The sequence below is a fragment of the Bradyrhizobium sp. CCBAU 53338 genome (assembly GCF_015291665.1).
Taxonomy (GTDB): domain Bacteria; phylum Pseudomonadota; class Alphaproteobacteria; order Rhizobiales; family Xanthobacteraceae; genus Bradyrhizobium.
This window is the reverse complement of record NZ_CP030049.1, coordinates 865,073-922,743: the sequence shown is the minus strand read 5'-3', so window position 1 is coordinate 922,743 and position 57,671 is coordinate 865,073. Positions and strand designations below refer to the sequence as shown.

General features: G+C 59.8%; 51 protein-coding genes and 2 pseudogenes (2 of these 53 running past the window's edge). 45 read left to right on the top strand and 8 right to left on the bottom strand.

Features of this window, described 5'->3' with window-relative positions:
* A protein-coding gene (locus tag XH90_RS38490; protein WP_128955162.1) for a sugar ABC transporter substrate-binding protein crosses the window boundary here: on the bottom strand, positions 1-1,290 show its 5' portion. It extends 147 nt beyond the left edge of the window; the window shows 1,290 of its 1,437 coding nt (coding positions 1-1,290); it begins with the start codon at positions 1,288-1,290; its stop codon lies off the left edge, out of view.
* Positions 1,291-1,943: 653 nt separating this feature from the next.
* Between XH90_RS38490 and XH90_RS38485 the strand changes: the two genes are divergently transcribed.
* Both XH90_RS38485 and XH90_RS38480 read left to right on the top strand, forming a co-directional pair.
* Complete coding sequence (locus XH90_RS38485) at positions 1,944-3,011, top strand: HoxN/HupN/NixA family nickel/cobalt transporter (RefSeq protein ID WP_128929507.1); 1,068 nt, start codon at positions 1,944-1,946, stop codon at positions 3,009-3,011.
* A gap of 302 nt (positions 3,012-3,313) precedes the next feature.
* Positions 3,314-5,338 (top strand): TonB-dependent receptor, encoded by a 2,025-nt coding sequence (locus XH90_RS38480; protein WP_128930141.1) that lies wholly within the window; start codon positions 3,314-3,316, stop codon positions 5,336-5,338.
* Between the two features lie 2 nt (positions 5,339-5,340).
* Here XH90_RS38480 and cybH (XH90_RS38475) read toward each other — a convergent pair whose 3' ends face one another.
* A complete protein-coding gene (gene cybH, locus XH90_RS38475) occupies positions 5,341-6,066 on the bottom strand; it encodes a Ni/Fe-hydrogenase, b-type cytochrome subunit (protein ID WP_128929508.1) in 726 nt (241 codons plus the stop codon).
* A gap of 381 nt (positions 6,067-6,447) precedes the next feature.
* Between cybH (XH90_RS38475) and XH90_RS38470 the strand changes: the two genes are divergently transcribed.
* The 43 genes and pseudogenes from XH90_RS38470 to argE all read left to right on the top strand — a co-directional run bounded on the left by XH90_RS38470 (position 6,448) and on the right by argE (position 54,001).
* Entirely contained in the window at positions 6,448-8,520 is a 2,073-nt protein-coding gene (locus tag XH90_RS38470; protein WP_128930142.1) for a methyl-accepting chemotaxis protein, read from the top strand.
* Positions 8,521-8,637: 117 nt separating this feature from the next.
* The gene (locus tag XH90_RS38465; protein WP_128929509.1) at positions 8,638-9,954 is read left to right on the top strand and encodes a DUF3422 domain-containing protein; all 1,317 of its coding nucleotides are present in this window, start codon (positions 8,638-8,640) and stop codon (positions 9,952-9,954) included.
* 69 nt (positions 9,955-10,023) lie between these two features.
* A complete protein-coding gene (locus XH90_RS38460; protein ID WP_128929510.1) occupies positions 10,024-11,040 on the top strand; it encodes a HupU protein in 1,017 nt (338 codons plus the stop codon).
* Positions 11,037-12,476: a nickel-dependent hydrogenase large subunit gene (locus XH90_RS38455; protein ID WP_128929511.1), complete on the top strand. Its 1,440-nt coding sequence runs from the start codon at positions 11,037-11,039 to the stop codon at positions 12,474-12,476. The genes XH90_RS38460 and XH90_RS38455 overlap by 4 nt, the downstream gene beginning before the upstream one ends.
* Before the next feature lie 210 nt (positions 12,477-12,686).
* Positions 12,687-13,778, top strand: a complete 1,092-nt coding sequence (locus XH90_RS38450; RefSeq protein WP_128929512.1) for a hydrogenase small subunit — start codon at positions 12,687-12,689, stop codon at positions 13,776-13,778.
* 29 nt (positions 13,779-13,807) lie between these two features.
* Entirely contained in the window at positions 13,808-15,598 is a 1,791-nt protein-coding gene (locus tag XH90_RS38445; RefSeq protein WP_128929513.1) for a nickel-dependent hydrogenase large subunit, read from the top strand.
* 9 nt (positions 15,599-15,607) lie between these two features.
* Positions 15,608-16,351: a Ni/Fe-hydrogenase, b-type cytochrome subunit gene (cybH, locus tag XH90_RS38440; protein ID WP_128929514.1), complete on the top strand. Its 744-nt coding sequence runs from the start codon at positions 15,608-15,610 to the stop codon at positions 16,349-16,351.
* A 16-nt stretch (positions 16,352-16,367) separates the two neighbouring features.
* Positions 16,368-16,946, top strand: coding sequence for a HyaD/HybD family hydrogenase maturation endopeptidase (locus tag XH90_RS38435; protein WP_128955163.1), 579 nt, complete (start codon positions 16,368-16,370; stop codon positions 16,944-16,946).
* Between the two features lie 26 nt (positions 16,947-16,972).
* The gene (locus tag XH90_RS38430) at positions 16,973-17,269 is read left to right on the top strand and encodes a HypC/HybG/HupF family hydrogenase formation chaperone (RefSeq protein ID WP_128929516.1); all 297 of its coding nucleotides are present in this window, start codon (positions 16,973-16,975) and stop codon (positions 17,267-17,269) included.
* Positions 17,270-17,522: 253 nt separating this feature from the next.
* On the top strand, positions 17,523-17,969 hold the full coding sequence (locus XH90_RS38425) for a hydrogenase accessory protein (protein WP_128929517.1): 447 nt from the start codon (positions 17,523-17,525) through the stop codon (positions 17,967-17,969).
* Positions 17,966-18,829 (top strand): hydrogenase expression/formation protein, encoded by an 864-nt coding sequence (locus XH90_RS38420; protein WP_128955164.1) that lies wholly within the window; start codon positions 17,966-17,968, stop codon positions 18,827-18,829. The genes XH90_RS38425 and XH90_RS38420 overlap by 4 nt, the downstream gene beginning before the upstream one ends.
* On the top strand, positions 18,826-19,035 hold the full coding sequence (locus tag XH90_RS38415) for a rubredoxin (protein ID WP_128929519.1): 210 nt from the start codon (positions 18,826-18,828) through the stop codon (positions 19,033-19,035). The genes XH90_RS38420 and XH90_RS38415 overlap by 4 nt, the downstream gene beginning before the upstream one ends.
* A complete protein-coding gene (hybE, locus tag XH90_RS38410; protein WP_128929520.1) occupies positions 19,032-19,541 on the top strand; it encodes a [NiFe]-hydrogenase assembly chaperone HybE in 510 nt (169 codons plus the stop codon). The genes XH90_RS38415 and hybE overlap by 4 nt, the downstream gene beginning before the upstream one ends.
* Positions 19,538-20,629, top strand: coding sequence for a nickel-dependent hydrogenase large subunit (locus XH90_RS38405; protein ID WP_128929521.1), 1,092 nt, complete (start codon positions 19,538-19,540; stop codon positions 20,627-20,629). Before hybE ends, XH90_RS38405 begins: the two co-directional genes overlap by 4 nt.
* Positions 20,622-20,963: a hydrogenase maturation nickel metallochaperone HypA gene (gene hypA, locus XH90_RS38400; RefSeq protein ID WP_128929522.1), complete on the top strand. Its 342-nt coding sequence runs from the start codon at positions 20,622-20,624 to the stop codon at positions 20,961-20,963. Before XH90_RS38405 ends, hypA begins: the two co-directional genes overlap by 8 nt.
* Positions 20,963-21,868, top strand: a complete 906-nt coding sequence (gene hypB / locus XH90_RS38395; protein ID WP_128955165.1) for a hydrogenase nickel incorporation protein HypB — start codon at positions 20,963-20,965, stop codon at positions 21,866-21,868. Before hypA ends, hypB begins: the two co-directional genes overlap by 1 nt.
* Before the next feature lie 2 nt (positions 21,869-21,870).
* Positions 21,871-24,126 (top strand): carbamoyltransferase HypF, encoded by a 2,256-nt coding sequence (gene hypF / locus XH90_RS38390; protein WP_164933597.1) that lies wholly within the window; start codon positions 21,871-21,873, stop codon positions 24,124-24,126.
* Complete coding sequence (locus tag XH90_RS38385; RefSeq protein WP_128929525.1) at positions 24,126-24,362, top strand: HypC/HybG/HupF family hydrogenase formation chaperone; 237 nt, start codon at positions 24,126-24,128, stop codon at positions 24,360-24,362. Before hypF ends, XH90_RS38385 begins: the two co-directional genes overlap by 1 nt.
* Positions 24,359-25,501, top strand: coding sequence for a hydrogenase formation protein HypD (hypD, locus tag XH90_RS38380; RefSeq protein ID WP_128955166.1), 1,143 nt, complete (start codon positions 24,359-24,361; stop codon positions 25,499-25,501). Before XH90_RS38385 ends, hypD begins: the two co-directional genes overlap by 4 nt.
* Entirely contained in the window at positions 25,498-26,538 is a 1,041-nt protein-coding gene (hypE, locus tag XH90_RS38375; RefSeq protein ID WP_128929527.1) for a hydrogenase expression/formation protein HypE, read from the top strand. The genes hypD and hypE overlap by 4 nt, the downstream gene beginning before the upstream one ends.
* An 8-nt stretch (positions 26,539-26,546) precedes the next feature.
* On the top strand, positions 26,547-28,247 hold the full coding sequence (locus XH90_RS38370) for a hydrogenase maturation protein (protein ID WP_128955167.1): 1,701 nt from the start codon (positions 26,547-26,549) through the stop codon (positions 28,245-28,247).
* Positions 28,244-29,698, top strand: a complete 1,455-nt coding sequence (locus XH90_RS38365) for a sigma-54 dependent transcriptional regulator (RefSeq protein ID WP_128929529.1) — start codon at positions 28,244-28,246, stop codon at positions 29,696-29,698. Before XH90_RS38370 ends, XH90_RS38365 begins: the two co-directional genes overlap by 4 nt.
* On the top strand, positions 29,673-31,034 hold the full coding sequence (locus XH90_RS38360) for a sensor histidine kinase (protein WP_128929530.1): 1,362 nt from the start codon (positions 29,673-29,675) through the stop codon (positions 31,032-31,034). Before XH90_RS38365 ends, XH90_RS38360 begins: the two co-directional genes overlap by 26 nt.
* 213 nt (positions 31,035-31,247) lie before the next feature.
* A pseudogene (locus XH90_RS40100) lies at positions 31,248-31,490 on the top strand (hypothetical protein); the annotation flags it as partial.
* Between the two features lie 571 nt (positions 31,491-32,061).
* Positions 32,062-32,937 carry an ABC transporter substrate-binding protein gene (locus XH90_RS38350; RefSeq protein WP_128929531.1) on the top strand — a complete coding sequence of 292 codons (876 nt, stop codon included), beginning with the start codon at positions 32,062-32,064 and terminating at the stop codon, positions 32,935-32,937.
* The gene (locus XH90_RS38345) at positions 32,934-33,824 is read left to right on the top strand and encodes an amino acid ABC transporter permease (protein ID WP_128955168.1); all 891 of its coding nucleotides are present in this window, start codon (positions 32,934-32,936) and stop codon (positions 33,822-33,824) included. Before XH90_RS38350 ends, XH90_RS38345 begins: the two co-directional genes overlap by 4 nt.
* Positions 33,821-34,588 carry an amino acid ABC transporter ATP-binding protein gene (locus tag XH90_RS38340; protein WP_128929533.1) on the top strand — a complete coding sequence of 256 codons (768 nt, stop codon included), beginning with the start codon at positions 33,821-33,823 and terminating at the stop codon, positions 34,586-34,588. The genes XH90_RS38345 and XH90_RS38340 overlap by 4 nt, the downstream gene beginning before the upstream one ends.
* A 45-nt stretch (positions 34,589-34,633) precedes the next feature.
* Entirely contained in the window at positions 34,634-35,983 is a 1,350-nt protein-coding gene (locus XH90_RS38335; RefSeq protein WP_128929534.1) for an LLM class flavin-dependent oxidoreductase, read from the top strand.
* 199 nt (positions 35,984-36,182) lie between these two features.
* Complete coding sequence (locus XH90_RS38330; RefSeq protein WP_128929535.1) at positions 36,183-37,118, top strand: LysR substrate-binding domain-containing protein; 936 nt, start codon at positions 36,183-36,185, stop codon at positions 37,116-37,118.
* Between the two features lie 238 nt (positions 37,119-37,356).
* Complete coding sequence (locus XH90_RS38325) at positions 37,357-38,952, top strand: hydantoinase B/oxoprolinase family protein (RefSeq protein ID WP_128929536.1); 1,596 nt, start codon at positions 37,357-37,359, stop codon at positions 38,950-38,952.
* A 17-nt stretch (positions 38,953-38,969) separates the two neighbouring features.
* The gene (locus tag XH90_RS38320; protein ID WP_128929537.1) at positions 38,970-41,093 is read left to right on the top strand and encodes a hydantoinase/oxoprolinase family protein; all 2,124 of its coding nucleotides are present in this window, start codon (positions 38,970-38,972) and stop codon (positions 41,091-41,093) included.
* Between the two features lie 350 nt (positions 41,094-41,443).
* On the top strand, positions 41,444-41,917 hold the full coding sequence (locus XH90_RS40095) for a transposase (RefSeq protein ID WP_128929538.1): 474 nt from the start codon (positions 41,444-41,446) through the stop codon (positions 41,915-41,917).
* Positions 41,914-42,268: pseudogene (tnpB, locus tag XH90_RS38310) on the top strand (IS66 family insertion sequence element accessory protein TnpB). The gene XH90_RS40095 and the pseudogene tnpB overlap by 4 nt, the downstream one beginning before the upstream one ends.
* Positions 42,269-42,318: 50 nt before the next feature.
* Positions 42,319-43,878, top strand: coding sequence for an IS66 family transposase (locus XH90_RS38305; RefSeq protein ID WP_128929539.1), 1,560 nt, complete (start codon positions 42,319-42,321; stop codon positions 43,876-43,878).
* Positions 43,875-44,501 (top strand): UPF0149 family protein, encoded by a 627-nt coding sequence (locus XH90_RS38300; RefSeq protein WP_232995571.1) that lies wholly within the window; start codon positions 43,875-43,877, stop codon positions 44,499-44,501. Before XH90_RS38305 ends, XH90_RS38300 begins: the two co-directional genes overlap by 4 nt.
* A 486-nt stretch (positions 44,502-44,987) precedes the next feature.
* A complete protein-coding gene (locus XH90_RS38295; protein WP_128929540.1) occupies positions 44,988-45,482 on the top strand; it encodes a flavin reductase family protein in 495 nt (164 codons plus the stop codon).
* A gap of 14 nt (positions 45,483-45,496) precedes the next feature.
* Positions 45,497-46,933, top strand: coding sequence for an NAD-dependent succinate-semialdehyde dehydrogenase (locus XH90_RS38290; protein ID WP_128955169.1), 1,437 nt, complete (start codon positions 45,497-45,499; stop codon positions 46,931-46,933).
* A gap of 47 nt (positions 46,934-46,980) precedes the next feature.
* Positions 46,981-48,252, top strand: a complete 1,272-nt coding sequence (locus XH90_RS38285) for a hypothetical protein (RefSeq protein WP_128929542.1) — start codon at positions 46,981-46,983, stop codon at positions 48,250-48,252.
* Positions 48,253-48,495: 243 nt separating this feature from the next.
* A complete protein-coding gene (locus XH90_RS38280; protein ID WP_128929543.1) occupies positions 48,496-49,755 on the top strand; it encodes a Glu/Leu/Phe/Val dehydrogenase in 1,260 nt (419 codons plus the stop codon).
* A 328-nt stretch (positions 49,756-50,083) separates the two neighbouring features.
* Positions 50,084-51,373 (top strand): NAD(P)/FAD-dependent oxidoreductase, encoded by a 1,290-nt coding sequence (locus XH90_RS38275; RefSeq protein ID WP_128930144.1) that lies wholly within the window; start codon positions 50,084-50,086, stop codon positions 51,371-51,373.
* A gap of 64 nt (positions 51,374-51,437) precedes the next feature.
* Positions 51,438-51,854 (top strand): RidA family protein, encoded by a 417-nt coding sequence (locus XH90_RS38270; RefSeq protein WP_128930145.1) that lies wholly within the window; start codon positions 51,438-51,440, stop codon positions 51,852-51,854.
* A 4-nt stretch (positions 51,855-51,858) separates the two neighbouring features.
* Positions 51,859-52,533 carry a DUF1028 domain-containing protein gene (locus XH90_RS38265; RefSeq protein ID WP_128929544.1) on the top strand — a complete coding sequence of 225 codons (675 nt, stop codon included), beginning with the start codon at positions 51,859-51,861 and terminating at the stop codon, positions 52,531-52,533.
* A gap of 304 nt (positions 52,534-52,837) precedes the next feature.
* Positions 52,838-54,001: an acetylornithine deacetylase gene (gene argE / locus XH90_RS38260; RefSeq protein ID WP_128955170.1), complete on the top strand. Its 1,164-nt coding sequence runs from the start codon at positions 52,838-52,840 to the stop codon at positions 53,999-54,001.
* Positions 54,002-54,460: 459 nt separating this feature from the next.
* On the opposite strand, the gene XH90_RS38255 is transcribed toward argE, so the two are convergent.
* From XH90_RS38255 to XH90_RS38230, 6 genes are all read right to left on the bottom strand, one after another.
* A complete protein-coding gene (locus XH90_RS38255; protein WP_164934241.1) occupies positions 54,461-54,616 on the bottom strand; it encodes a hypothetical protein in 156 nt (51 codons plus the stop codon).
* Entirely contained in the window at positions 54,617-54,802 is a 186-nt protein-coding gene (locus tag XH90_RS40090; protein WP_367401020.1) for a hypothetical protein, read from the bottom strand.
* 75 nt (positions 54,803-54,877) lie between these two features.
* On the bottom strand, positions 54,878-55,117 hold the full coding sequence (locus XH90_RS40085; RefSeq protein WP_128929546.1) for an SDR family NAD(P)-dependent oxidoreductase: 240 nt from the start codon (positions 55,115-55,117) through the stop codon (positions 54,878-54,880).
* Positions 55,118-55,201: 84 nt separating this feature from the next.
* The gene (locus tag XH90_RS38240; RefSeq protein ID WP_164939084.1) at positions 55,202-56,221 is read right to left on the bottom strand and encodes an Ldh family oxidoreductase; all 1,020 of its coding nucleotides are present in this window, start codon (positions 56,219-56,221) and stop codon (positions 55,202-55,204) included.
* 16 nt (positions 56,222-56,237) lie between these two features.
* The gene (locus XH90_RS38235) at positions 56,238-57,296 is read right to left on the bottom strand and encodes a ketopantoate reductase family protein (protein WP_164934239.1); all 1,059 of its coding nucleotides are present in this window, start codon (positions 57,294-57,296) and stop codon (positions 56,238-56,240) included.
* A 35-nt stretch (positions 57,297-57,331) separates the two neighbouring features.
* On the bottom strand, positions 57,332-57,671 hold the end of the coding sequence (locus tag XH90_RS38230) for a flavin reductase (RefSeq protein ID WP_128929549.1). 635 nt of this gene lie beyond the right edge of the window; 340 of the gene's 975 nt are visible here — the last part of the coding sequence; the start codon falls outside the window, past its right edge; the stop codon is at positions 57,332-57,334.

The following is a 57,671-nucleotide window of genomic DNA, read 5'->3' as shown; positions in this document are numbered from 1 at the left end:
AATGGCCTTGGTCATCGCCTCGTCGTACTTGTCCTGCTGCAGCAGGGAGAGATCGAGCAGGCCCTTCTCGCCAGATGTCTTGATCGTGTCGAGATAGGCAGGAGCATCAGGCCAGAGCGCACGGTATTTCTCGCTCGCGTAGTGCGACAGGCGGAAGGGATCGCGGAGCGTATAGGGGAGCTGCACGCGCTCAAGGCTGGTCTTCTTGCTGTTCAGCCATTGGATGAAGAGATAAGCGGCCTCCTTGTTCTTGCTCGTGGCCGAGACGGACAGGTCGAAACCGACGCCAAGCTCCGGGCGACCGAGGGGCGTGAGCGCATACCCGACCTTGCCGGCGACTTGCGATTTGGGTACCCATTTCAGCGCTTCCTCGCCCGAGCCGTAGCCGGCGGCCCAACGCCCATAAGGGGGCCAGGAGATCGTCATGGCGGTGGTGCCCTGGAGGAACGCGGCCAAGTTGTCGACGAAATTCCATTGCTCCACGCCTGGTGGCATGAACTTGTTCTCGGCCAACATCTGCTTGAAGACCTTCAGGCCGACATCGCTGTTCACCGTCGATTTCATCGTATCGGCATTGAAGAACTTGCCGCCCTCCATGCGGAAACGTTCCTGGAACATGTATTGCGGATAAGGCGCAGTTCGGAAGAAGCCGGCGCCATAGACCTTGGGCGCCATCTTGTCAGTGATGAACTGTCCGATGTCGTCAAGCTGCTTCCAATCCTTGGGCGGAGCGAGCTCGTAGCCGAACTTGGCCTTGAACCCCTCCTTCATCTTCGGATCCTCGAAAATGTCTTTGCGGTAGTAGAGCAGCATCACATCGCCGTCGTCCGGGAAGCCGAAGATCTTGCCGTCATACTGCATCTGGTTGTCGCGATAGGCTGCGGCGATGTCCTGCAACTCGTCGCGATAGCCGAACTTGTCGACATATTTGTCCAGGGGCTCGAGCGCTCCGGCCCGGGCCAGGTCGGGCATCCAGGATGGAATGACGTTCAGTGCGTCATAGGCCCCGGCGCCCGACTTGAAATCCTGCATGATCTTGGTGAACATCTGGTCGGTCGGCACCTCGACCACCTTCACCTTGATGCCAGTGAGCTTCTCCCATTTCGGACCCGAATAGTTGAGCGGGTCGAGCGATTGAAGGCCCGCCTCCCAGACGATACTGATCGTCGTGCCCGCATATTTCTTTGCTGCTTCGACAGCAATGTCGGCGGCATCCTTATCAGCGGCAGGAGCCGATACACCTGTGAGCGCAAGGATAGCGGCCACGCCCAACAATGTCCTGAACTTCATGCCTTCCTCCTCTTCATTTGAGCAATCCTAAGCCGCCAAGGTGGCCCCGGAGCTTTTGCCTCGGCGCGTCGACCGGTTACCCATGCTGGACGTCGACTGCCGCACCGTCGGAGGGCTGTCGAACGAACAGATGAGTGTCTTCTGGGGATGGCCATCCGCGCTCAGGCCGCGCTGCCCGATAGGCACGAACGCGATTTCGCCTTGGTAAAACACGCCTTCCCCCCAAAAGCTCTCGATGTATTTGCTTTTGGCGTCACTCTGCTGTGAGGCGGAAGCGGCCGGCAAATGAGAACTTTGCAACCACCGATGAGCCACATTCACCTGTCAGCAGTCTCTGCTGCGGCCCGCTCAAGCCTCAAAGCTGAAGAAAATCCGGTCAAAGCACGGCGGACCATTGGCCAAGCCAGTTGCGCCCTTGCGAGCCTTTGCTGAACTACGAATACGTTTCTTCAGGGATGGGAAGTACCTTGCCGAATATGGTTAGTTAGTTTGCGAGCGGCATCGCCTATTTTAAGGCGTAACTCGCTATCGACAGGGATTCTTTTGCAAGTGCAATCGCTTGGCGCCCTTTTACGCCATGGTCTTACTTGGCCTGAATATTGCTCAGGGTATGAGAGTTCGACAAAAAGATCATACCAGGGGAGTGGCGCCGCATGGGGCAGGTCACGTCACGAAGTGGCCTCTTGAAAGGCCTTAAGTTGAGAACTGTCTTGTTGCTGGCAGGGCTGACGCTGACCAACATTGCAGCCTGGGGCTGGGCCGTTGCGCTGTTCGCCGGTCAGCCGTCGGTAATGGCAACCGCGCTGCTCGCTTGGGTGTTCGGTCTGCGCCATGCCGTGGATGCCGATCATATTGCGGCAATCGACAATGTCGTGCGGAAGCTGATGCATGCCGGCCGCGCCTCCGAAACTGCAGGTCTCTACTTTGCGCTCGGCCATTCCACGATCGTTCTCGCTTCAATGATCCTGCTTGCCGCCGGCGTCATGACCCTCGGCGGAGAGGGTTTGCTCAAAAACTTGGGCGGCCTTCTCGGAACCTCGGTTTCAGCCGTCTTCCTGCTCGGCGTGGCCGCCGTCAACTTTGCGATCTTCGCAAACTTGTGGCGCACAATGCGTGCAGCGCAGGCCAGCGGCGTCTACGGTGCACAATTACTCGATGCGCCCCTAGCCGGAAGCGGTCTTCTTTCGCATTTGCTCGGCCCGATCTTCCGAATTGTGACGCAAAGCTGGCACATGTATCCGCTCGGATTCCTGTTCGGATTAAGTTTCGACACGGCGACCGAAATTGGCCTGCTCTCCCTCTCTGCCTCTGAGACTGCGCGCGGCCTGTCGCTCTGGCAGGCCATAGTCTTTCCTGCACTTTTCGCTGCCGGAATGTCCCTGGTTGATACCTTGGATTCAGCATTTATGGCCAGCGCTTATCGCTGGGCTTTCGTCGATCCGGCCCGAAAGCTTTGGTACAATCTGACAATCACAGGTGCCTCAGTCGCGATTGCGCTGTTCATCGGCAGCGTGGAAACGCTTGGCCTGATCAGCGATCAGCTTGAGCTCACGGGTGCCCTTTCGAGCCTCGTCGATCGCCTCAAGGGATCACAAGCCATCTTAGGCTTCGGCGTGATGTCATTGTTCGCTCTCGCCTGGCTAGCATCTCTCCTGCTGTATCGCGTTGCATGGAAGGGAAAGACCACTCGAACCGCCTTGCCGACATCACGCGCGACTTAGCGGCTGCAGCGATGCTGTCGAGCCGCTCGAAGCCTGCCGTCTTTGCCCGCTGGACGAGCATTGCAGCACTAAGCATCTGCGCCCTCATGATCGACGCTGAACCTAGCTCTGGAGACAATATCCAGACTAGCTACACCTTGCCTGCAGTCATAGTCACTCGTGAGGAGATCCCACGGCGACCGCGAAGAGCTCCAACGCCACGCTCGGATCGAGCGCTCGGCATAGGGTCCAGTAGCCAGCTGGGCGGGCAAGCCTCAGCGGTATCGGCCAAGAGCAGCGCGGCCTTGGCTCCCGCGTCGAGCATGGCAAGCCAGATCACAGTATCAGGCGAAGACGTCAACGCGCGGCCCGTGATGCGCCCGGGCGAAGTGCTCGAAGCTGTACCGGGGCTCATTGTGACGCAGCATTCCGGCGAGGGCAAAGCGAACCAGTACTTCTTGCGCGGCTATAATCTCGATCATGGCACGGATCTCGCGATCTATGTTGATGATGTGCCTGCCAACATGCGCACTCACGCCCACGGCCAGGGCTATGCCGACCTCAATTGGCTGATTCCTGAAGCGATCGCCGCCATGGAGGTAAAGAAGGGGCCTTACTTCGCCGATGAAGGCGACTTCTCCTCGGCCGGCGCCGTGCATATCGGCCTGATCGACCGCACGGTGAAGGGGCTAGCGCAGATGACCGCCGGCAGCTTTGGATATCGCCGCTTCCTCGGCATGGATTCGACGAGGCTCGGCGATGGGACATTGCTCCTCGCCGGCGAGGCTGGGACCTACAACGGCCCCTGGGACAACCCGGACAACCTCCGCAAGCTCAATGGGCTCTTGCGCTACAGTCAGGGCACGGCCACCGACGGCGTGTCGGTCACGGGCATGGCTTACGCCAACAGATGGAATTCGACCGATCAGGTGCCGCAGCGCGCCATGACGGACGGATTGATGGATCGGTTTGGATCTGAAGACCCGACTGACGGCGGCAACGCAAACCGTTTTGCCCTGTCGGCGCGCGTGGCGCAGAGCGATAATTCCGGGGCCTGGAAGGCGAACGCTTATGTCGTCAAGAGCGAGCTCGATCTCTACAATAACTTCACTTATTTCCTGGCCAATCCCGTTGTCGGCGACCAATTTCACCAGCACGACGGCCGCCTAATGGCCGGCGCTAACATCGCACGGACGATGGATGGCTCATTCGCTGGGCTGCCGATGCAGACGACCTTCGGCCTGCAGTCCCGTTACGACGCCATCGATCTCGCGCTCACCGACACCCACCGGCGCAGTTTCCTGTCCAACGTACGCAGCGATAAGGTCGGGGAAGGCAGCATCGGCGCTTACGCCGAGAGTACGTTGCACTTTTCGGACTGGCTGAGGACCACGGTCGGTTGGCGCGGGGACTATTACGCGGCCGACGTGACGTCGCTGTTCGATGCGAACAACTCAGGCCATGCCAACGCTACGATCGGAAGTCCCAAGCTTCGCATCGTGGTCGGTCCCTTTAACAAGACCGAGTTCTTTTTCGGCGCCGGCTATGGCATGCACTCGAACGACGCGCGGGGTGCGACGACGACGGAAGATCCGAGCGATCCCGGGACAAAGCTGCCGCGCTCGCCGCTGCTGGTCCGCACCAGGGGCGCGGAGGTCGGCGTGCGTTCGAGGATCGTCCCGGATCTCGACACCTCGCTCAGCCTCTTCGTCCTCGACCAGGATTCCGAGATCCTGTTCTCAGGCGATGCCGGCGATACCACGACGGCGCGCGCGAGCCGCCGCTATGGATTCGAATGGACCAACCATTACCGCCCACGGTCTTGGATTGACGTCGACGCCGATCTCGCGATGACCCATGCGCGCTTTCGCGGTTACGACAGCGACCAGGCGGAGGTTTATGCCTCACTCGCCGGCTATCCCGCCGCGCAGATCGGCAACGCGCCCGGCAACTATATCCCTAACGCACCGACCATGATGGCGTCCGCCGGCATCTCGCTCGGCGCGAAGACGGGCTGGTTCGGCGCCCTGCGTTGGCGCTATCTCGCCTCCAGTCCGCTGACGGAAGACAACGCCTTCCGATCGCAACCTACCGGCATCTTCAACGCGCGGATCGGCTACCGCACCGACAAGGGCTGGCGCCTCCAGCTCGATTTGCTCAACCTCCTCAACAGCAAGGCGAACCAGATCACCTATGCCTATGGCTCCCTGCTGAAGACGGACAAACTTTACAATCTCTGTGCCGCCAATGCCGCCCCTGCGCCAGTCTGTGCCATTGGTGTGATGGACTATGTGCTTCACCCGGTCGAACCCTTGACCGTCCGAGTGACCCTAGCGGGCACATTCTGATATCAGTCAGGTCGCGAGTCGCGAAACGTCCGTTCGCCGGTAATAATGGCCGATAGCATGCTCTGACGCGACACGATGTCCTCGCGCACGGCAGCATATACATGCAGGATGACGAAAGTCACAATGAACCAGAGGCCGAGATGGTGCACTGTATGCACGTCTTGACTGTTTGGGAAGATCGAGAACCACCAGCCGAACAGCGCATACCATAAGCTGTCGCGACCTTCGCCCTCAGCGTAAAGTGCAAATCCGGTCAGCATCATCAGGATCATCACAATCACGAACAAGAACATCGCAGTATTGGCCAAAGGATTGTGGCCGACGTATTTTTTCGGGTAGCGCACTAGGAACAGGTACCATCGCAGCTCGTACAAAAGGCCCCAGCGCCAGATCCGGTTGTAGATCGGAAACGCGAACAACTGGCGGGCATACTGGTTGCCGACGAACGCCCAGTAGACGCGATAAAGGAACGCGAAGGCGAGCACCTGTCCCGACGCGAAGTGAACAAATCGGATGTAGCCCATCGTGTACCAATTGCTAGCTTCACCAGGCATCGAGGGAAGCGGCGAGGCGATTAGATAACCGGTAACGGCCAGAAGAGAGATCGTTAGCGCATTTAACCAGTGCCAGATCCGTACCGGTGCCTCATAGACATAGATTGATTGGCGATCCGTGCCGACGGCGCCGACGGCGTCCAGCGTACCCGGAATCTCCGAGATTTTCGTCATCGCATGCTCCTGCATTGAGAGTGATTCGACGCAGCGAACAAACGAATCAGCGCATGCCATCGAGAATATCGCGCGCATGCCGGCGCGAAATCACCGCCCTGCAATTTTTTTCTTCACGCTTCAGCGGCCCTACGCAACGAAGAATTGGAAACCCGCTTTAACCGCAGGTGGAAATCCTGCTTTCATATCTTTATTGAACCTCTTTGCTATTTTCCGCTGCATCCACGTGGGTTCGCGGTCTTTTTCCCTGCATGAGCAGCGAGCTTCCTTACCCGGCGCACGACACTTGCTGCGCGGCAGCTCGCTGCAATTTACCGATGATTAGGAGAGACGGCACATCGTTTGCTCATTTCCAGCTCCAGCGAACCGGGTATTTGCGATATGGATTTGAGCTTCATTCGGCGCGGCGGCGCATCGCGCCGGGCAGGCGTCTTCCAGACACAGGGCCGGATGAATGCAGCGGCCATGAGCTTGCCGAAAAGCGAGCCAGTCATCGCCAACCTGTCAATTCGCCTGAAAATCATGATGGGATTTGCTATCGTTCTGCTGCTGTCGGCGGGCACCATGGCGGGCGCCTGGTTTGGCTATGAGGCGATCCTCGACGGCTTCGACGTTTATCGTATCAGCATGTCGGAATCGGATTATGCGCGCGAAATCGACAGCTCGCTCTCGGCATACCAGAGCAACGCGCGCTATTACGCCCTGACGGGCATAAAGGAGGCGGAAGCTGCCGCGGAAGAGGCGCGACGCTTGCTCGAGCGAACGATCACGGCAGCCAAAACCGAGACTGCAACTCTCAGCTGGCAGCAGTCGATAAAGGAACTGTTCGAAGCCTACCGCGCCTATACCGATTCCTTCAACAAAGTGTTGGCGCTGCGCGCCGGGATCGATCGCTCGGCAGCCACGATGGGCGGACAGGCGCACGTCATCCGGACCGCGCTCGATCAGGTGAAGGCGCCGGGCGCTCAAGCAGAAAATATCATTGAGCGTTTCGATACGATCGATCGCCTCGTAACGACAGAATTGAAGCTCCACGATGAAGTCCTCGCGAGGGACGTCTTACAGAGAATAGAAGGGTTTAAAGGTGCGATCGTGCGAGAGCGTCGCTCGCCGGACGTCGGCGGACAGGCGCTCGACGAGCTCGTCGCGTCTTACCGAGATGGGTTCGCCCGAGTGGAGGCCGCAGGCCAAGAGATCGATCGTTTGATGGCGGACATGTGGAAGCTGCGTCACGGACTATCCGGGGCGGCCGCCTCTCTGAAGCGAGTGGCTTTGGCGGAGCAGGCTGATGCCGAGAAAAAGACCGCGGTGCAAATCATCCACGGTCAATCGGTAGTGGTTGCCCTTGCGCTCGCCTCGATTGCAATTGGCCTCGTGCTCTCCTTTGCGATCGGACGCGGTATCGCAAAACCTGTCATCGCGATGTGCAGCTCGATGATCGAGCTGGCAAACGGCCGCTATGAGATCGTGCTGCCGGGGCTCGGTCGGCACGACGAGGTCGGCAAGATGGCTGGCGCGGTCGAGAGCTTCAAGCGGCAAGCCATTGAGCGCGCCGAACGCGAAGCTGCGGAGATCGAAGAGCGTAACAGGTCGGCGGCCGAGCTGCGGCGCGCTGAGCTCGCTAAATTCGCTGGCGGCTTTGAGGCCGCGGTGGGTGACATCGTCAACGGCATTTCGGGTTCTGCTCAGCAACTCGAAGCAGCAGCATCAACGCTGTCACGCAATGCGGAGGCGACAGGGGGCCTGACCAACGCGGTGGTCGGCGCCGCGCGAGAATCGTCGAGCAGCATTGGTTTGGTCGCCTCGGCGGCCGAGGAGCTGTCGCTGTCGATCAATGATATTCGCACCCAGGTCCGCAACTCGAATGCGATCTCCGGTAATGCGGTAGCCCAGGCCAAGAGCACGGACGCCCGCATCGCGACGCTCGCGCAAGCCTCGCACCGGATTGGTGATGTCGTGAAGCTGATTACAGCGGTCGCAGAGCAGACCAATCTGCTCGCGCTCAATGCCACCATTGAGGCAGCCCGCGCCGGAGAGGCGGGCCGCGGCTTTGCCGTCGTCGCAGCCGAGGTGAAGTCGCTTGCAAGCCAAACCGCCCGTGCGACGGAGGAGATCGGCTCTCACGTCGAAGGTATGCAGCAAGCGACCGGAGATTCGATTGCCGCGATCAAGTCGATCGCCGGCATCATTGGCGATATCTCCGCCATCTCGGGTTCGATCGCGTCCGCCGTCGACCAGCAGACCGCGACGACACAGGCGATCGCACAGAGCGCGCAGCAGGCGGCCTCTGGCACCGCGCAGGTGTCATCCAATCTCGAGCAGGTCAATCGCGAAGCAAGCGAGACCGGCTCGGCGGCTTCCGCCGTGCTGCAATCAGCGCGCGGACTAACCGAGGCGAGCCACCGCCTGCGCGCGGAGCTTGACCGTTTCATGGCCAACGTCGTCGCGGCGTAGTCTGGCTCGCAATGCGAGACGCCTGCGACTACCATTGCGCAAGTGCCAGAGACCTGCGCTAGTCAACGGACAAGCCGGCACCCTCGCGTGGGCAAACCGGTATCCTAGGGATCGTCGATGGAGCATGGTCTGGATCTGGCCGGATTCGCGTTGCACCCGCAACGCGGTGCAGTGTTGGGTGAGGTGCATGCGCGTCCGTTCACGCGGCTCTCCGCGCCTCTCGCAGTGCTGCGATTTGCTTTTTTGGGCCAGGGAGAAGCGGCGGCCGCCGACCGGCAGGCCTTTGTAGGCTTTTGCACCGCGCAGGGCTTGGCGGCACCCGAGGTGTCGGCTAAGCACCACCAGGTGTCAATCGGAGCAGTTTCGCTACGCTGGGAACAGCATTCCGAATTCACGACTTTCACCTGGATCTGGAGTAATGAGGCATCCGCGCTGGCGTTCGCTCCCATCGGTGACGAACTTACCGCATTGATCCGGGCACTGCCGCAAACGGGACAGCTGCTTGTGGCGGTGAGGCTCGAGGTGGAGCAGACCGAAGCGGCCGTCGCGCGCGCTGAGGAGCTGTTTGATAAGAGCAGCCTCGCAATGGCGACAGTCCGCAGCGGCCCTGCGGTCGTCGCTTCCGACTTTCGTGCGGATGCGCAGGGCTTTGTCCGCATTCTCATCTGCAACGACGGCCTGTCGCCGGGCCGGCTTGGCGCTCTTGTGCAGCGCGTGCTGGAGATCGAGACCTATCGCACGCTGGCGCTGCTCGGCCTGCCGGCCGCGCTCGAGCTCGCGCCCTCGGTCGATCACATTGGGCGGCGGCTGGTCGAAGTGCTCCAGGAGATGCAGGGCGCCGAGGACCTCAAGCTCAACAATCACCTCCTCACGGAGCTGACCGCATTGGCCGCCTCATTGGAGCGCGGCGCAGCGGGTAGCCTGTTCCGCTTCGGCGCGAGCCGGGCTTATTACGACATCGTGCAGGCCCGCCTTGGCGTGATCGAAGGAAGCGAGATCGGAGGGCGACCGACCTGGTCGTCCTTCCTTGCCCGGCGGATGGCGCCGGCGATGCGCACCTGCGCCGCGATGGAGGACCGCCAGGCCAACTTATCGATCAAGCTAGCGCGCGCCGCCGATCTCCTGCGCACGCGGGTGGACGTGGAACTGGAGGAGCAGAATCGTGACCTGCTGCGCTCAATGAACGAGCGCACCAAGCTGCAATTGCGCCTGCAGAGCACCGTCGAAGGCCTCTCCGTGGCGGCGATCGGCTATTACGTCGTCAGCCTGTTCGGCTACCTCGCTAAGGGCGCACATGACGGCGGCTTGCATGTCGAGCCGTCACTCGCGACAGCATTGTTCGTACCATTTGCCGTCGGTCTAATTTGGATCATCACGCACCGGATCCGCCAGAGGCACCTTAAACATGAAGGCGCGCCGGGCGATCATGACTGAGTTCCTTCGCGCCGAGGGCTTGCCATTCGAGCCGGGTCGGCCGAAGCTGGTGGAGCTGGAGGGCAAGTGATGAGCCAATCGAACGGAATGACCAACCTGCTCTGGCTGCAAGGCGCGAGCTGCGGCGGTTGCACCATGTCGATCCTCGAAAGCGGCTCTTCCGGCTGGTTCGACGAACTGAGGCAGTTCGGCATCAACCTGCTGTGGCATCCCTCGGTCAGCGAGGAGACAGGCGAGGAAGCGGCCGAGGTGCTCAACTCCGTGCGCGAGGGCAGGGTGCCGCTCGACCTACTGCTCCTCGAAGGCTCCGTTGCCCGCGGCCCGAACGATAGCGGCCGCTTCAACATGCTCGCGGGCACGGGCCGCTCGATCTACCACTGGATGCTAGATCTCGCGCCGCGGGCGGACTATGTCGTTGCGGTCGGAAGCTGTGCCGCCTATGGCGGGGTGCCAGCCGCCGGCGCCAATCCAACCGACGCGGTCGGGCTGCAATTCGAGGGCGCCGATGCTGGCGGCGCGCTCGGCGCAGGCTTCCGCTCCCGGCTCGGCTTGCCGGTGATCAATGTGGCTGGCTGTGCGCCGCATCCGGGCTGGATGATGGAAACCATTTTGGCACTGACGTCCAAGGACTTGTCAGCGACTGACCTCGACACCTATGGCCGACCGAAATTCGTTGCCAACCATCTTGCTCATCACGGCTGCTCCCGCAACGAGTTCTATGAGTTCAAGGCCAGCGCCGAAACCATGTCCGAGCGCGGCTGCCTCATGGAGCATCTCGGCTGCAAGGCGACTCAGGCTGTCGGCGATTGCAACCAGCGCTCCTGGAACGGCGGCGGTTCCTGCACGAAGGGCGGTTATGCCTGCATCGCCTGCACGTCACCTGGCTTCGAAGACGCGCAGAATTTCCTGGAGACCGCCAAGCTTGCCGGCATCCCAGTCGGCTTGCCGACCGACATGCCAAAAGCCTGGTTCGTCGCGCTCGCGGCGTTGTCGAAATCGGCGACTCCGCGGCGCGTGAGGCTGAATGCGACCGCTGATCATGTGGTGGTGCCGCCCGGCCGCACCACGGCCAAGCGCACGCCATGACGAGGATTACGATCGGCCCGTTCAACCGCGTCGAGGGCGATCTCGAAGTCCGCCTCGACGTCGAAAGCGGCCGGGTCCAGCGCGCCGAAGTGACGGCGCCGCTCTATCGCGGGTTCGAGCAAATTCTGGAGGGGCGGCCACCGCTTGATGCGCTGGTGTTGGCGCCGCGCATCTGCGGCATCTGCTCGGTCTCGCAGTCGGTCGCCGCCGCTGCCGCGCTTCGCCATGCGATGGGAACCGAGGCGGCGCCGAACGGTCTGCTCGCCACTAATATCGCGCACGCGGCAGAGAATGCCGCCGATCATCTTACGCATTTCTACATCTTCTTCATGCCTGACTTCGCCCGTGAAGCCTACGCTTCGCAGGATTGGTACCAGGAGACTCGCGAGCGCTTTGCGGCCACCCGCGGCAGTGCGGCGCGCGATGCGCTGCCGGCGCGGGCGCGGCTGCTCGAGACTATGGGAATCATTGCTGGCAAATGGCCACACAGCCTTGCCTTCCAGCCGGGCGGCGCGACGCGCGCGATCGAACTCGGCGAGCGCGTACGGCTGTTGTCGATCGTGACCTCATTTCGCACGTTCCTTGAACGTACAGTGTTCGCCGATACTCTAGAGAACATGCTGTCGCTCTCGACCGCAGACGAGCTCGACCGCTGGCGCGCGGGGCGCAGCGGTGATTTCGCTCATTTCCTCAGGCTTGCCGACAGCCTCGCGCTCAGTGAGCTCGGCAAGGGACCGGGCGTGTTGATGAGCTATGGCGCCTATCAAGGCGCCGATTGCGGACTGTTCCCGCGCGGCATTGTTGGTCCAGACATGGTTGTGGAGCCGTTGCCGCTGAGTCAGATCAGCGAGGACGTTTCCCATGCATGGATGCGGGATTGCTCCTCCGATCCTGCGCACAGCAACACCGTACCTGATCCCGACAAGGCAGGCGCCTATAGCTGGTGCAAGGCGCCGCGGCTTTCGGGCCAGCCGGTCGAGGTCGGGGCGATTGCGCGCCAGACCGTGGCCGGGCAAGCGCTGATAGCCGATCTCGTCGCCCCAAGCGGCACCAATGTCCGCAACCGTGTGATCGCCCGGCTGATCGAGACTGCGCGCATCGCACTTGCGATGGAGCAGTGGACCCGCGCGCTACGACTTTCGGAACCGTTCTGTGCTCCCTCGCAGGAGATGCCCGACGGGGCATATGTCGGTCTCGTCGAGGCCGCGCGCGGCAGCCTCGGGCATTGGGTGGCGGTGCGCGGTGGAAAGATCGAGCGCTACCAGATCATCGCGCCGACCACCTGGAATTTTTCACCGCGCGATTCCCTCGGCGTGGCAGGCCCTCTGGAACAGGCGCTGGTCGGCACCGATGTGGGCGAGGCTGGCGCACGTTCCGTTGCGGTTCAGCATGTCGTGCGCTCGTTCGATCCTTGCATGGTGTGCACTGCGCATTGAAACGGGCTCGGCGGCGTAAACCTCGTTACCGCCTGCAAATCGAATTGTTTCCGCTTCTTTCGTGCAGTGCCGCTCGATCTTCGCGTCTTGCACAATTCAGATCTCGCAACCTTTTGACATTCCTCTAATTTCATTTTGCGCCACGCAGTTGGCCTGCTTCTTGCTGTCCCTAAGCGTCATTGAAAGCCAAAGCTGACGGCGGGAGGATTTATGGGCACGGCGACGGAAACATTTTACAGCGTGATCAGGCGGCAAGGCATCACGCGTCGAAGCTTTCACAAGTTCTGCAGCCTGACCGCGACGAGCCTCGGCCTCGGCCCGCTGGCGGCGAGCCGCATCGCCAATGCGCTCGAGACCAAGCCGCGTGTGCCCGTGATCTGGATGCACGGTCTCGAATGCACCTGCTGCTCCGAGAGCTTCATCCGCTCCGCGCATCCCCTGGTGAAGGATGCGGTGCTGTCGATGATCTCGCTAGACTACGATGACACGATCATGGCGGCCGCGGGCCATCAGGCGGAAGCGATCCTCGAGGAGACCCGTGCCAAGCATAAAGGTCAGTACATTCTGGCCGTTGAAGGTAATCCGCCGCTCAACGAGGGCGGCATGTTCTGTATCGACGGCGGCAAACCATTCGTCGAAAAGCTGAAGATGATGGCCGAGGACGCGATGGCGATCATCGCTTGGGGCGCTTGCGCGTCCTGGGGCTGCGTACAGGCGGCAAAGCCCAATCCGACCCAGGCCACACCGATCGACAAGGTCATCACCAACAAGCCGATCATCAAGGTGCCGGGATGCCCCCCGATCGCCGAAGTGATGACCGGCGTCGTCACCTTCATCACCACCTTCGGCAAGCTGCCCGAGCTCGACCGCCAGGGCCGGCCTAAGATGTTCTACTCGCAGCGCATCCACGACAAGTGTTACCGGCGCCCGCATTTCGACGCCGGCCAGTTTGTCGAGGAGTGGGACGATGAGGCGGCGCGCAAAGGCTACTGCCTCTACAAGATGGGCTGCAAGGGGCCAACGACCTATAACGCCTGCTCAACCGTGCGCTGGAACGGGGGGGTCTCATTCCCCATCCAATCGGGACACGGCTGCATCGGCTGCTCAGAGGACGGCTTTTGGGACAAGGGCTCGTTCTACGATCGCCTCACCAACATCAAGCAGTTCGGCATCGAGAAAAACGCCGATCAGATCGGCATGGCGGCAGCGGGCGCCGTGGGTGCGGCGGTGGCCGCGCACGCCGCCGTCACTGCGGTAAAGCGGCTTGCCAGCAAGCGCGAAGACGCCGGCCACAACAGCTGATCAAAAGACACATTAGGGTAGAAACGATCATGGGTATCCAGACTCCCAACGGCTTCAATCTCGACAATTCCGGCAAACGCATCGTCGTCGATCCCGTGACCCGCATCGAGGGACACATGCGGGTCGAGGTCAATGTCGACGCCGACAACGTGATCCGCAATGCCGTATCGACCGGCACGATGTGGCGCGGGATCGAGGTGATCCTGAAGAACCGCGACCCGCGCGATGCGTGGGCATTTACCGAGCGGATCTGCGGCGTCTGCACCGGCACGCACGCGCTGACCTCGGTGCGCGCGGTCGAGAACGCGCTTGGGATCACCATCCCCGAAAACGCAAACTCGATTCGCAACCTGATGCAGCTCGCACTTCAGGTGCACGACCACGTCGTCCATTTCTATCACCTGCATGCGCTCGATTGGGTCGACGTCGTCTCCGCACTCTCGGCCGATCCGCGCGCGACATCAACGCTAGCCCAGTCGATCTCGAGCTGGCCGCTGTCCTCGCCGGGATACTTCAAGGATCTGCAGACCCGGCTCAAGAAGTTCGTCGAGTCCGGACAGCTCGGTCCGTTCAAGAACGGCTATTGGGGCAGCAAAGCCTACAGATTGCCGCCCGAGGCCAATCTGATGGCGGTCGCGCATTATCTGGAGGCGCTCGATTTCCAGAAGGAGATCGTCAAGATCCACACCATCTTCGGCGGCAAGAATCCGCATCCAAACTGGCTCGTCGGCGGCGTGCCCTGTCCGATCAACGTAGATGGGACAGGTGCTGTCGGTGCCATCAACATGGAGCGGTTGAACCTGATCTCCTCGATCATCGACCGCATCATGGAATTCAACGAAATGGTCTACCTGCCTGACGTGGCCGCGATCGGTTCGTTCTACAAGGACTGGCTCTATGGTGGAGGCATTTCGGGTCAGAACGTGCTCGCCTATGGCGACGTGCCAGAACATGCCAACGACTATTCAGCCAAGAACCTGAAGCTGCCACGAGGCGCCATCATCAACGGCAATCTCTCCGAGGTGCTTCCGGTCGATCACGCCAATCCCGACGAGATCCAGGAGTTCGTGGTCCACTCCTGGTACAAGTATCCCGACGAAACCAAGGGCCTTCATCCTTGGGATGGCATCACGGAGCCGAACTACGAACTCGGACCCAATGCAAAGGGTACCAAGACCGCGATCGAACAGCTCGACGAAGGCGGCAAATATTCTTGGATCAAGGCGCCGCGCTGGAAGGGACATGCCATGGAGGTCGGCCCGCTCGCGCGCTGGGTCGTCGGCTATGCGCAGAACAAGGCGGAGTTCAAGGATCCCGTCGACAAATTCCTGAAGGATCTCGATCTACCAATGTCGGCGCTGTTCTCGACGCTCGGCCGCACCGCGGCGCGCGCGCTCGAATCTGTTTGGGCCGGACGCCAGATGCGCTATTTCCAGGACAAGCTCGTTGCCAATATCAAAGCCGGCGACAGCTCGACCGCGAATGTCGACAAGTGGAAACCGGAGAGCTGGCCGAAGGAAGCCAAGGGCTTTGGCTTCACCGAGGCCCCGCGCGGCGCGCTCGCGCACTGGATCAAGATCAAGGAAACCAAGATCGACAACTACCAGTGCGTGGTACCGACGACCTGGAACGGCTCGCCGCGCGATCCGCAAGGCAACATCGGCGCGTTCGAAGCCTCGCTCATGAACACGCCGATGGTTAATCCCGAGCAGCCGCTCGAGATCCTGCGCACGATCCATTCCTTCGATCCGTGCCTTGCCTGTTCGACGCACGTCATGAGCCCGGACGGCCAGGAACTCGCCAAGGTCAAGGTCAGGTAGGAGGCGGCCATGATGGATGCAATTGCTCCCCCGGTGGAAAGCGAGCCGGACCTGACGGCGATCGCGGCCGATGCTGCTGGCGAGCATGCGGTGGGCCGGCCCACCGTCTATGTCTACGAAGCGCCGGTGCGCATCTGCCATTGGGTGAACGCGTTCTCGATCATCATCCTGATGGTCACCGGGTTTCTGATCGGGACGCCGCTGCCGGCGGTCGAGGGGGAGGCGTCGGCCAACTTCGTGATGGGCTATATGCGCTTCGCCCATTTCGCGGCGGGGCAGGTGCTCGCGGTGTTCTTCCTCGCGCGTATCCTGTGGGCCTTCACCGGCAACCACCATTCCCGGCAGATCTTCTATCTGCCGGTGCATCGCCGGCAATTCTGGAAGGAAGTCTGGCACGAGATCCGCTGGTACGCCTTCCTGGAACGTCAGCCGAAGATGTATGTCGGGCACAACCCGCTGGCGCAGACCGCGATGTTCACGGGCTTCACGTTGTTCGTGACCTTCATGATCGTGACCGGCTTTGCGCTCTATTCGGAAGGAGAAGGCATCGATAGCTGGCAGCACAAACTGTTCGGCTGGGTGTTCTCGATCTGGCCGAACAGCCAGGACGTTCACACCTGGCATCATCTGGGCATGTGGGCGCTGGTCGTGTTCGTGATGGTACACATCTACGCTGCGATCCGCGAGGACATCATGTCACGCCAGAGTATCATCTCCTCGATGATCTCGGGCGAACGGCAATTCCGTGACTGAAACTGGAACGATCTCGATGTTGAACGCCCCAAACGACGACCACATCTTGGTGCTCGGCATCGGCAACATCCTGTGGGCCGATGAAGGCTTTGGCGTGCGCGCGGTGGAGGACTTCCACCGCCGCTACGCCGTGCCTGATAATGTCACGATTCTCGATGGCGGAACGCAGGGGCTCTATCTCGTCAACTATCTGGAGGACGCTGATCGCTTGCTCGTGTTCGATGCCATCGATTATGGTCTGCCGCCAGGCAAGCTGAAGCTCGTGCGCGGCGACGAGGTGCCACGCTTCACCGGCGCGAAGAAGATGAGTCTGCATCAAACCGGCTTCCAGGAGGTGATCAGCGCAGCCGACCTGCTCGGCCGCTGCCCGAAGCACCTCGTCCTGATCGGCTGCCAACCGCTCGATCTCGAAGACTGGGGAGGTCCATTGACGGCGTCCGTACGCGATCAGATCGCACCGGCCATCGAGCTTGCCTGCAAAGTTCTGGCCGAGTGGGGCATCGAGGTGAAGCTGCGCGATACGCCGTTGGCAGACTCCGAGCGCCTGCTCGCCAACGACATCGACCATGCGAGTTACGAGATGCGGCCGGCCTGACCGCCGGAGCGTGCCGGAGAAGACGGATGTGCCTTGGACTGCCGATGACTATCGTCGAGACCGATGGAATTTCGGCTTTGTGCGAGTTTCGCGGCGAGCAACGCCGCGTCTCCGTGCTTCTGCTCTCGCATCCTCCGGCCGGTGCCCACGTGCTGGTCTACATCGACACGGCGATCCGCCTACTTGAGAAAGAAGAAGCGTGCCTGATTGCGGCTGCCATCGACGGTCTCGGTGCAGCGCTCGACGGCAACGATTTCGACTGCTTCTTCGCCGATCTGATCGACCGCGAACCGCAATTGCCTGCGCACCTCCTGACTGATTAAGCGGGTTGTCATCCTAGAATGACTTGGCCGGCTGACCTCAGCCGCTGGCCGAGGTGCTCGCCGGAAGACAAGTTTCTAGTCTGGAAAGAAGGCTTTCGTTTGTAGTGGAAAGTAGCTTATCATTCGCATCCACTCGGCTTGATGGCGTTGAAAATAGATCAGTGAATTCAACTACATAAATCCTGACTGTCCCTGGCACGCAGCTTGCTAACACTATCCCGATCAGAAAGATAAGTCTGTTTTGGGAGGTCAAATGGAATTCCAGGTAGGACGGCATGATCTCAGTCGGCATGGCCTCAATGAGGTCGATGTCGCGACCGTCGATCATTTTCTTAAACATGCCGACCAAGCCGGTGCTGTCGCCGTGCTGCTATCGGCGGGTAATCCCAACCGTTTTCCGGAGGCCATTGATGTCGCCGTAGTGCTGCCTGAGCTGGTTACGGCGTTCGGAGGCCGCCTGCGCGCCGCGATCATTGCACCCCATGCCGAAGAGGCGCTTGGCGAACGTTTCGGGGTGCGAGTGCAGCCGACCCTTATCTTCGTGGCCAAGGGCGAGACGCTGGGGCTGATCGCCAAGATCCAGGATTGGTCAGTCTATGTCGACCGCATCACTAAGCTGATCGACCGCCCGCGCGGGCAAAGCGCAGCCATTGCCGTTACCATTGTTCCCCAGCATCGCGCAAAAGGTGTCGAGCTATGAAGGTCGGATTCTGGGATGCGCCGGAAGGCGCCGAGCAACCCGTCAGCGTGTTCCCTATCGGAGAAGAGAGTCTCAATGCCTCAAGTGGCAGCCTGACGGCGGCCGGCGCACTCGCAAGACTCGCAACATTAGACAGTGTCGAGCTCGCTAAGAACTGCCCCAAAGCCGTCACGCTGCTCTCCAACATCGCGGAGGCCATTGCAGGTCAAAGGGCGGACGCACCCTCGCAACTGTTCCGGCTCGGCAATCTCAACGATCTCGAAAGCAAGCTCGTCGCCGATGTTCTCGGCGAGGGGGAGGTCGGCGGCGTCGTAGCGCTGCCGGACGGATCGCTGGCGCAGATTCAAGAATCGGTGCTCGCAGGGATCTGGCGTGTCAGGATCGAAACTGACGCGGCTTCCGAATATATTGAAGTAGGCGCTGTTCCCGAGATCGTCAGACGCGCAGCAGCCGATCTGACAGCCGCCGATTTCGAAATCGGACAGGCCCCTGAAGGCGCCATGAACGTCCTACCGGTGCTCGCCGAGATCCGCGAGCGGGCGCTAGCCTGGCGTCCTGGCATCCGCTCGCAGATCATCAATTTCACTCTGTTGCCGATGAGCCCGGTGGATATGAGCTTTTTGCAGGAGACTATTCGGAACGGGCCGATCCAGCTTGTCTCGCGCGGCTATGGCACCTGTCGGGTGCTGTCGACTGGCATTCGCAATGTCTGGTCGGTGCAGTTTTTCAACGCCATGGACACCATCATCCTCGACACGCTGGAAGTTGGCGGGGTACCCACGGTTGCGCTTGCTGCAGACGAAGATTTCGAGGATTCCGCCGAACGGCTCCAAGAAATCATTGAGGCATATTTCAAATGAGCGCCTTTGAGAACTTTGGCGTGCGCCAAGACGTCACTGAGGCTGCGCGGCTTGAATGCGGCATCTGTTGGACCGTCTATGATCCGGCCGATGGTGATGCGGTGGCGCAGATCGCACCCGGCACACCGTTCTCACTTCTGCCGGAGGAGTGGCGATGCCCCAACTGCGACGCCCCGAAATCGAAGTTCATGGCGATCGAAACATGACTGCCAGCGCGCCAAGCTCTCCCAGCGACGCCGACGCGGTGACATGGGGCGAGCTATTGGCAGGAATGTATCGCCAGATCGGCGAGCGCGCGATGCGCGATTTGCCAATCTACAACGAGGCCCTCGATGTTGAGGCCATTGGTTTCCGTCGCTTCGAGGGAACGTTTGTCGGCATCATGGTCACTCCTTGGTTCATGAACGTGGTGATGCCGGCGAGCGCCGCTGGGGATAGGTCGGGCGCGACCGTGCGTATTCGCTTTCCAGCCGGTGATATCGAATTTACCCTCAGCGAGGTGCAAATGGGCCGCATCGCTAGCTGCTCGCTGTTCTCGCCAATGTTCCAATTTGCGGACATGGCATCGGCGCGAGCAACGGCTGACGCCGCTCTTGCCGAGCTGATGCTGCCGGCCGACAGCGAGGAGGCGGTCCGCCGGCGCGAACCACCGACGACCCCGATTGATCGTCGGAGCTTCCTGCGCGGTACCTTGACGGAGCGGCCGGGATGAGTCGCCCCTTTCGAAACGAAATTGACATAATGGTGTGGCTCACTGGTACCACAATTTCGGACGTTGCTATCCGGCCACGGAGCCGGCCTCCCCTGACGAGGCTGTTTGCCGGAAAGCCGGCAAGCGCGCTCATCCCTGTGCTGCCGCGCCTGTTCTCCTTATGCTCGGTCGCCCACCAAGTGGCCTTCCTTTCAGCAATCGAGGCGGCGCAGGGGCTGGAGACGATCAAGCCGATAGCGATGCATCGTCTCACGGCCGTTGTCGCCGAGCGCTTAACTGAATTGATACGCGGCCTGTTCGTCGCAGGCCTCGAACTCGATCAGGAGAGCGCACCCGCAGTGCGAAGCATGATACAGGCGAGCACCACTCTCAGTGGTGCGGTTGAAACCGTGCCAGATACCGTGCGCCGCGATGTCATTGCACACGTCAAGGCTGCGCTCCGCGCGCTCGGAGTTTCGGGTGAACACCAGCCTCCGGCGCCAGGCAGCGTACTTTCCACCTATCTGACGCGCTGCGATCGTGAGGTGATGTCATTGCCGGCGGCCGACCAATTCTTTCTGACCCCCGCTGACGATCTTGAGATCGTGACGCGCCTCATGGCTGAAGGGACGGCTTATTCCGAAGCGCCGGAACTCTGCGGGAAGGTTCCGGAAACGGGCGTCTGGGCGCGGCGGGCGCAGCGCGAACAGATTTTGTCCTTAAGTGCTAGCGGCGCCGCGCGCGTGAGAGCGCGCATCGACGAGATCGCCCGGCTCACCTGTTGGCTGGACGCCAGGCGGGACGCTCCCGATAATGGCGTCGTTGCGAGCTATCGGCTCGGCGAGCGCCGGGGCGCAGCGGCAGTGGAATGCGCCCGAGGCCGGCTCCATCACGCGGTTAAGCTCGATGAGGAAGGACGTATCGTCGGCTTCGAATATATCGCTCCGACCGAGTGGAATTTTCACGAACGCGGACCGCTGGTGCGAAGCCTCAAGGGCGCGCTCCTCTCCGCCGGCCGGCAGGGCCAAGACGCGGTGCGGACACTTGTCGGGGCGTTCGACCCCTGCGTCGGATTCAGCGTCAGCTTCCGCGAGGCCAGCCATGCATGAGATGGCCTTGTGCGAGGGCATCATCGGGATCGTCGAGGAAGAGGCGCGCAAGCGCTCGTTCTTGCGAGTGAAGGCGGTGTGTTTAGAGATCGGTGCGCTCAGCCATGTCGCGCCGGACGCAATGCAATTCTGCTTCGAGGCCGTCGCGGCGCGGACCATCGCGCAAGGCGCAAGACTCGAGATCATCGCGACGCCGGGCACGGCCTGGTGCATGGCCTGCTCGCAAAACGTCGAGATCAAGCAGCGCTACGAGCCGTGTCCATCCTGCGGCAGCTATCAATTGCAGGTCACCGGCGGCGAAGAGATGCGTGTGAAGGAACTGGAGGTCGACTGATGTGTACGGTCTGCGGCTGCAGCGACGGCAAAGCGTCCAACGAACATACGCATGATCATAATCAGGATCACGAGCACGCTCATGGAGGTCATCATCACCACCATGGCCCCGGTCACCATCACCACCACCATCACGACGGAAGCCACGATCATGGGCCTGGCGATACGGGCCTGCTCGACTGCAGTGCAGACGCCGCCGGCCAACAGATCGCGGGCATGAGCAGCGATCGCATCATCCAGATCGAACGCGATATTCTCGGCAAGAACGACAGACTCGCCGCCGACAACCGCGCTCGCTTCCGTGCCGACGGCGTGCTCGCCTTCAACTTGGTTTCGAGCCCCGGAGCCGGCAAAACCTCGCTGCTAGTCCGCACCGTCAGTGAGCTGAAGGACAGTTTCCCGATCGGCGTGATCGAGGGTGACCAGCAAACCTCCAACGATGCCGAGCGCATCCGCGCAACCGGCGTGCCGGCGATCCAGGTCAACACCGGAAAGGGCTGCCATCTCGACGCGGCCATGGTCGGTGAAGCCTATGACCGGCTGCCCTGGCTGAACGGTGGGGTCGTGTTCATCGAGAATGTCGGTAATCTCGTCTGTCCGGCGGCATTCGACCTCGGTGAAGCCTGCAAGATCGTGGTGTTCTCGACCACCGAAGGCGAGGACAAGCCGCTGAAATATCCGGACATGTTCGCTGCCTCCGCGCTTATGCTGATCAACAAGATCGATCTTGCGCCCGTGCTCGATTTCGACCTCGCCAGGACCATCGAATATGCGCGGCGGGTCAATCCCAGGATCGAGGTGCTGACGGTGTCGGCGCGCACCGGCGAAGGCTTCCTGGCCTTCTATGCCTGGCTCCGCAAGCGGGCTTCGAAGGCGAAGCCGGCCGAGATGACGGCAGCGGAGTGAGGATGAGCGACAAGGCCACAGCGCGGGACGGACAGCGGCTGCGCCTGCATGTGCGTGGCGCCGTGCAGGGCGTCGGCTTTCGTCCCTACGTCTATGGTCTCGCCACCCGCTATCGCCTCGGCGGCTTCGTCGCCAACGATCCGAACGGCGTTCTTATCGAAGTCGAAGGCGAGCGGGCGTCCGATTTCGTCGCCGCGCTGCCACTGGAAAAGCCGCCGCTTGCCAGGATCGACGAGATCTCGGTTCAGCCGATCGGCGCCGCCGCCACCGAGGAGTTCTCGATTCGCACCAGCGAGCAGGGTAGGGTGTCGACGCGCATCGTCGCGGACGCCGCGACTTGCCGGGAATGCCTGAGCGAGCTGTTCGATCCGGCAAGCCGATTCCACCGCTATCCCTTCATCAACTGCACGCATTGCGGTCCGCGCTACACCATCGCCGAGCGGCTGCCCTATGATCGTCCGGCCACCGCAATGAAGCGCTTTGCGATGTGCGCAGCCTGTGCCGCTGATTATGCTGACCCCGGCAGTCGCCGCTTCCATACCGAGGCGATTGCGTGCCCGCGATGCGGGCCGCGGCTCAGCCATGGCATCGCCGAGATCGCCGCCGCCGTCGCGGGCGGCAAGATTGTCGCGATCAAGGGCCTCGGCGGTTATCAGCTCATCTGCGATGCTCACAATGATGCGGCCGTGCGGCAACTGCGCCTGCGCAAGCAGCGCGATCAGAAGCCCTTCGCCGTCATGGTCGGTACGCTGGAGGCAGTCGCCGAGTTCGCCGAGGCCGACGCTGTCGAACTTGCGCTGCTCGAGTCACGGCCGCGGCCGATCGTGTTGCTGACGTCGCGCGGGCGCCTTGTGCAGTCAATCGCGCCGGAGCTGGCGCGCATCGGCATCATGCTGCCGGTCGCACCGCTTCACCACCTGATTTTCGATGCGCTGAATGCGGCGCATGCGCCGGTCGGCGAGAGCTGGGCGATTGTCGCGACCAGCGCCAATCTCAGCGGCGAGCCGCTGCTGATCGATAATCGCGAAGCGGAGCAACGACTTGCCGGCATCGCCGATCTCATCGTCACGCATGACCGCGACATCGTCACCCGCGCCGATGATTCCTTGGCTGCGGTGGTCGCCGGACGGCCCCAGTTCATTCGGCGTGCGCGAGGCTATGTCCCGGAGCCTGTCCGGCTTGCGCGCTCGGTGGCGCCCCTGCTTGCCGTCGGCGGAGCGCTGAAGTCGACGGTGGCGGTGACGCGCGGCAACGAGGCCTTTGTCTCCCAGCACATCGGCGACCTCGACACCGCAGAAGGCATCCGATTCTTCGAGGAAACTGTGGACCATCTGCTGTCTACCCTCGACGTCGAGCCTGTCGCCCTGATCCACGACTTGCATCCGAACATGGCATCGACCCGTTTCGCCGAGGCACGCGGGACCAGGCTGATCGCGGTCCAGCACCATCACGCCCATGCGGCCTCGGTGATGGCGGAGCATGGCATCGCAGGTCCGGTGCTTGCCTTAGTGCTTGACGGGTTCGGCTACGGCAGCGACGGCGGCAATTGGGGGGGCGAACTGCTTGCCTGTGAAGGCGCGCGGTTCCGGCGGCTCGGGCATCTGGCGCCGCTGAAGATGCCGGGCGGCGATCGGGTCGCGCGCGAGCCGTGGCGGATGGCCGCCAGCGTGCTGCACGCGCTTCGGCGCGGCGATGCGATTGCGTCTCGCTTTGCGGCACAGCCGCAGGCCGCGCGCCTATCGGCTCTGCTCGAACAACCCGGTATGCCCACGACGACCAGCGCCGGCCGGCTGTTCGATGCGGCCGCAGGGCTGCTCGGGGTCTGCACCGTACAAACCTACGAAGGCGAGGCTGCCATGAAGCTAGAGGCGCGGGTCCGCGAGCCGCGCGTTGTGTCCGGCGGCTGGGTGATCGAGAATGGCGTGCTGTCGCTGCTCCCATTGCTCGACCGTCTGGTGGTCGATGCGCCGGATCCCACCGACGGGGCCGGGCTGTTTCACGGCACCTTCGCTGCCGCTTGCGTCGATTGGATCTCCCAAGCGGCTCGTGAGACCGGACTTGAGACCGTCGCCTTGAGCGGCGGCTGCTTCCTGAACGCCCGCCTCAGCACCGGGATTTCGCGCGGTTGCATCGCTGCCGGGCTCACCCCGCTCTTGCCGCGCCAACTGCCGCCGAATGATGGCGGCCTAAGCCTGGGTCAGGCCTGGATCGCGGGGCTGCAACTTCTCGAACACCAAGGCTTAGAAGGAACCGCCTGATGTGTCTTGCCATACCCGCCGAGGTGACAAAGCTCCTGCCTGACGACATGGCCATTGTGTCCATCGACGGCGTCAGCAAGGAGATCTCCGTCGCGCTCATCGAGGATCTCGCCATCGGCGACTACGTGATCATCCATGTCGGCTACGCGCTTACCAAAATCGATCCGGAAGAGGCGCAACGGACGCTGGAATTGCTGCACGAGCTTAGCGCCGAGGCCCTGGGAGCCATGCCATGAAGTATGCCGACGAGTTCCGCGACAAGGAGATCGCGCTCGGGCTTGCGAACGCGATCCAGTCCGAAGCAGATCCGCAGCGCCCCTATCGCTTCATGGAATTCTGCGGCGGCCACACGCATGCGATCTCGCGTTATGGCCTGGAGGACATGCTGCCTAAAAACGTGCGGATGATCCACGGTCCGGGTTGCCCGGTTTGCGTACTGCCGGCGGGGCGCATCGACATGGCGATCCGACTGGCCGAACGGCCCGAAATCATCTTCTGCGTCTATGGCGATCTGATGCGCGTGCCGGGCTCGCAAGGCGCCTCGTTGCTGAAGGCAAAGGCGAAAGGCGCCGACATCCGCATGGTCTATTCCACCATCGATGCGCTCAGGATCGCCGAGGAGAATCCGCAGCGCCAGATCGTATTCTTCGCCATCGGCTTCGAAACGACGACGCCGCCCACTGCGGTCATGATCCGTTTGGCCGAAAAGAAGCAGCTCGCCAATTTCAGCGTCTTCTGCAACCACGTGCTGACGCCGCCGGCGATGCAGAACATCTTGGAGAGCCCGGATATTCGCAACATCGGCCGGGTCGAGATCGACGGCTTTGTCGGACCTGCGCATGTCTCGACTATTATCGGGACGGCTCCTTACGAGTTCTTCGCGGAAGAATTCGGCAAGCCGGTCGTGATCTCGGGCTTCGAGCCTCTCGACATGATGCAGGCGATCCTGATGCTGGTGCGGCAGGTCAATGAGAACCGGCACGAGGTCGAGAACCAGTACAGCCGCGCTGTAAAGCGTGACGGCAATCTGCGCGCCAAGGAGGAGGTCTCCGACATTTTCGAGCTGCGCGACCAGTTCGAATGGCGCGGGCTCGGGCAGGTACCCTATAGCGGCCTGAAGCTGAAGCGCGCTTTCGCGAAATACGATGCCGAAGCGCGCTTCGACATGAAGGAGCTCCGCGTTGCCGACAATCCGGCCTGTGAATGCGGCGCCATCCTGCGCGGCGTGAAGAAACCGGTCGATTGCAAGCTGTTCGGCACGGTCTGCACGCCGGAAACGCCGATAGGGTCTTGCATGGTCTCGTCCGAGGGCGCCTGCGCTGCGCACTGGACCTATGGCCGCTTCCGCGACCATCAGCAGAGGCGGGCATCATGAAGGCCCATCAACGCAAGCTCGACATCAAGAACGGCTGCGTAGACCTGTCCCACGGCTCTGGCGGCCGCGCGATGGCACAGCTGATCTCGGGTCTTTTCCACTCGGCCTTCGGCAACGAATGGCTGGCGCGCGGCAATGACCAGTCGGCCTTCGATGTCGCAGCCGGACGCATGGTCATGACGACCGACGGTTACGTGGTCTCGCCGCTATTCTTCCCGGGCGGCAATATCGGCTCGCTCGCCGTGCACGGCACGGTCAACGACATCGCCATGGCCGGCGCGCGGCCGCTCTACCTCTCGGCGAGCTTCATCATCGAGGAGGGCTTTCGCTTCTCCGACCTGAAGATGATCGCGGAATCTATGGGCGAGGCGGCGCGCGCGGCCGGCGTCCATATCATCACGGGCGATACCAAGGTGGTCGAGCGCGGCAAGGCCGACGGCCTCTTCATCTCGACCGCCGGCGTCGGCGTCGTACCCGATGGCCTCGATCTATCCGCCGAGAAGGCTCGCGTCGGCGATCGCGTCCTGATCTCCGGCACGCTCGGGGACCACGGCGTCGCTATCATGTCGAAGCGGCAGAACCTCGCCTTCGAGACCGAGATCGTCTCGGACTCAGCCTCGCTGCATGATCTCGTGGCAAAGATGGTCACCGCAGGCGGAGAGGGCATCCGCCTGATGCGCGATCCGACCCGCGGCGGGCTAGCCGCCGCGCTCAACGAGATCGCCCAGCAGTCTGGCCTCGGCTTCCGTGTGCAGGAGGAGGCGATCCCAGTGAAGCCGGGCGTGGCCGCGGCCTGCGAACTGCTGGGCCTCGACCCGCTCTATGTGGCCAACGAAGGCAAGCTGGTTGCAATTGTGGCCCCGGAGGCGGCCGCTGCCGTGCTCGCGACGATGCGCGCGCATCCGCTCGGCTGTGATGCGGCCGACATCGGCGAGGCCGTGGCCGACGATCACCATTTCGTGCAGATGGCGACGAGCTTTGGCGGTGGCCGGATCGTCGACTGGCTGTCGGGCGAACAACTGCCGAGGATCTGCTGAGGCCGGTCATGCGCATCCTGCTTCTCACGCACTCCTTCAACAGCCTGACGCAACGGCTCCACGTCGAGCTCAGGGAGGGCGGCCACGAGGTCTCGGTCGAGCTGGATATCCACCCCGACGTTACGCGCGAAAGCGTGGCGCTGTATCAGCCAGATCTGGTGATCGCGCCGTTCCTCAAGCGCGCAATCCCCGAAGATGTCTGGCGTAGCGTGCGCTGCCTGATCGTCCATCCCGGTCCGCCCGGCGACCGCGGTCCGGCGGCGCTCGACTGGGCGATTCTGGAAGGTGTTTCCAATTGGGGCGTGACTGTGCTTCAGGCCGACGGCGGGTTCGACGCTGGTCCGATCTGGGCTTTCAGAACCTTCCCGATGCGGTGCGCGGCTAAATCCAGCATCTACCGCAACGAGGTCACGACGTGCGCGGTCGCGGCGGTGCTCGAAGCCATTGCAGCAATCGAAGCCGGACAGCCGACACCGTCGCCGATGCCTGCCGATGATCCCCGCATTCGGGTGCGCGGGCCCTGCCGGCAGGCCGACCGGATGATCGATTGGCAGCACGACACGAGCGAGACCGTCCTGCGCAAGATCCACAGTGCAGACGGAATGCCGGGCTTGGTCGACAGCTTGTTCTTCAAAGATGTCAGGCTGTTCGACGCCCACGAGGCGCGCGGCATCTCCGGTGTGCCCGGAACCATTGTGGCGCATTGCGATGGAGCCTTGGCCCGGGCCACGGTCGATGGTGCCGTCTGGATCGGCCATGTGCGGCAGCTTGTACCGAAAAGCCTGAAACGATCCGCAGCAAAGGTCTTTGCGGAGCAGGCGATGCGCCTGCCGTACCGACCCGATTGCGGCTATGCGCCCATACGATATCGCGAGCAGGGCGAGGTCGGCGAGTTGCAGTTTTCCTTTTACAATGGCGCCATGGCGACCTCTGACTGCGAAGCGTTGTTGAACGCCTACCGAGCTGCGCTGGCCCGCCCAACCAAGGTGCTTCTCCTGACCGGTGGACGTGATTACTGGTCCAACGGCATTCACCTCGCCGAGATCGAGGCGGCTGACAGCGCTGCGGACGAGTCTTGGCGCAACATCAATGCGATCGACGATCTTGCGCACACTGTCATCGAGACCACCGATCGGCTCGTCGTTTCCGTCATTCGCGGCAACGCCGGGGCGGGAGGGGTATTTTTAAGTCTCGCTGCCGACGAGGTCTGGGCGAGCGATCAGGTCGTCCTGAATCCACATTATAAGGACATAGGCAATCTCTTCGGCTCGGAATACTGGACTTATCTGCTGCCGCGCCGCGCGGGTGCAGCGAACGCCACCCGGATCACGCAATGCCGCCTGCCGATGGGCGTGGCAGAGGCGGGGCGCCTTGGCATCATCGATCGTGCTCTGTCGGGCGGGGAGCTGGCGGAGGGCCGCCTCATGAGCCTTGCCGCGAGCATGGCGGCGGATGAACGCTTTGCGACGCGTCTTGCTGACAAGCAGCGACGTCGCGCAGCGGACGAAGCCCACAAGCCCTTGCAGGCCTATCGCGACGAGGAGCTGCGGCGGATGCGGCTTAATTTCTACGGATTCGATCCGAGTTACCACGTCGCCCGCTACAACTTCATTCACAAGGTGCCGAAGTCGCGCACGCCACTCACAATCGCACCCCATAGGTCGCCTCGCGCGCTCGACAAATCTACCCGCATGGCGGTGCGCATATGAGCTTCCAGGGTACTATTTTGGTAGTCGACGACGAGGTCAGGTCACAGGAGGCGCTACGCCGCGTCCTCAACGAGGATTTTGAGGTACTCTGCGCCGGCAGCGCAGCAGACGCTGAAAAGCTGCTCGAAGGGGAGATCGTCCACGCCATCATCTGCGATCAGCGCATGCCGCACGAATCCGGCGTCAGTTTCCTCAAGCGGGTGCGCGAGCTCTGGCCCGATCCGGTTCGCATGATCATCTCCGGCTATTCGGAATCGGACGACATCATCGCAGGGCTCAATGAGGCGGGCATCTATCAATACATCACGAAGCCCTGGCAGCCGGACCGGCTGATCGACATTGTCAAGGAGGCGGTCCAGCTCTATCGGCTTCAGAAGGAGACAGAGACCGCAGGGGTCGACGTCAAAGCAACGCCCGAGCACATCAAGAGGGTCGTTTCGGTCAAGCGCGGCGCAGCTAAGCATCTCTATGACTTCAACCGAATTGTGCACGCCCCGGACAGCCCGATGCATGCGGTCATTGAACTCGGCCGGCGGGCGGCCGAATACGACATCTCCGTGCTGATCACGGGCGAATCCGGAACCGGCAAAGAGCTGCTGGCACGCGCGATCCACTACGGCTCAGCCCGAGCCGGTAAGGCTTTCGTCGTTGAGAACTGTGGGGCGCTGCCTGACGAGCTCCTCGAAAGCGAGTTGTTCGGGTGTAAGAAGGGCGCTTTCACAGGCGCCTACCAGGATCGCATCGGTCTGTTCGAAGTTGCCGATGGCGGTACCATCTTCCTTGATGAAATCGGAGAGACCTCGCCGGCGTTTCAGGTGAAGCTGCTCCGCGTGCTGCAGGAGAGCGAGATCCGTCCGCTGGGCGCGCAACGTGTAAGGAAAGTCGACGTCCGTGTGGTGGCAGCCACCAATCGGGATCTTGAGGCCGAGGTGGAGGCGGGCCGCTTCCGCCGTGATCTCTATTACCGGCTGGCGGCGTTCCCGGTTCACATGCCGGCGCTTTGGGAGCGGCCGATGGATATACCCTTGATCGCAGAAGGAGTACTGTCTCAAGTCAAGACTTCCTTCAACCGGCCAGGTCTGCGCTTTGCCTCCGCTGCTCTTGAGGGCTTCGTCAAATACCTTTGGCCAGGGAACGTGCGCGAACTGCAGAACGAGATCCAGCGTATGGCCGTGCTGGCTGACTCGGACGAATTGCAGGCTCCCACGCTGCTCGGCCGGCGCAACGGCAGGCGGACCGCCACGGGGGTCATACAGAACCTGAACGGCGCAGCGAGCCTGAAGGACAGGGTGGAGGATCTGGAGAAGTCGGTTATCATCAACTCCCTGGAGAAGTATGAGGGCAATATCAGCCGGGTTGCCAGCGAGCTCGGCCTGTCCCGGGTAGGCCTGCGGAACAAGCTGTCCAGGTATGATTTGAGAAAAAATGGCAAAGGCGACGCATTCTCCTGACGGATCCGACTCGCTGCTCAAGTTGATCAGCGATCGCGGTGCTATCGAGTTCGACCACGAGCGTGAGGGCGCTTGGATCGAAGTCATCCGCAAGATGGATGAGGTTTATTCCGACCTATTGCGTTATGAGGTCGATCTGGAACACAAGAATGCCGAGCTCGAGGAAGCTCAAGCATTTGTCACCAACGTCATCGAATCTGTCTCTGATATCCTCATCGTTTGCGACGCGAAAGGCCAGATCCAGCAAGTCAATTCCGCTTTACAGCGCACGCTTGACCGCGCCAATGACGAAATCGTCGGCTGGAGGATGGCAGACATCATTGACGCTGCCGATGGCGCCAAGCTCATGTCGCTCCTCAAGCCTCGGAGCCCGTCCGAGGTTGTGGATGGCGAACTCCGTTTCTTGACCGAAGGCGGCAGCTCAGACCTGTTCGCAATCAACAGCTCGCCCCGACACGACCATCGGGGCCGCTTCATTGGCGTGGTTCTGACTGGAAGGCCTATCGGCGAGCTTCGCCGAGCCTATGAAGCATTGCACACGGCTCATCAGGAGCTACAGCGAGTGCAGCGTCAATTGGTAGAACAGGAGAAAATGGCAAGTCTCGGCCGACTGGTGGCCGGTGTCGCTCACGAACTTAATAATCCCATCAGCTTCGTCTATGGAAACGTGCACACCTTGATGCGCTATCGCACGGCGCTGACATCCTACCTTGATGCCGTCCACGGCACATCGATAAGCTCCGAAGCTGCAGCCTTGAAGAAAAGCCTCCGCATTGACGCCATTCTAGAGGATCTCGGCCCGCTCCTGGACGGGACAATGGAAGGCGCCGTGCGCATTAGCGAAATTGTAAAAAACTTACGCCGGCTTTCCCTCAGCAAGCTCGGGGAGTTTGATCGCGTCAACATCGAGCCTCTGATCAACACCGCCGTGCTCTGGGCAGTCCGCACGAAGCAGGTTCGCCTCGACATTCACATGGACATCGAGGCGGATCTTTGGACTTGCGGGAATGAAGGGCAGCTCCACCAGGTTATCGTAAATCTCGTCGAAAACGCAATTGACGCGACGCGCGGCACTCAGGAGCCACGGCTAAAGATATCGGCTCGCCGCAATCAGAACGAGATCCTGATTCGTTTGTCCGATAACGGGCCCGGGATCGAACAGCACAACATAGGTCGCATATTTGAGCCGTTCTTTACGACCAAGCGCGTTGGAGAGGGCACCGGGCTCGGCCTTTGGATCAGCTACGGAATCGTGCGCGAACATGGTGCCGAACTGACTGTTGTCAACGCACCAGAGGGAGGGGCAATATTCTCCTTCGCTCTCCCGGCGGCGTAGAGTTAGTCAGGGCTGCGACGGTTCGGCGCCGCTTCCGCCCTCAGGGCTTCTAATTTACTCGCTAGCGCGAGGTTCGGCCGCTGGCCAGGCTGTCGGCCAAGCCGGATGCGGAGGCTGTCGGCGCGAGATTAACGATCTCGACGTCCTGGAGCGCTAGCGCGTACGACCACATTCGACGTTCTCGTCAACAAGGCCGGTCAGTCGCAGCGTAGCAACATCCTAGACCTTGCGTCTGACGAAATCCACGCGCTGCTCGACGTCAATCTGCGCGCGGCACTGCACGTGAAACGGCTGATCGTGACAAGAATGCCGATGCGCGCCGCTACGTGGTTGACGTCTGGTCGGTCGCTGGCCACTACGCCTTTCCAGAACGCCCTGGCTTTCTTCATCCCTAGCCATCATGCCACCAAGGCCAGCGTATTGCGCGTTCGCGGGCTGAGCCCCGTTCTTTACTGATCTCGCGCTCGCGTCACCGAGATCTCGCCCGGTCGTGTGGCGACAAGCATCTTTAAGTGCGTTCGATACACTTCAACTCCGAGGACATCGCCCATGCCGTTGCCATCGCGCAGGTGTCACGGAAAGAGCACCTCCCTTTCCCGCTCCGGAGCTCTAATAATGGAGACCGCCATCGAGACTGCCGCTCAGCGGTTCGCGAGGCCCCGCAACGCACAATCAATGGATGGCGCGTTTTGTCCTAGCATGGGCCATTTTTTGTGCTGAGGGTCGGCCTATGCCTTGGATGCATACTGACCTTGATAGAATGAATTTGATCCAAAATAGCCCGCCCCTTAGCGTTGCTAATTAGCACCGTCGAGCTGTGGCGGCAGGAAAGCAACACTTTACGAGTTGCGAAACTGCCGCCCAGCTTCCCGTGTCGAGCCCAAGCACGCTTCGCGGTTTGCCGTGCTGGCCAATGGAAGACGTCGGTGCCGCGTCATTGAGGTCTAATTTCCTACCCTCAACAGCACGCGGCCGAGTGAAACACGTGCCCCTGAAGGCAAGGGCTACCAATAGGGAGGAGAAATAGATGGGACCGTGGCGAGTAAACGGGTTCACCAGTCAAATCGCGAAAGTTGTTGCCCTATCAGCAATTGTAGGGCTTTCCATTGCCTCCTGGAGGGTAGTGAGTGCAGCAGAGATCCAGGTGCCCGACGCAGTCAAAACGGCGGGAGTCCTGCGCATGGGTCTCAGCAATGCATTGCCACCGCTGCAGTTCAAGGATCCGGAGACGGGCGAATTCAGAGGGATGAATGTAGATATTGGCCGGGAAATCGCAGCACGTTTGGGCGTCAAGGCCGAATTCAATGAAATGCTATTTGCGCAGTACATCCCGTCACTGCAGACCGGTCGGATCGATATCATCATGGGTGGACTTAGCGACCTCCCTGAACGTCATTCCATTATGGAGATGGTCGATTACTTCAGGGATTTCTATCAGGTCTACGCACTTTCCAATTCTCAGCTAAAGGAGTTGTCCGATCTTTGCGGTAAGCGGGCCGGCGCCATTCGGTCCACTGTTTGGTACAAAGTGATGCTTGCAAAGAGCGAGTCGGACTGCGTTCAGAAGGGAATGCCGGCTGTGAAGTTGATTGGCACCGAATCAACGCCAGATACGCGGCTGCAGCTAACGCAAGGCCGAATTGATGCAGCACTGCAGGGCTTCGTCGAGGTTCCTTACATGATTGCGGAGTCCAAAGGCCTTTACAAGACGATCGGCGAGCCCTTCGCGCCAGAATTCAAGGCAATTGGTGTGCGTAAGGGCGATGTCGCGCTGCGTGACGCGATCGCCGACGCTCTGGATGCGATGATTAAGGACGGCACTTATGCAAAGATCCTGGCTAGATATCAGTTGAGCAAACTCGCTATTTCGGAAGTATATCTAAATTCGGAACCGCGAAAATGAGCGCGGTGTCAAACAAGCCTGTACGATCGAGCAGCGGTTCCTCCACTCTCTTTTCACGGCCCGATCTGTCGTTGGTCGAGATCGTGCCGCCGCGTTACGTCGGCCGCTGGATAATGGGCGTACTAGTTCTTGGTCTGTTGGTCCTTATTGTAAGGGCCTTCGCTAACGCGCAGATCGAATGGAACGTTGTTGCCAAATACTTAGCGGCGCCTACAATTCTCGCGGGCTTCTGGCATACGATGATCTTGTCCGTGCTGGCGATGATTGTCGGTGTCGCGCTCGGCTTGGCTATCTCGATTATGCGAATGTCGGATAATCCGCTCCTAGTCATCGTCGCATTTGGCTACCAATGGTTCTTTCGCGGGACGCCGGTAATCCTCCAGCTTCTGATTTGGTATAATCTAGCCTTAATCATCCCAGTCATCGGCATTCCCGGTCTGTGGACGGCCCCGACTGTCGATGTCATCACGCCCTTTTGGGCCGCGCTGCTTGGCCTTGGCATCAATCAGGGTGCCTATACCTCGGAGGTCATTCGCGCCGGAATCCTCTCGGTTGATGCGGGCCAGCACGAAGCGGCACAGTCGATTGGCATGACCCGTCTACACGCGCTCTGGAGAATCGTCCTACCTCAAGCAATGCGCGTGATAGTTCCGCCGATTGGTAACGAGTTTATTGGAATGGTAAAAATGACGTCACTCGCCAGCGTGATCCAGTACACCGATTTACTTTACAGCGCACAGAACGTGTACTTCGTCAATCAGCGCGTGATTGAGCTACTGATCGTAGCAGGCGCTTGGTATCTCCTCGCTGTCTCCATTCTCACGCCGCTTCAGTTGCTGCTCGAATGGCGGTTCGCGCGGGGAACATCTGTCGTGAGGGTCCGATGACCAAGCCTTTGCTCTCAATGAGAAGAGTTAAGAAGCGGTATGGAAATCTACAAGTTCTGGACGGCGTCTCCCTCGACGTCATGCCCAATGAAGTAGTGTGTTTGATCGGCTCATCAGGCTCAGGCAAAACGACGCTCTTGAGATGTATTAATCAACTGGTTTCCGTCGACTCAGGACATATCTGGATAGACGACGAAATCGTGGGCTATCGCCAAGTGGGGTCGCAATTGCGGCCACTAGGCGGTGCGGAACTCGCCCGCCAGCGGACGAAGACCGCGATGGTGTTTCAACGATTTAATCTCTTTCCCCATATGACTGCTCTTGACAATGTCATTGAGGGACCCGTGCGTGTCTTAAAGCGCAATAAGGCTGACGTCGTTTGTGAGGCGGAAGCCCTCCTAGCACGCGTAGGCTTATCCGAGAAGCGTAACGCGTACCCTTCCAGCCTGTCTGGCGGCCAGCAACAACGTGTGGCCATCGCGCGGGCTATGGCTATGCACCCGCGCCTTATGCTCTTCGACGAGCCGACATCTGCACTCGATCCTGAACTCGTTGCCGAAGTCCTCGCGGCGATGAAGGAATTGGCACGCACCGGCATGACTATGGTGGTCGTTACGCACGAACTTGGATTTGCGAGCGAGGTCGCAGATCGCGTGATCTTTATGGAACAAGGCCAAATCGCAGAAGAAGGCACTGCCCGAGAGGTTCTTATGCACCCCAAGGGCGCAAGGACCAAAGAGTTCATTTCGGCGGTGCTCGATTAACACGCAGCATCTCTACATACGACCAGAGAGGAATTGAGGAACGAAATGGCAAAGGAAATCGCTTTCGCCGCACTCATACATGCAGCCGGTAGCGCAAGTGCCGCGTGGCGCCATCCAGATACGGATCCAAAGAAGGCGTTGAGTCTTCAGTACTACACAGAGCTCGCAAAGCTATGTGAAGCAGGCCGCTTCGATCTGATGTTTCTAGCGGACAGTCCGGGCGTTGATGTCGACAATCTCCACGCAATGGCGCAATGGCCACGCGGGCAAAACGTACTTGAGCCCTTGACGCTTCTCTCTGCGCTAGCTGCGAGCACAGAAGAGCTTGGCCTCGGCGCCACGGTATCTGCGAGCTTCACTGAGCCGTTTAATATCGCCCGGCAATTCGCATCGCTCGATCACCTTTCGGGAGGGCGAGCAGCGTGGAACGTTGTGACGACTGCAAACCAGTATTCATGCCGCAACTATGGCTATAAGACGATGCCGCCACACGACGAGCGCTATGCCAGAGCCAGAGAAGCCCTGGAGGTGGTCCGAGCTTACTGGGATACTTGGGACGATGATGCCTTCATCTTCGACAAGGCAAGAGCTATGAACTTCGATCCGAACCGATTTCACCACGTTCGATACGAAGGGAAACATTTCAAGGTACAAGGCGGACTCAATATTGCACGTGCTCCGCAGGGGCAACCCGTCATTATCCAGGCGGGCGCGTCCTCGGTGGGTAGGGAATTTGCCGCAGAAACCGCTGAGGTCGTCTTCGGAACGGGCGCAACTCTTGAGGAGGCTGCGTCCCTCTACAAGGATATCAAAAGCAGGATGGCGAAGTACCGCCGTGATCCTTCCGAACTTAAGGTACTCGCCGGCTTCCGCGCGATGGTCGGTTCAACCGAAGCAGAAGCGAAGGAAAAGCTTCGCCTACTAAACAGTGTGATGCCGATTGAAGCCAAGGTCGCGTATGTCAGTACGGACCTTGAAGTCGACCTGTCGAAGCTGCCACTGGACGAACTCGTTCCCGAACAGATGATCCCGACTTCCTCAAACCTTCATCAGGGTTATTTCAATATACTTGCGGACATGATCCGATCGCGTAAATTCACGCTAAGGGAGATTGCACAGCGCTACGAACGCGGATTCGAGATTTTCTGTGGCACTCCAAGCCAGATCGCCGACGAGATGGAACGTTGGATCGACAATGAAGCTGGAGATGGGTTTATGATAACGTTCCCTTACATGCCGACCTGCCTGGAAGATTTTGTGTCGATGGTAGTCCCCGTGCTCCAGGAACGCGGACTTATGCGCAAAAGCTACCGCGGCAAGACACTTCGCGAAAACCTCGGGTTACGCTATCCCAAAAACGTCAATACGAAACGTCCAGCTACAGGCGTTCCATAAGAGATCTCGTGGCGCGCCGCCTTTGTCGAGCCTTTCAATGCGCATACAAAAGGGCCGCGGTGCAACAAAGCGCCGCGGCCTTTCTTATTGTGGGAGCTGAAGTTCATCCGTCGAACGACTTGACGCATGGCCGAGAATACCATTTGATTTATTCGAATCGGGCTTATGCATCTAAAATGTAAATTTGTTTGGGCGGCATATGGCTAGAGCGCTCAGTTCCCGCGAGATCGATGCGTTTCGGGCTATGATGCAATGTGGGACAACGCTTGCCGCAGCCGAAATTCTAAATACAACGCAACCGTCGGTGAGCCGGCTGTTGGCGCAAGCGCAAGACGCTGTGAAATTTCGACTGTTCGATTATCGACGGGGCCGTTTGGTTCCAACCCCTGAAGCCAAAATGCTCTTTGAAATCGTCCAAAAGCACTATCTTGGCTTGGAAACGATACAGCAAGCCGCTGAAAGTATCAGGTCATCCGGCACCGGCCTATTGCGCATCGCTGCCACTCCGTCCCTGGCTATGGGCGTTATTCCAACGATCATGAAGGCATTCCGGCAGTCTAGCCCCGGTGTGAGCATCAACCTTCAGACGGGAGGGTCGCTGCAGATCAGAGACGGGCTCCTCAATGGCATTTATGATGTTGGCCTGACGACGAGCGGAGCTCATTTCCGAACAGGAGAGTTCGAAATCGAGGTGTGTGACGAATCTGAGGCCCTATGTGCGGTCTGCGCAAACAGCCCGCTTGCTTCGAAGAAGGAGGTTGCGGTCTCTGATTTTCAAGAGGCAACGCTGCTCACTCTCAATCGTGGAGACGATCTAAGTGATTTGTGGCGTCAGACACTCGCGCAGCACGGCGTGAAACCCTCGTCCGAGATCGAGGTCACCTATTCGGCGATCCTCTGTTCGCTCGCCGCCGCCGACCTTGGCATCGGCGTCGTAAGTCCCTACATCAAACCGCTTATTTCCGATAACGTTCGATTTGTTCGTATTTCGCCGAGAATCTCGGTTAAGATGTTCGCAATCTTTCCGGGACATCTTGTGAAGTCATCGCTGTCGCAGCGTTTCACGCGTAGCTTGAAGGAAACGTTCCTGCACAACGACCCCCATGTCGTGAAGTGCGGCGACTGCACGGAGTAAGCCCCCTAGCGGGATTTCGGATCGAGCTAGGCAACTCTCGCGGGCCGACGTGCCCGCCAAACAATCCCAATGCTATATCACCCGCGTATAGAGCGTGCAGCAAGAAGAATTGGCTGACGCGTTTAGCCTGACTTAATGTCCCGCAGAATGCCCGAGCTGGTGCGACTGTCGCGCAGCGCTTCGTGGGCGAGTGCAAGACCGTAGGGCAAGGCCGCGGGCGCTCCAAGGAGACTGACACGTGCTTGATGCAATCCAGCTTGAATTGATTTGGCGAAGGCTGATTTCTCTGACTGAAGAGGCCGCTACGACGCTGCTGCGTACCTCCTTCTCATCCGTCGTTCGCGAGTCTAATGATTTTGCGTGCGTTCTCATGGATGCCGAAGGACGCTCGTTAGCGCAACCCGCTAACAGCATTCCATCCTTTATCGGTACCGTTCCGCGGACGGTTCGTGGCTTTCTCAAACAGTTTCCACATGAGACCCTCTCCGAGGGCGATATCCTGATCACCAACGATGTCTGGCTTGGCACCGGCCATCTGCCCGATATCACGGTAGCCAAGCCCATTTTCTTGAATGGCAATATTGTTGCGTTCGCTGGGTCGGTCACGCACGCTCCTGACATTGGTGGACGCATCCGTTCTGCCGATGCACGCGAGGTGTACGAGGAGGGATTCCAAATCCCAATGATGAAGGTGGTTGAGGCGGGTCGAATGAACCGCACATTTGAAAGCCTGCTTCGCCAGAACGTTCGTACGCCAGATCAGACGGTAGGCGACCTTTATGCGCAGTTTTCTGCACTGCATCTGATGGAGGTGCGCCTCATTTCTTTGCTAAAGGAGTGGGAGCTCCGTTCATTCTCCGAAGTGTCTCAACAGATCCGCGGTCGGACGGAAGCCGCGATGCGGCGTGCGATTTCCGCAATACCGGATGGCGTCTATCATGCCACCGCCGTCAGCGATGGATTTGAAAATAGCATCGTGTTGCGGATGGCGCTTAAAGTTCATGGTGATGAAATCGAGGTTGATTACCGAGGTACAGATCCTCAAGTGCAGCGCTCCATCAACGTCTGCGCTGCTTATACGACGGCATACACTGCCTATGGAATCAAAGCCGTTCTTACGCCCGACACGCCAAACAATGACGGTGCGTTGGAACCGCTCAATATTCATGCACCTCTTGGCTCAATTCTTAATTCAAAGCCGCCCGCAGCGGGCGGGGCACGCGCACTTATCGGACATTTCCTGCCGGCGATGGTCTTGCGTGCGCTGTCACAAGTCGTGCCGGAGAGAGTCATCTCCGACGTCGGCTCACCTCTCTGGTGCGTAAACCTGGCCGGCGTCAAAGAGGATGGAAAGACTTTCGCTAACTTATTCTTCCTGAACGGAGGCTATGGGGCCAGCGCGGCCTCGGACGGCGCAAGCGTGTTGTCTTGGCCGAGCAACATTTCCTCCACGCCCGTCGAGGTGCTGGAACGAACCGCGCCGATCAGAATTTGCCACCGCCGAATCCGATCGCGGACAGCGGGCAGCGGTCGGTTCACAGGGGGGGCTGGGCAGGAGTTTCTCTTCGAGAATCTAAATAAAGGGCCTACCATAATTTCCTTTATGGCTGAACGAACTAAGCCAGAAGCTGTGGCGAATGGCTTAGCAGGCGGCGATCCCGGCGCTGCCGGTGAGATCCAGATCAACACCGTTCGGGTTGATCCCAAGATACAACACACTATCGACTTTGGTGCCCGCGTTCTGCTGCGCACACCTGGCGCTGGCGGATTTGGTGTTCCGATCCGCGCTCAGGAAGCGCTGGCCGAAGCCGATGGCGCCAAAGATTTTGTATAAGAAGGGTTAGATCCGATATGTACTCGCTTGGTATCGATATTGGCGGCACGTTCACCGACATTGTCCTCTATTGCACTGATGATGGTCGCGTTGTCGCACACAAGGAGCTGACGACGCCCCATGATCCAACAATTGGAGCCCTCGCCGGCGTAAAGCAGGTCGTTAACGCCAGCGGCACCGATCCCGATCAGATTGGTCGCGTGGTCCATGCGACAACGTTGTTCACTAACGCTCTCATCGAGCGTCGTGGCGCAAGGACCGGATTGATCACAACGAGCGGCTTTAGGGATACGCTCGACTTACAGCGGGAGTTTAAATACGATCTGTATGATCTATTTCTGAAATTGCCAAAACCATTGATTGAGCAGGATGATCGCGTTGAAGTTAATGAACGCACCTTGTTCAACGGGCACATCCAGCATCCACTCAACGAAGACGAACTTCTAATAAAAACACGCCGGCTGCTCGACAGGGGCGTCACTTCGCTGGCAGTTTCATTCTTGCATTCATATGCCAATGGGACAAATGAACTGCGAGCCAAGAGCCTAATCGAGCGGCATTTCCCACAAGTCCAACTGTCGATCTCGTCCGAGGTCTGCCCACAAATCCGGGAGTACGAACGAACGTCAACGACCGCCGCGAACGCGTATATCAAGCCCATTGCAGACAAATATTTGCGTGAACTCGAGGTGCAGCTAAAGGCCTTTGGAATACCAGGAGCACTTTTCATGATGCTCTCAAACGGCGGATTGACGCATATCGAGGAAGCGCGCCGTACGCCGATCGAACTGTTGGAGTCGGGGCCGGCTGCTGGCACATTGGTGGCCGCGTATTTCGGCAAACGCTCCGGATTTGACAATGTGCTTGCCTTCGACATGGGCGGGACAACTGCAAAGCTTGGCGTGATTGAGAACGGCGAGCCCCTGATCGCGTATCAGTTTGAAGCGGCTCGCCAGAAGCGGTTCGCCCCAGGAAGCGGATTGCCGGTGAACATCTCGACTGTTGAGCTTATCGAAATCGGTGCGGGCGGCGGGAGCATCGCACATGTTGATGAGCTAGGAATGCTCAAGGTGGGGCCGCAAAGTGCGGGATCGCGACCTGGCCCCGCCTGCTACCCGAACGGCGGAACTGCGCCAACGGTTACCGATGCAAACGTTGTTTCGGGGGCGATTGACGTTGATAACTTTGCCGGTGGCACTATGGTTTTGCGCCGCGGAGCTGCAGAGGCGGCGCTCACAGGCGTCGGGCACGCCATAGAGATGCCATTCATCAAAGTGGCGAATGGCATTCAGGCCATTGTTAACGAGACGATGGCAGCCGCCGCGCGTGTCCATGTTGCTGAGCGAGGCCACGATATAACTAAGTACAAGCTCATCGTGACGGGCGGTGGCGGCCCGATGCACGGTTGTGACGTCGCCAGACGTCTCGGCATCAAACAGGTTATCTGTCCGCCGAATGCTGGCGTCGCGTCGGCACTCGGCTTGTTGATTGCACCCGCGCGTGTTGATCGCTCGAGAACGCTTGGCGCCCTGCTGGGATCGATGGAAATCGAGAAACTCGAAGCAGCCTTCAGGCGCCTGGAAGACGACACAAGGCGCGTGATTGCGCAGGCCAGATCTCCGCACAGTACACTTCAGATGGAGCGCCGCGCCGACATTCGCTTTGTGGGCCAAGGGTCGGAGCTGGTAACAGGACTGCCCGTTGGACCCTACAGCGAGAGCGAACGTGAAACTATTCGCGCTGCGTTCATCCAGACCTATAAAGGTATCTTCGGCGATATCATACCCGATCTTGATCTTGAGATTATGAACATCCGTGTAACCCTGAAAGAAGTACGAGAACCCGCGAAACTTGGTCGGATGGAAGACCCTCCTCGCTCGGAGGGATCTCGCTATCGACCCGTGTATGATGATGCAACTCGCGCTTGGGTTAAAGTCCCAGTTCTTCGACGATCGGAACTCGGGATTGCAGGATCGATCGAAGGCCCGGCCCTTTTGGATGAGCAATCATCAACACTAGTTGTGCCGCGCGGGAGCCGCATGACGTTGGACGCCTCTGGCAATGTCATTGTTCAGCTCAGGGATGATGGTGACAGTGTTACCGTTCCAGTAGCAGAGCACGCCACCGAAATCGGGGCGTAGGGCTCTAATATGCAGGCCTGTCACGTCACGGCAGTCGCGTGGCGCCGCAGGATGTCATGCCGGGAGGCCTTCGGATCTCGAAGTCAACCAAGGCGCGAGGCAAGCTCTCGGATGGAAACGATCATACTCGCCCCCTCAGTCGCGTTCGTATGCATGCTCTAGCGACACCACCGGGCGGCAACGCGCGAGCCAGGAGGTGTCGAGCACGATCCGCCGATCGATCGGCGGTGTTGTGCGGTAGAACGGTTTTCTACCGTTGCCCTTCTGTAACCGGCATGAGCCCCCCACCTGGGCATCGCGCGAATGAGCTGCGATACAGCCTGGCATGAACTGTTTTTTGGAGGTGGGCTATGGCAGATGCCATGCATGAAGCCAGGCTTGATGCCAGGCAGGAAAGCGGCTCCTATCGTCGGATCGAGGTGATCACAGGGCAGCGTCGACGACGGCGCTGGACGGCTGAAGAGAAGGCTCGGATCGTGGCCGAGAGCTTCGAGGAAGGGGCCAATATTTCCGAGGTCGCTCGGCGCCATGGCGTTGTCCGTGGGTTGCTGACGGTGTGGCGGCGCAAGTTCGCGACGGCAGTGAGCTTTCAGGCGCCAGGCTTCGTGCCGGTCCGGATCGCTTCCGAGAGCGGTCCGGCGACGGCAGACGAGTCGGACCGGTTAGCGTGCGCGCATAAGGTGCCGCCGCAGATGGCATCGGCTCCAGGCAAGCTTGGCGGAATGATCGAGATCGAGCTGGGCGGGGCACGCATCCGGGTCGAGCCCGGAGTGGAGCTGGCGACGCTTTCGACAGTGCTATCGGCGCTTCGGGGCATCCGTTGATTGCATTACGGTCTGACCTCAAGGTGGTGCTGGCGGCACAGCCAGTCGACTTTCGCAAGTCGGTGCACACGCTGTCGGCGCTGGTGAGCGAAGCGTTGCACGCGAACCTCGTATTGCGGCGACATCTTCGTGTTCCGCAGCAAGCGCGCGGACAGAGTGAAGCTTCTGGCATGGGATGGTAGCGGCATGGTGCTGGTGACGAAGTGGCTGCACCAGGGACACTTCACCTGGCCGCCGGTCCGCGACGGCGTGGTGCATCTGAGTGCGACACAACTCGCGATGCTGCTCGACGGACTTGAGTGGACGCGTGTTTCACACAAGCCTGTGAAGCAGCCGGCCGTTGTCGGCTGAGAGGCGAAGATTTTGCTGGAGCCTGTGATGGGCGGATATATCGTTCGATCATGGCGATTCGTCCCGAAGCTCTTCCGACCGATGCAGCGGCTCTGGCCGAGATGGTGCTCGCGCTTGACGCCGAGAACGAGAAGCTACGTGTGGCGATGCAGACGCTGAAGGAGATGATCTTCGGCAAGCGCTCAGAGCGGCTGGCGGCGATCGTGGCCGAGCAGCTCGCGCTCGAACTGGACGATCTCGCGACTGGCGTCACATCACCTGCGCCAGCCAACGACGATTTGCCTGCGACGAAGCCGGCTGGGAAGCCGCGCAAGAAGGCGAGGCGCAACATCGGCGCGCTACCCAAGCATTTGCCTCGCTGCGAGCAGGTGCTCGAGCCAGACACGACAGCGTGCCCGTGCTGCCAGGGCCTTCTGCACCGGATCGGCGAGGATGTGAGCGAGGTACTGGACGTGATCCCGGCGATCCTGCGGGTACTGCGCACGATTCGTCCCAAATACGCCTGCCGCGGCTGCACCGACGGCGTGGTGCAGGCGAAGGTGCTGCCGCGTCTGATCGACAGCGGCATGGCATCGACGGCACTCGTGGCTCACGTGGTGATCTCGAAGTTCGCCTGGTATCTGCCGCTGTACCGCCAGGTGCAGATCCTGGCCGGTCAGGGCCTTCATCTCGACCGCGCGACGCTCGCCGGCTGGGTGAAGCGTGCGGCATGGTGGCTTAAGAGTCTTTATGAGCTTCAGCTGCGGACGATCCAGGCTTCGCCGCGGCTGTTCTGCGACGAGACGCCGATGCCGGTGCTCGATCCCGGACGACATCGCACTCGTATCTGCCAGTTCTGGGCGCATGCGATGGATGATCGCCCATGGGGTGGCCCATCGCCGCCGGCGGTCGCCTATGTGTTTGCGGATGGCCGCGGCACCGAGGAGATCGCCGGGCAATTGGCCGGCTTCTCCGGCATTCTGCAGGTGGATGGCTATGCCGCCTACAAAGCGCTTGCCCGCGGTCAAGGCGGGGCGATCCAGCTGGCTTTTTGTCTCGCGCATGCCCGACGCAAATTCGTCGAGGTGTACAAGACGATGCAGTCGCCGTTCGCTCACGAAGTGATCGAGCGCCTGCAAGCGGTCTACGCCATCGAGGCCGAGATCCGTGGCTTGAGCGCCGAACAGCGGCTTGCCGCCCGCCGCACCAGGTCCGCACCGCTGATGGAGGTGCTGAAGGCGCGACTGACCTCGATGCTCGACCACCTGTTCTCCCAATCGAAGCTAGTGGAGGCCATCAACTATACGCTCAATCACTGGGACGGACTGACGCTATTTCTCCGCGATGGCCGCGTCGAGGTCGACAGCAACACCGTCGAGCGTTCAATGCGCCCGATTGCGATGGGGCGCCGTAACTCATTGTTCAGCGGCAGCGAGGGCGGCGCCGAGAGCTGGGCAATCCTTGCGTCGCTGGTCAATACGGCAAAGCTCCACGAACTCGATCCGCAGGCCTATCTGGCCGATGTGCTGGAGCGCATCGTCTCCGGTCAGACCAAGAGCCACCAGCTGCACGAACTTCTCCCCTGGAACTGGAAGGCGACCCGCGAGCTCAGCGCACGGGTGGCCGCATGACCCGCCGCCGCCGTTCATCATCTTCATCATCGATGGCGGCAGCCGCGATGCCGCTCGACGAACTTGAGCCTTGGCTACAGGCTCGTGCCGAGCAGCATCCCGTCGCCACCAGTCTTCCCATGCTCGACGGCTATGTCGCCGCGATCGTGGCCGGGCCGGTGTCGATGAGTCCGCTCGACTGGATCTGTCCGCTGCTCGCCATCGACGCCGACGCATTCAACCATGGCGGCACGCCGGAGTTCGCCGCGATTTCGGCCGTCGCGCTGCGCCACAACGACATCAGTAATGTTCTTTCCACCGCACCACATCGGTTCGCACCGGTCCATGGCCGCAAGCCGAATGGCGACGTTGATGCGCGGCCGTGGTGTCAGGGATTCCATGCCGCCATGCGGTTGCGACTATCAGCCTGGGGCCCACTGCTCGACGTCAGCAACATACACCACGGCTTGCTCCTGCCCATCCTGCTGCATTGCGTCGACGATCAAGGGCGTCCACTGCTTGGACCACCAAGGAAAGGCCGCGAGACCGAGGAATTCCTGCGCAACGCCCATGCCGACATTCCGGACGTCGTCGAGGCCATGCGTCAGTACTGGATGCCGACCCGCTACGCTCGCACAGGCTGATCACTGCAGACGTGGGAGCTCATACCGGTTACGCCCTTCTGTGCGTCCCTCCCGAACTCGGCCGCCAGCCTCAGAGGTCGGCGCTCCTTTTTTCTGAGGAGTGAATGGCTACCGTCGCGGTTTGAGAGCGGCTTGGCTCGAGGATGAACGGATTCTGCGTAGGGGACTCCGAAGCATCGTCGCCTGGTCATCGTGACCGTTGGAGACCACCGGGCTGCCTAACACAGCTGGCATTTGAGGCGCCCGTGACCACGGATGAGTGGCGTTGGTAGGAGTATAATCAACGGTCAATGGCAATCAGCGCGCTGCGCGCCGCGCGCGGAACATGCGAGTTTGGTGCAACTATGCCTGATCCGAATACATGCCTTCAGTATCTCAATTGGATGAAGGCCAATGGCAATGATACGTCTTTGTTCGCTGTGGACGGGGCCGTCCTTCGCCACCGCTATCATGCTTTCGCTGGTACCTCAAAGGAGGGTCCATTAGATGATCGATGCAGGTCGCGCCATTGCCACAGCGACGCCCGAAACATTTCGAGAAGTGTCGCGGAAGTGGGCCTCTGGAATCGCCGTCGTAACTGCAGTCGATAGTCACGGAGCGCTTTTCGGCACCACGATGAGCGCCGTCGTCAGCCTATCGATCAGCCCCCTGCAATACCTGATATGCATCGACAGAAAGTCGAACTCGCTCCCCGCCATCACTTCGACAGGGTGGTTTTGCATCAACATGCTCTCCTCATCCCAAGAGCGCATTGCGATGACGTTTGCAAAGAAGGGGACAGATAAGTTTTCGGCGATTTCCTATCGAGAAGGTCTAAATCGATTACCAATTATCCAGGACGTCGCCTCATATATTATCTGTCACCTGAACAGCAGCTTTGATGGCGGCGATCACGTCATAATCGTTGGCGATGTCATCGAGATCGGTCTCCACGATGCGTCTCCGCTGGTCTATTTGAATGGACGCTTTAATAACGGATGACTTGCGGGGAACACATGAAATATGAGAATACGCTCCTCTTTATTGACGGAGAATGGTGCTCCGGCTCTGAGAAGCAAACGATCCCGATCTTTAATCCAGCAACTGACGAGGAGATCGGTCACGTCGCTAAGGCGACGGTGGCCGATCTCGACCGTGCAGCTGCGTCCGCCGAGAAGGCGTTCCATGTTTGGCGGAGAACGCCCGCGGTGGAACGCGGAGTTACGCTACGTAAGGCAGCTGGCCTGCTCCGCGATCGACTAGAGTCCATCGCCCATGTTCTCACCTTGGAGCAAGGTAAGCCTCTTTTGGAAGCGCGAGCGGAGATCGCGAGTTGCGCCGATGCCTTCGAATGGGCTGCTGAAGAGGGAAGGCGGCTCTATGGGCGCGTGATACCGTCGCGTGCAGCAGGCGTTGCGCAATATGTCGTACGTGCTCCAGTAGGCCCGGTTGCTGCGTTCACCCCGTGGAATTTCCCCGCGAGCCAAGTCGCGAAGAAGCTTGCTCCAGCGTTGGCTGCCGGATGCTCCGTGATCGTCAAGGCCTCGGAAGAGGTGCCACGATCTGCCGCGGCAATCATCACGTCACTTGTCGATGCTGGCATTCCAACAGGTGTTGTCCAGCTCGCATACGGCACTCCCGATGAAATATCGCGGCACCTGATTGCCCACCCGGCGATTCGGAAGATCTCCTTCACCGGCTCTGTTCCGGTTGGAAAACATCTAGCTGCGCTCTCGGGCGAGCAGATGAAGAGGACGACGATGGAACTCGGCGGGCATGGGCCGGCGATTGTCTTCAAAGACGCCGACATATCCTCAGCCGCGGCGCTGCTCGTTTCAGGCAAGTATCGCAACGCCGGTCAAACCTGCGCCGCGCCGACGCGGTTTATGGTACACAACGATGTTTATCATGAGTTCGTCGCAGCTTTTGTTGAAAAGACACAATCGCTTGTCGTTGGCAACGGTCTGGATGCGACAACGCAGATGGGCCCCCTCGCGAACGAACGCAGAGGGAAACTCTTCGATCAATTTGTGGACGACGCGAGGCAGCGAGGCGCAAAGCTCATGTGCGGCGGCGAGAGCTTATTTACTCGCGGAACATTCAGGCAGCCAACAGTACTTGCGAATGTCGATCCATCGATGCGAGTCATGAACGATGAGCCATTCTGCCCAATCGCGCTCATTAGCGGCTTTGACAATCCAAATGAAGCTGTTGCAGAGGCTAACCGATTGCCCTTCGGGCTCGCCGGATATGCCTTCACGGAATCATCGGCGAACGCTCAGTTCCTGGCGGAGAATCTTGAGGTCGGTATGCTCAGCATCAACCACCTGGGCCTTGCCTTGCCGGAAACGCCCTTTGGCGGCGTCAAAGAGTCTGGGTACGGTTCCGAGGGTGGCCTAGAATCAACTGAAGGCTATCTCAATACCAGATTCATCACCAATAAGGCCTACTAGGCGTCATGCCATTTGGGCAATCGACCACGACGACTCTGTGAGGAGCAATGTCCCCTTCAACTATCAACGAAAGAGTCAGCATCACACGACTTGGTGGTCAGGATTACAACTTCTTTTTTGGTTACTATAATAAGACGCCGTGGGACGGGCAGGGTCGCCTTATCCTAGGCCACCAAGTCGATGAACCTAACTTCCGCATTGGCAGAAATAGCGGCTGCAATGTCGGTTATTTTGATGAAGCGCGTGAGTTTCGGCTGGTTGATCGAACCCAAGCCTGGAACTGGCAAATGGGGAGCCAACTACAATGGCTCACCGGCATGCCTGGCCGTAACATAATCTACAATATTCGTACGTCGCACGACGCGGGTGGCCCGTATCCCAACATCGGTGCGCGGATTACCGACGTGGATACGGGGCGCACTCGCGATCTCAATATCCCGATTTACGTCGTAGCCGCGAACAGCAAATTCGCGATGTGCATTGACTATCGACGTCTCTACAAAACGCATGAGACGATCGGCTACTGCGCACTCGCGGGACGGCTTCCACTGGATAATGCACCGGACGATGATGGCATTTGGCGCCTCGACATTGCAAGCGGCGACTCGACACTCGTTGTCAGTTACCGCCAACTTTACGAGCTTGCTCATAAGCCATCCATGGATAAGGCAATTCATTGGGTGAGCCATATTGAGATAAATCCGTCATCAACACGTGTGCTCTTCCTTCACCGATGGACAGAGCGTGTTGAAGACGAGACCTGCTTCTTGCATCGCTTGATCACAATGGATCCGGATGGAAGCAACTTACGTCTCCTTGAATGCTCTGATCATCCATTGCCGCAGCTGGCTCGGCGGTTCGATTCAAAGGCCGTAGGTACCTACGACTACGAAAAGTCCGAATACCAGATCTCTCACCCGTTATGGCGGGATGATAGCAGCATCGTCGTCTGGGGACCTCACGCCGGACGTATAAACTATCAGGTTTACCAAGACGCGCACAATGGCTTAGTCCAGACTATTGGCGACGGCCTCCTAAGAGAGAACGGACACATGTCCTATTCACCTGTGAATATGCGCTGGCTTTTGAGCGATACGTATCCGCATTCCGAGACCAACCTGCGTGATCTCTTCCTTTTCGATGCCAACAATGAAGTCCGGCTCGACCTCGGAAGCTTTTATACTGATCCAACTCTGGCTAAAGAGAACCGGTGTGATCTTCACCCAAGGTGGAGCCGCGATGGGAAGTGCGTTTGCATCGACTCCTATCACGAGAGACGGAGGCGAATGTACACAATTGATGTCTCCGCTCTCGTGTAGTGCTTGTTGTTTTCCCTATCCAGCGACAGCAGGTGTCTAAAAGCAAGGGAACGTTGTTTTCCGCAAGGCATCCGTCCAAGGGCATTTCGACCTACCTTGAGCGCTCAGCTCATCGAATCTCGTTGAAATTCAGCATAACGACCTCGCTGAAGGGGCTTGCTTGCCTCTTACAGCGGCGGGAATACTTCGAATGGTAGCTATCCGCCGTCCGATCCGGTTTCGATCGAGTACAATGGAGCAAACGTGACCACATACAGTGGACCTGTCTTTGACATGGCCGTACAACAGTTCGAAGTGATCGCTGATCACCTGTCTGTGCCGCAGGACGCGAGGGCGCGCTTGTTAATACCAAAGCGCGCGATCACTGTATCTTGTCCTATTCATCGAGACGACGGCACGACGGCGGTTTTTGAAGGGTATCGAGTTCAGCATCACCTCACGCTAGGACCTACGAAAGGCGGCACGCGCTTCGCGGCTAGTGTGGACCTCGGCGAGGTTGCTGCGCTTGCGATCTGGATGAGTTGGAAGTGCGCCCTAACCGGCTTGCCCTATGGTGGCGCCAAGGGCGGCATCAGCGTCGATCCATCGAATCTATCAAGGCGCGAACTAGAGGCATTATCACGCCGCTACATGCAGGAGATGATCCCCTTCGTTGGCCCTCACACTGATGTCATGGCCCCCGATATGGGGACCAACGAGCAGGTGATGGCGTGGTTTATGGACACCTATTCGATGTATCAGGGCCGGACCGTGACGGAGATCGTTACCGGTAAACCGGTCAGCGCCGGAGGGACATTGGGACGCCGCGAGGCGACAGGGCGGGGCGTCGCGCATCTGACGCGCCGCGTGATGAACGAACAGGGCATCAATCTGAACCATGCAACGGCTGCTGTGCAGGGCTTCGGAAATGTCGGCTCGATCGCCGCACTTGAGCTTCACCATATGGGCGTTAAAGTGATCGCCGTCAGCGACCACACCGGCGCGCTCTACTGCGCTTCCGGCCTCAACATTCCAGAACTCGTGGTACATGCGGCAACACATGGCAGTCTCTCGGGGTATTCGAGTGAACTAGCCTTCGATCCGCAGGAAGTCCTCACGCTGTCTTGTGATGTTCTTGTGCCAGCCGCGATGGAGCGGGTCATCGACGCTGCTGTCGCCACGAAGCTGCGTTGCCGTATTGTCGCTGAAGGGGCCAATGGGCCGACGACACCGGAAGCCGATCTGGTTCTTACGCAGCGACAGAATGAGATCTTCCTGATCCCGGATATTCTGTGCAATTCCGGCGGGGTAGTGGTGAGCTATTTCGAATGGGTGCAGGATCTGCAACAACTCTTCTGGGAAGAGGAGGAAGTAGTACGACGCGAATACCAGATTCTCGATCGAGCGTTCGATCGGATGGTGGCGAGGGCGAGCCGCGACAAGGTGTTCAATCGCACGGCGGCCATGGCCATAGGCGTCGAGCGGGTGCGGGGCGCCAAGAATACGCGAGGTCTATTTCCATGAGGGACGGCCTGGTCGGATTCCGTGATGTATTTGCCCGAACCCGCAATGGTTCACATCGAGCCTTATTAGCGCCGGCGAGCCGCAATGGCCACAACCTGAATGGGATGGCGGTTGTATCAAGCGCACGGATAGTCGCTAATTCCATAGCGGTATGATGCCATCATGTTGCAACTCCGCGCTCAGTTTCAGAACAGCTTCTGCGGCGCATAGATGCAGGCCTAAGCGCTCCGACATAATCCCACATGATCATGCTCGCCTCCAAACTCTCGAACCGGATTTCCTCCATGTTCGACGCGATCACTCAATCGAATTAGAAATGGATACAGAGATGTCATTAGAAGTAGTAGATACGATCGTGATCGGAGCCGGTCAGGCAGGGCTGGCTATGAGTGAACATCTGACTTCGGCTGGTATTCCTCACGTCGTCTTGGAAAGGCACCGGATCGCGGAGAGATGGCGAACAGCCCGGTGGGACTCGCTGGTGGCTAATGGTCCCGCGTGGCATGACCGTTTCCCCGGCCTAACATTTCAGACGCACCCTGATGCGTTCCCGGGTAAGGAGGAGATCGCGGACTATTTCGTTGCCTACGCAAAGAAGATTGCCGCGCCGGTGCGCTGTGGGGTGGAGGTTACGGCCGTACAACGGAACGAGGGACGATTGGGCTTTCGAGTGGAAACCTCGCAAGGGACGTTGGAGGCAAATAACGTAGTTGCAGCGATCGGTCCATTCCAGATTCCGACAATACCTCAAGTAGTACCGCAGGACATTGGAGTCGTCCAAATTCACTCGAGCGACTACCGAAACCCGGAGCAGTTGCCTAGAGGGGCCGTGTTGGTTGTTGGCGCAGGATCTTCCGGAAGCCAGATCGCAGACGAACTTCTGCGCTCTGATCGGAAGGTCTATCTCTCCGTGGGCCCCCACGAACGCCCCCCGCGCTCCTACCGCGGCTACGACTTCTGCTGGTGGCTCGGCGTCTTGGGAAAGTGGGATAATGAAGCAAGAGTTCGCGGTACCGAGCACGTAACGATCTCCGTCAGTGGGGCCCGTGGGGGATACACGGTCGACTTCAGGAAGCTCGCCGCAGACGGAATGATGCTTGTTGGCTCAACTGAAGCGTTCGAGGCAGGCAACGTAACGTTTGCCAGTGATCTCGCGAAGAATGTCGCGATGGGTGACGCCTCGCTCTTCACTCTGTTGGATGAGGCCGATGAATACGTTAGGCGGAATGGACTTGCACTTCCGGAGGAGCCTGAAGCGCGCAGGTTACTCCCGGACCCGGACTGCCTAATGAATCCGCAGCGTGAGCTCAATCTAAAGACTGCCGGCGTGAATACGATCATCTGGGCGACGGGCTTTTCGTCGGACTACAGCTGGCTTAAGGTCAAGGCCTTCGACGAGGCCGGAAAACCCGAACACCAACGTGGGGTATCCTCGGAGCCGGGCGTCTACTTTGTGGGCTTGCCTTGGCAATCTAGGCGAGGGTCCGCTTTTATCTGGGGTGTCTGGCATGACGCTAAATATATTGCTGATCGTATCTCTACTCGGCGGCGTTACCTGGAACATCACGTCGTAAAATCGGAGAAAGTTGATCCACGAAAAGCGACGGGAGGCCCCTAAGTTTTTTGGCGAAACAGTTCACCAGTTGGGGTTGCGGGTGCTGACACGTAAGAAGGAGCAAGAAGTGGCTCATAGGCGGATTCGGAAATTCAATACGAAACACACTTATCCGGAGCAGAAGCTCGACAATGATCTATGTCAGGCAGTGGTGACTAGCGGCGGAAAAATTATTTGGCTACGGGGCCAGTGCCCCCAGAGCTTGAATGACGCCGTCAACATCGACAGCCATGATCCTGTCGAGCAGACGCATAAGGTGATGCAGAATATTAAGCAACTCATCGAAGAAAGTGGCGGTAAGATTGAACATTTGGTCAAGGTTGTCGTTTACCTTACCGACGTGCGGCATCGGGAGGCCGTTTATCGAACGATGGGTCAGTACATAAAGGGCGTGCATCCCGTGTCCACAGGACTTGTTGTCCAAGCGTTGGCGCGACCTGAGTGGCTTGTTGAAATCGACGCCACAGCGGTGATACCCGAGTGAGCGTATGACGTTTTCCCTAGTTGCTCGGTGCGACCAGACTGGAATGTTCGGCGTAGCGATTTCGTCTTCATCTCCGGCTGTCGCTTCAAGGTGTTCATTCGCGCGAGCTGGTGTCGGCGCGGTCGCTTCGCAGAACGTAACTGATCCCTCGCTAGGACCATTGGCCTTGGATGCGATGGAGAGCGGCATGTCCGCGTGGGAAGCCGTCGAAGAAGTGAAACAACGTAGTCGATTTATCGAGTATCGCCAGCTACTGGCAGTTGACCGCGACGGAAATGCCGCTGTTTATTCAGGGCCCAATTCACTAGGCATATGGGCTCAGACGAGCGGAGAAAATGTCGCGGCCGGCGGCAATCTCCTAGCAAATGACGGAGTACCGCACGCAATTGTCGATGCATTCATTGGTTCGTCAGGGCATCTTGGTGACCGCCTGATTGCGTCACTAAGAGCCGGGTTGGCCGCCGGCGGGGAGGCCGGTCCGTTACACTCAGCCGGCATGAAGCTTGTTGACCAAGTCAGTTGGCCAGTCGTGGACCTGCGCTGCGACTGGACACAAGAGTGTCCGATCGAACTGCTCGTTTCTGCCTGGAAGGTCTACAAACCCCAACTTAACGCCTACGTGAAGCGCGCGCTTGATCCACGAGCGGCTCCTTCGTTCGGCGTCCCGGGTGACGAATAGCGCTCCGACGAGCGCTCGCCATTGGCCGCACCGCTCCCTTGATCGTCTTCATGACGCGGTGCCAGAGCACAGAGTAGATTGAGCTATACGCTTCAAGTCAGCAGTCTACGCAAACCCGCGGATGTTGACAGAAGACCCCTGAATTGTGGGCATTGGCAAATGTCGGGCAGATTGGGGTTAATTTTGTATCGACCTTTCATAGCGGAGATCTGATGCTGTCTCGGACAACCATGATGACGCTGTAGTCTGGCGACGAGCGAACGCTACGAACCTCAGAAGAACTGGAAAACTGAGCAAAATACAGATGGACAGCATCGCCATTATTCAGAGGTTGGTTGCGTTTCCGACCGTCAGCCAGGAATCAAACCTCAATTTGATTGACTTTGTCGTTCAGCTGCTTCGCGAAAACGGCGTGACCTGCCGTCTTGTCTATTCGCAGGACGGGCGAAAAGCGAGTTTGCTGGCTACGATCGGACCCGATGATCGGCCAGGCGCAATTCTCTCAGGTCATACGGACGTCGTTACGGCCGATGATCAGAGCTGGACCAAACCGCCATTTAGCGCCACACGACAAGACGGTAAGCTGTATGGTCGTGGAACTGCAGACATGAAAGGCTTTGTGGGCTGTGCCATTTCCGCCGCGCTTAAGGCGTCGAAGACACGCTTAAATGCGCCTCTCTACCTGGCACTATCATATGATGAAGAGATTGGCTGTGTAGGAGTGCGAGGTCTGCTTGACTCGATGGTGAATGAGCTGCAACGGCAATCTTTCTGTATCGTTGGTGAGCCAACAAATATGAACGTTGCAATCGGACACAAAGGCAAGGTTGCGGCTCGCGTTACTTGCGTTGGCCGGGAATGCCATTCCGCATTGGCGCCTACCGGGATAAACGCGATCCATTTGGGTTGCGAATTTGTCGAAGCCATCCGCAGAGAGCAAGCTAAGTTGTGCGACGAGGGCGCGCGGGATGCGAGCTACGAAATTCCGTATACAACGCTTCACGTCGGCACGATTAAATCGGGGGGAATGCTCAATATTGTGCCGAGCCGATGCGAGTTAGAGTTCGAGATCAGGAATGTCGCAGCGGAGATACCTGAGGAGATATTGAGTAGGCTGCGAACTAGAGCGAGTGAAATCGCCAATGGCGCAAGGACCATCGCGTCCGAAGCCGCTATAAATATTGATGTAGTCAACAGTTATCCCGGGCTCAATATCGCCTGCGACGCCCCGGTCGTCCATCTTGTCAAGTCTCTCACCGGTGACGCCAACGTGGTGAAGGTGCCATTCGGAACGGAAGCCGGCCTGTTTTTGCAGAGACTGGGGGTTCCAACGATCGTTTGCGGACCGGGGTCGATGCAGCAGGGTCACAAGCCGGATGAGTTTATCGAAATTGACCAGATTGACCGCTGCGACAAGATGTTAGATAGATTGATTGACCGACTAGCAAGCGGCCATGGCTTCCCCTGAGCGAGGCGTTGCGGCCCGATGCGGCAGGAACTCGCGCAACGATGTGACTTGCGCCCAGACATAGAGTGAGCCCGGGAGACCGCGGCGGTGAGATCGCCGAACTACCCCGCTAGACCATCACCCACTTGGGTGGCGCGGGAACCGAGCTGCCTGCGGGGTTGGACCAGCCGCTCCCGCCCGGCTGGGGCGAGACATAGGCTTCTTGGCACCACCGACCATCAAATCAGCACTCGAAGACTGCGAAGCTCGGACTGCTCAAAATCCAGCTCGCGAAGGATTTCAGCCGGCGTCCGCTCGAGGATATCGCCTCGCGAATCGCTGACGCCTGACGCGCTCTGCTCTGAACTCGACCGGACGCAAGACTGCAAGCTCAAGTTCAAAGGCGGGAGAGCTGTTGGCCACCGCCAACGTCGATATGAATGCCGATCGCATAAGGGATCTCTCCGCGAACAGGGAGGGTCACGGCCCGGCCGATCTCTTCAGGCCCCAGCGCGCCATTGGAATGCCGCCGGTGGCGATCAAATCGTCATAACGATCCTTCGCCGCGGCTGTCATCTCGGTGCGAATGATGACGAAGCTGTTCGCCTCACGACTGGCTTCCGAGCCTATCACCATCTACGACGTCAGGCCGGGTGTCATTCCAACGCCCGCCTTGCTGATACAACAGTCGGCCCTGTTTTCGCCGATGATCTCTGCATTCGCCGAGCCGATGAAGATCACCGATCCCGGGCGCCTTTCGACGAGGCCCAGGCACCTCCTCGCAAAACACTGTGTGAGGAAAAAGCCGGCACGAAGGTTGATGTCCAGCGTCCGATCGTAGCTTTCCGGCTCAAGGTCGAGGATATCCCCGCGCTGCAGTGCTGCAGTGAGCTTACGCTAGCATTGTTGACCAGGCAGGTGGCTCGCCGAGCTCTCCCGCAATCCGGGCCAGCAACGCATCGTTTCCCGATCTCGGAAAACATCGTATCTATAATACCGGTCGGGAGCCGGAATTGGCTCCTGCTCCAGATCCTCGGGACTCACGTGGGCGACGGTGAAATTGGCCTTACCGAGCGCGTCGGCGATTGCACGACCGATTCCACGCCCTGCGCCCGTAACGACCGCCACGTCCCTCATCGGTCGCGTCCTCCCACCGGCGCCGCCAGCGCACGAGACGGCCACCACAAACCGCACCTCGGAGCTCACCTGCGAACGATTGAACTAAGCTGGAAGTACCGCTCCGCCTTCTCGACCGAGTTCGGCAAGTTGTTCGAAGAGATTGCGCTCGATCGCGATCCCGACCTGGTCCGCTTGCGCGCGCAGTTCTGCCGCGCGCTCGCCGGGAATGCGGCCATTTCCTCCGACCGCTGCGAGATAGCGCTGCGTCCAAGCCTGCATGTTCTGATCGAAAGCATCTTTGCCGATGAGCGCCGCCGGATCGAACACGAAGCCGAAGGCGCCGACGCCGCCCGGGGCGCCGCCTTCCGACAACAGGGGCCTTGCCCCGGTCAGCACTCCCGCAAGCACTTCCACGATCATCGCCAGCGCGAGTCCCTTGTGACCGGCGGCCGGTAGGATCGAGCCGGCGAGCGCCGCGGTCGGGTCGGTCGTCGGCCGGCCCTCCGCGTCGATCGCCCAGCCTTCCGGGATCGGCAGGCCATCGCGTAGGGCGACGTGGATCTTGCCGCGCGCGACATTGCTCATCGCGAAGTCGATCAGCAGCGGTGGTCCGTCCGGCCTCGGCGCTGCAAATGCAATGGGATTGTTACCGATTGCCGGCCGCGTTGCGCCCCCGGGAGCCATCACCGGCTGGGTCACCTGCGACAGGAAGCCGACCCTGCCGCTTTCGGCGACGTCGAGCAGATGCGAGCCGACTGCGCCAAGATGTCCGGCGTTGCGGATCAAAAAGGGGACGAACGGTCGGGTCGGGCCAAGCGCATCCATCGCCAGTGCCAACGCCTTGGGGCCAACGATTTGTCCAAGCCCAAGATCGGCGTCGATTACCAACACCGTGCCATGCCAGCCGCATTTGATATCCGGCCTCGGGTTCAAGCCGCGGCGCGCGAGCTGGCGCCAATACGAGGGCAGACGCGCGATGCCATGGGTCCGTACGCCCGTGATGTCGGCGAGCAGCAGACGACGGGCTGCCAGCCTCGCGTCATCTTCGCCGAGTCCGGCCCGCGCGAAGATGGTTGCGACCCACGCTTCGAGCGGCGGCAGCAGCATGTTGATCGTCTCCATCGCCCGGCTTTCTATCTCAAATCTCGAACAGCAGCTCCGGGCGCGGGGTAACCTCGCCGCGTTCGACCTTGCGGACGATATCGACGATCCGCTCATGCGCCGGCGCTGCGCAGCCGGCCTCCTTCGCCTTGCGGACGATGAAGCCGTTGATCTCACCGATCTCGGTGCGCCGCCCCTTCTGGATATCCTGTGCCATCGAGGGACGCTGCAAATTGCTGCGCGCCTGCGAACCGGTTCCCTTCTGCATGTGCCGCTCGACCTCGGCCAGCGCCGTGGCGTCGCCTTCGGATGCCGAGCGTAGCAGGTTCGGCTCGATGCCCGTGATGTGCTCGAGGTCGAGGCCGAGCGACTGGCCGGTCCGGATCGCTTCGCCGCCGAGGCGGATGACGAGGCGGCGGATCACGGGATGGGCGTCGCGTTCGTTTCCGCTCATGCCGGTCGCGGCGCTGACGCCGTTGCGCATGCCGTTGACGCAGAGCTTCGACCAGCGCACGCCCCACAGATTGGTAGTGACGCCAGAGCCGTCGATCGGGGTAAACAGGGCGTGCAGCTCCTTCACGCGCGGCGTCACGCGCCCATGGACCTCACCGACGAGAATCGATTTGGTCTCGAAGTCGCGCGGCATGGTGCGACGGACGCAGCCCGGTTCATAGAGATCGACGGCGAAATTATTGCCGACGATGCAGCCGACCGTGCGTCCCCATCCGACGACGCCGGCGATGATCTCCTCGTTGATCGAATTCTGCGCCGAGACGACGTAGCCCTGCGGCGAGAGATACGGCCTGATGAGGGTCGTGCACCATTCGGTATCGTAGGATTTGCTGGAGATGATCGCGATATCGATCGGCCGCTGCCTCGAAAGGCTCTGCACCTCGGTGAGGTGCATCGTCGGGACCGAAACGATGCAGGTTTCCTCATCCCTCATGCCGGACAGATGCAGCCCGCGTTGGCGGATCGTCTCGATGTGCTCGGGCCAGGGATCGATCAGCGTGACGTCGTTGCCGGTGCGCGCCAAATGGCCGCCGAGATAGCTGCCGACAGCGCCGGCGCCGACGATTGCGATACGTTTCTTCATTACCATTGTTCCTTCGTCGTCGGCCTTGGTTCTTACTATGCCGTCGGTGCGCGGCGAACGAGCTTGTCGAGAACGTGCCGGCAACTCGCGATCTCGCCGGGCGAAATGCCGGACAGTTCCTTTGCCTCGATTGCGCGGGCGCGCGCGTGTAGTGCGTGGTTGCGGTCGCGTCCCATGGCCGTGAGTGTCAAGCCGCCGCTAGCGTCGGCCTCGACGAGGCCCATGCGCACTAGCTCGTTCACGGTGCTCTCCGCGGCGTTGAGCCCGAGAAACAATTCAGGCAGCAAGCTCGCGAGCGTGCGTCCCGGCAACGTTTCGATCGCGGCCATCAACCGGCTCTGCAGGACGCTGAGACCTTCGGCATGGCGACCCTCG

What these genes read in the sequence shown, in the direction of transcription:
- XH90_RS38485 (WP_128929507.1), top strand. Translation starts at nt 1,944, where the DNA reads ATGGGGCAGGTCACGTCACGAAGTGGCCTCTTGAAAGGCCTTAAGTTG.
- XH90_RS38480 (WP_128930141.1), top strand. Translation starts at nt 3,314, where the DNA reads ATGGCAAGCCAGATCACAGTATCAGGCGAAGACGTCAACGCGCGGCCC.
- cybH (WP_128929508.1), bottom strand. Translation starts at nt 6,066, where the DNA reads ATGACGAAAATCTCGGAGATTCCGGGTACGCTGGACGCCGTCGGCGCC.
- XH90_RS38470 (WP_128930142.1), top strand. Translation starts at nt 6,448, where the DNA reads ATGGATTTGAGCTTCATTCGGCGCGGCGGCGCATCGCGCCGGGCAGGC.
- XH90_RS38465 (WP_128929509.1), top strand. Translation starts at nt 8,638, where the DNA reads ATGGAGCATGGTCTGGATCTGGCCGGATTCGCGTTGCACCCGCAACGC.
- XH90_RS38460 (WP_128929510.1), top strand. Translation starts at nt 10,024, where the DNA reads ATGAGCCAATCGAACGGAATGACCAACCTGCTCTGGCTGCAAGGCGCG.
- XH90_RS38455 (WP_128929511.1), top strand. Translation starts at nt 11,037, where the DNA reads ATGACGAGGATTACGATCGGCCCGTTCAACCGCGTCGAGGGCGATCTC.
- XH90_RS38450 (WP_128929512.1), top strand. Translation starts at nt 12,687, where the DNA reads ATGGGCACGGCGACGGAAACATTTTACAGCGTGATCAGGCGGCAAGGC.
- XH90_RS38445 (WP_128929513.1), top strand. Translation starts at nt 13,808, where the DNA reads ATGGGTATCCAGACTCCCAACGGCTTCAATCTCGACAATTCCGGCAAA.
- cybH (WP_128929514.1), top strand. Translation starts at nt 15,608, where the DNA reads ATGATGGATGCAATTGCTCCCCCGGTGGAAAGCGAGCCGGACCTGACG.
- XH90_RS38435 (WP_128955163.1), top strand. Translation starts at nt 16,368, where the DNA reads ATGTTGAACGCCCCAAACGACGACCACATCTTGGTGCTCGGCATCGGC.
- XH90_RS38430 (WP_128929516.1), top strand. Translation starts at nt 16,973, where the DNA reads ATGTGCCTTGGACTGCCGATGACTATCGTCGAGACCGATGGAATTTCG.
- XH90_RS38425 (WP_128929517.1), top strand. Translation starts at nt 17,523, where the DNA reads ATGGAATTCCAGGTAGGACGGCATGATCTCAGTCGGCATGGCCTCAAT.
- XH90_RS38420 (WP_128955164.1), top strand. Translation starts at nt 17,966, where the DNA reads ATGAAGGTCGGATTCTGGGATGCGCCGGAAGGCGCCGAGCAACCCGTC.
- XH90_RS38415 (WP_128929519.1), top strand. Translation starts at nt 18,826, where the DNA reads ATGAGCGCCTTTGAGAACTTTGGCGTGCGCCAAGACGTCACTGAGGCT.
- hybE (WP_128929520.1), top strand. Translation starts at nt 19,032, where the DNA reads ATGACTGCCAGCGCGCCAAGCTCTCCCAGCGACGCCGACGCGGTGACA.
- XH90_RS38405 (WP_128929521.1), top strand. Translation starts at nt 19,538, where the DNA reads ATGAGTCGCCCCTTTCGAAACGAAATTGACATAATGGTGTGGCTCACT.
- hypA (WP_128929522.1), top strand. Translation starts at nt 20,622, where the DNA reads ATGCATGAGATGGCCTTGTGCGAGGGCATCATCGGGATCGTCGAGGAA.
- hypB (WP_128955165.1), top strand. Translation starts at nt 20,963, where the DNA reads ATGTGTACGGTCTGCGGCTGCAGCGACGGCAAAGCGTCCAACGAACAT.
- hypF (WP_164933597.1), top strand. Translation starts at nt 21,871, where the DNA reads ATGAGCGACAAGGCCACAGCGCGGGACGGACAGCGGCTGCGCCTGCAT.
- XH90_RS38385 (WP_128929525.1), top strand. Translation starts at nt 24,126, where the DNA reads ATGTGTCTTGCCATACCCGCCGAGGTGACAAAGCTCCTGCCTGACGAC.
- hypD (WP_128955166.1), top strand. Translation starts at nt 24,359, where the DNA reads ATGAAGTATGCCGACGAGTTCCGCGACAAGGAGATCGCGCTCGGGCTT.
- hypE (WP_128929527.1), top strand. Translation starts at nt 25,498, where the DNA reads ATGAAGGCCCATCAACGCAAGCTCGACATCAAGAACGGCTGCGTAGAC.
- XH90_RS38370 (WP_128955167.1), top strand. Translation starts at nt 26,547, where the DNA reads ATGCGCATCCTGCTTCTCACGCACTCCTTCAACAGCCTGACGCAACGG.
- XH90_RS38365 (WP_128929529.1), top strand. Translation starts at nt 28,244, where the DNA reads ATGAGCTTCCAGGGTACTATTTTGGTAGTCGACGACGAGGTCAGGTCA.
- XH90_RS38360 (WP_128929530.1), top strand. Translation starts at nt 29,673, where the DNA reads ATGGCAAAGGCGACGCATTCTCCTGACGGATCCGACTCGCTGCTCAAG.
- XH90_RS38350 (WP_128929531.1), top strand. Translation starts at nt 32,062, where the DNA reads ATGGGACCGTGGCGAGTAAACGGGTTCACCAGTCAAATCGCGAAAGTT.
- XH90_RS38345 (WP_128955168.1), top strand. Translation starts at nt 32,934, where the DNA reads ATGAGCGCGGTGTCAAACAAGCCTGTACGATCGAGCAGCGGTTCCTCC.
- XH90_RS38340 (WP_128929533.1), top strand. Translation starts at nt 33,821, where the DNA reads ATGACCAAGCCTTTGCTCTCAATGAGAAGAGTTAAGAAGCGGTATGGA.
- XH90_RS38335 (WP_128929534.1), top strand. Translation starts at nt 34,634, where the DNA reads ATGGCAAAGGAAATCGCTTTCGCCGCACTCATACATGCAGCCGGTAGC.
- XH90_RS38330 (WP_128929535.1), top strand. Translation starts at nt 36,183, where the DNA reads ATGGCTAGAGCGCTCAGTTCCCGCGAGATCGATGCGTTTCGGGCTATG.
- XH90_RS38320 (WP_128929537.1), top strand. Translation starts at nt 38,970, where the DNA reads ATGTACTCGCTTGGTATCGATATTGGCGGCACGTTCACCGACATTGTC.
- XH90_RS40095 (WP_128929538.1), top strand. Translation starts at nt 41,444, where the DNA reads ATGGCAGATGCCATGCATGAAGCCAGGCTTGATGCCAGGCAGGAAAGC.
- XH90_RS38305 (WP_128929539.1), top strand. Translation starts at nt 42,319, where the DNA reads ATGGCGATTCGTCCCGAAGCTCTTCCGACCGATGCAGCGGCTCTGGCC.
- XH90_RS38300 (WP_232995571.1), top strand. Translation starts at nt 43,875, where the DNA reads ATGACCCGCCGCCGCCGTTCATCATCTTCATCATCGATGGCGGCAGCC.
- XH90_RS38295 (WP_128929540.1), top strand. Translation starts at nt 44,988, where the DNA reads ATGATCGATGCAGGTCGCGCCATTGCCACAGCGACGCCCGAAACATTT.
- XH90_RS38290 (WP_128955169.1), top strand. Translation starts at nt 45,497, where the DNA reads ATGAAATATGAGAATACGCTCCTCTTTATTGACGGAGAATGGTGCTCC.
- XH90_RS38285 (WP_128929542.1), top strand. Translation starts at nt 46,981, where the DNA reads ATGTCCCCTTCAACTATCAACGAAAGAGTCAGCATCACACGACTTGGT.
- XH90_RS38275 (WP_128930144.1), top strand. Translation starts at nt 50,084, where the DNA reads ATGTCATTAGAAGTAGTAGATACGATCGTGATCGGAGCCGGTCAGGCA.
- XH90_RS38265 (WP_128929544.1), top strand. Translation starts at nt 51,859, where the DNA reads ATGACGTTTTCCCTAGTTGCTCGGTGCGACCAGACTGGAATGTTCGGC.
- argE (WP_128955170.1), top strand. Translation starts at nt 52,838, where the DNA reads ATGGACAGCATCGCCATTATTCAGAGGTTGGTTGCGTTTCCGACCGTC.
- XH90_RS38255 (WP_164934241.1), bottom strand. Translation starts at nt 54,616, where the DNA reads ATGGTGATAGGCTCGGAAGCCAGTCGTGAGGCGAACAGCTTCGTCATC.
- XH90_RS40085 (WP_128929546.1), bottom strand. Translation starts at nt 55,117, where the DNA reads ATGAGGGACGTGGCGGTCGTTACGGGCGCAGGGCGTGGAATCGGTCGT.
- XH90_RS38240 (WP_164939084.1), bottom strand. Translation starts at nt 56,221, where the DNA reads ATGGAGACGATCAACATGCTGCTGCCGCCGCTCGAAGCGTGGGTCGCA.
- XH90_RS38235 (WP_164934239.1), bottom strand. Translation starts at nt 57,296, where the DNA reads ATGAAGAAACGTATCGCAATCGTCGGCGCCGGCGCTGTCGGCAGCTAT.